This window comes from Halorubrum sp. ARQ200, from assembly GCF_005435115.1.
GTDB classification, from domain to species: domain Archaea; phylum Halobacteriota; class Halobacteria; order Halobacteriales; family Haloferacaceae; genus Halorubrum; species Halorubrum tropicale.
The window spans coordinates 1-57,671 of the sequence record NZ_SGTZ01000006.1; the positions used below are offsets into that span (position 1 = coordinate 1).

General features: G+C 57.6%; 42 protein-coding genes and 10 pseudogenes (1 of these 52 running past the window's edge). 29 read left to right on the forward strand and 23 right to left on the reverse strand.

Going from position 1 to position 57,671, the window contains the following annotated elements; translation table 11 throughout:
• From EXE50_RS09285 to EXE50_RS09320, 8 genes and pseudogenes are all read left to right on the forward strand, one after another.
• Positions 1–122 (forward strand): annotated as a pseudogene (locus EXE50_RS09285) (IS1595 family transposase); the annotation flags it as partial.
• Between the two features lie 85 nt (positions 123–207).
• A complete protein-coding gene (locus EXE50_RS09290; RefSeq protein WP_137704893.1) occupies positions 208–1,038 on the forward strand; it encodes a type IV toxin-antitoxin system AbiEi family antitoxin in 831 nt (276 codons plus the stop codon).
• Positions 1,039–1,043: 5 nt separating this feature from the next.
• The gene (locus tag EXE50_RS09295) at positions 1,044–1,847 is read left to right on the forward strand and encodes a nucleotidyl transferase AbiEii/AbiGii toxin family protein (protein ID WP_137704894.1); all 804 of its coding nucleotides are present in this window, start codon (positions 1,044–1,046) and stop codon (positions 1,845–1,847) included.
• Between the two features lie 149 nt (positions 1,848–1,996).
• Positions 1,997–2,814: pseudogene (locus EXE50_RS09300) on the forward strand (hypothetical protein).
• An 85-nt stretch (positions 2,815–2,899) separates the two neighbouring features.
• Positions 2,900–3,313, forward strand: coding sequence for a helix-turn-helix transcriptional regulator (locus EXE50_RS09305; protein ID WP_137704895.1), 414 nt, complete (start codon positions 2,900–2,902; stop codon positions 3,311–3,313).
• A 103-nt stretch (positions 3,314–3,416) separates the two neighbouring features.
• Positions 3,417–4,091 (forward strand): helix-turn-helix domain-containing protein, encoded by a 675-nt coding sequence (locus tag EXE50_RS09310; RefSeq protein ID WP_137704896.1) that lies wholly within the window; start codon positions 3,417–3,419, stop codon positions 4,089–4,091.
• Positions 4,092–4,295: 204 nt separating this feature from the next.
• A complete protein-coding gene (locus EXE50_RS09315; RefSeq protein WP_137704897.1) occupies positions 4,296–4,619 on the forward strand; it encodes a hypothetical protein in 324 nt (107 codons plus the stop codon).
• Between the two features lie 799 nt (positions 4,620–5,418).
• Positions 5,419–6,873, forward strand: coding sequence for an orc1/cdc6 family replication initiation protein (locus tag EXE50_RS09320; protein ID WP_137704898.1), 1,455 nt, complete (start codon positions 5,419–5,421; stop codon positions 6,871–6,873).
• 615 nt (positions 6,874–7,488) lie between these two features.
• On the opposite strand, the pseudogene EXE50_RS09325 reads toward EXE50_RS09320, so the two are convergent.
• Positions 7,489–9,658, reverse strand: a pseudogene (locus EXE50_RS09325) (type B DNA-directed DNA polymerase).
• Between the two features lie 457 nt (positions 9,659–10,115).
• Between EXE50_RS09325 and EXE50_RS09330 the strand changes: the two are divergent.
• The 3 genes from EXE50_RS09330 (at position 10,116) to EXE50_RS09340 (ending at position 11,576) form a co-directional block, all read left to right on the forward strand.
• Positions 10,116–10,553: a hypothetical protein gene (locus tag EXE50_RS09330; RefSeq protein ID WP_137704899.1), complete on the forward strand. Its 438-nt coding sequence runs from the start codon at positions 10,116–10,118 to the stop codon at positions 10,551–10,553.
• A gap of 13 nt (positions 10,554–10,566) precedes the next feature.
• A complete protein-coding gene (locus EXE50_RS09335) occupies positions 10,567–10,779 on the forward strand; it encodes a helix-turn-helix transcriptional regulator (RefSeq protein WP_137704900.1) in 213 nt (70 codons plus the stop codon).
• A 182-nt stretch (positions 10,780–10,961) separates the two neighbouring features.
• Positions 10,962–11,576 carry a winged helix-turn-helix domain-containing protein gene (locus EXE50_RS09340; RefSeq protein ID WP_241982656.1) on the forward strand — a complete coding sequence of 205 codons (615 nt, stop codon included), beginning with the start codon at positions 10,962–10,964 and terminating at the stop codon, positions 11,574–11,576.
• Between the two features lie 1,246 nt (positions 11,577–12,822).
• On the opposite strand, the gene EXE50_RS09350 is transcribed toward EXE50_RS09340, so the two are convergent.
• From EXE50_RS09350 to EXE50_RS09365, 4 genes and pseudogenes are all read right to left on the reverse strand, one after another.
• Positions 12,823–13,467, reverse strand: coding sequence for a ribonuclease H-like domain-containing protein (locus EXE50_RS09350; protein ID WP_137704901.1), 645 nt, complete (start codon positions 13,465–13,467; stop codon positions 12,823–12,825).
• The gene (locus tag EXE50_RS09355) at positions 13,464–13,784 is read right to left on the reverse strand and encodes a hypothetical protein (protein WP_137704902.1); all 321 of its coding nucleotides are present in this window, start codon (positions 13,782–13,784) and stop codon (positions 13,464–13,466) included. The genes EXE50_RS09350 and EXE50_RS09355 overlap by 4 nt, the downstream gene beginning before the upstream one ends.
• Before the next feature lie 2 nt (positions 13,785–13,786).
• Positions 13,787–14,626, reverse strand: a pseudogene (locus tag EXE50_RS09360) (hypothetical protein).
• Between the two features lie 427 nt (positions 14,627–15,053).
• Positions 15,054–15,212, reverse strand: a complete 159-nt coding sequence (locus tag EXE50_RS09365) for a hypothetical protein (RefSeq protein ID WP_199241420.1) — start codon at positions 15,210–15,212, stop codon at positions 15,054–15,056.
• An 867-nt stretch (positions 15,213–16,079) separates the two neighbouring features.
• Here EXE50_RS09365 and EXE50_RS09370 point away from each other — a divergent pair.
• From EXE50_RS09370 to EXE50_RS09385, 4 genes are all read left to right on the forward strand, one after another.
• Entirely contained in the window at positions 16,080–16,643 is a 564-nt protein-coding gene (locus EXE50_RS09370; RefSeq protein ID WP_137704904.1) for a hypothetical protein, read from the forward strand.
• A gap of 35 nt (positions 16,644–16,678) precedes the next feature.
• A complete protein-coding gene (locus EXE50_RS09375; protein WP_137704905.1) occupies positions 16,679–17,932 on the forward strand; it encodes a LamG domain-containing protein in 1,254 nt (417 codons plus the stop codon).
• Positions 17,933–18,005: 73 nt separating this feature from the next.
• Positions 18,006–19,154, forward strand: a complete 1,149-nt coding sequence (locus EXE50_RS09380) for a DUF5305 family protein (protein ID WP_137704906.1) — start codon at positions 18,006–18,008, stop codon at positions 19,152–19,154.
• 62 nt (positions 19,155–19,216) lie between these two features.
• Positions 19,217–19,882 (forward strand): type IV pilin, encoded by a 666-nt coding sequence (locus EXE50_RS09385; protein ID WP_206750611.1) that lies wholly within the window; start codon positions 19,217–19,219, stop codon positions 19,880–19,882.
• Positions 19,883–19,945: 63 nt separating this feature from the next.
• Here EXE50_RS09385 and EXE50_RS09390 read toward each other — a convergent pair whose 3' ends face one another.
• Entirely contained in the window at positions 19,946–21,169 is a 1,224-nt protein-coding gene (locus EXE50_RS09390; RefSeq protein WP_137704908.1) for an RNA-guided endonuclease TnpB family protein, read from the reverse strand.
• A gap of 102 nt (positions 21,170–21,271) precedes the next feature.
• Between EXE50_RS09390 and EXE50_RS09395 the strand changes: the two are divergent.
• Positions 21,272–22,418, forward strand: a pseudogene (locus tag EXE50_RS09395) (ISH3 family transposase).
• Here the strand turns inward: EXE50_RS09395 and EXE50_RS09400 are convergent.
• The 4 genes and pseudogenes from EXE50_RS09400 to EXE50_RS17865 form a co-directional block, all read right to left on the reverse strand.
• Positions 22,315–23,091 (reverse strand): hypothetical protein, encoded by a 777-nt coding sequence (locus EXE50_RS09400; RefSeq protein ID WP_241982657.1) that lies wholly within the window; start codon positions 23,089–23,091, stop codon positions 22,315–22,317. The pseudogene EXE50_RS09395 and the gene EXE50_RS09400 overlap by 104 nt on opposite strands.
• Positions 23,088–23,823, reverse strand: a pseudogene (locus EXE50_RS17990) (hypothetical protein). The gene EXE50_RS09400 and the pseudogene EXE50_RS17990 overlap by 4 nt, the downstream one beginning before the upstream one ends.
• Positions 23,824–24,685, reverse strand: a pseudogene (locus tag EXE50_RS17995) (hypothetical protein).
• Positions 24,686–24,696: 11 nt separating this feature from the next.
• Positions 24,697–24,831 carry a hypothetical protein gene (locus tag EXE50_RS17865; RefSeq protein ID WP_255510286.1) on the reverse strand — a complete coding sequence of 45 codons (135 nt, stop codon included), beginning with the start codon at positions 24,829–24,831 and terminating at the stop codon, positions 24,697–24,699.
• Positions 24,832–25,070: 239 nt separating this feature from the next.
• On the opposite strand from EXE50_RS17865, the pseudogene EXE50_RS18000 reads away from it, so the two are divergent.
• A pseudogene (locus EXE50_RS18000) lies at positions 25,071–25,169 on the forward strand (radical SAM protein); the annotation flags it as partial.
• A gap of 167 nt (positions 25,170–25,336) precedes the next feature.
• Here EXE50_RS18000 and EXE50_RS09420 read toward each other — a convergent pair.
• Positions 25,337–27,025: a histidine kinase N-terminal 7TM domain-containing protein gene (locus tag EXE50_RS09420; RefSeq protein ID WP_158293661.1), complete on the reverse strand. Its 1,689-nt coding sequence runs from the start codon at positions 27,023–27,025 to the stop codon at positions 25,337–25,339.
• A 124-nt stretch (positions 27,026–27,149) separates the two neighbouring features.
• Positions 27,150–27,464, reverse strand: a pseudogene (locus EXE50_RS17745) (hypothetical protein); the annotation flags it as partial.
• Positions 27,465–27,560: 96 nt separating this feature from the next.
• On the opposite strand from EXE50_RS17745, the gene EXE50_RS17440 reads away from it, so the two are divergent.
• Positions 27,561–31,748, forward strand: coding sequence for a PAS domain S-box protein (locus EXE50_RS17440; protein ID WP_199241421.1), 4,188 nt, complete (start codon positions 27,561–27,563; stop codon positions 31,746–31,748).
• Between the two features lie 190 nt (positions 31,749–31,938).
• Here the strand turns inward: EXE50_RS17440 and EXE50_RS09455 are convergent, their stop codons facing one another.
• The 7 genes from EXE50_RS09455 to EXE50_RS09485 form a co-directional block, all read right to left on the reverse strand.
• Positions 31,939–32,718 carry a hypothetical protein gene (locus EXE50_RS09455; RefSeq protein WP_137704910.1) on the reverse strand — a complete coding sequence of 260 codons (780 nt, stop codon included), beginning with the start codon at positions 32,716–32,718 and terminating at the stop codon, positions 31,939–31,941.
• A complete protein-coding gene (locus tag EXE50_RS09460) occupies positions 32,715–33,161 on the reverse strand; it encodes a hypothetical protein (protein ID WP_137704911.1) in 447 nt (148 codons plus the stop codon). Before EXE50_RS09460 ends, EXE50_RS09455 begins: the two co-directional genes overlap by 4 nt.
• Positions 33,162–33,166: 5 nt before the next feature.
• The gene (locus tag EXE50_RS09465; protein WP_137704912.1) at positions 33,167–34,522 is read right to left on the reverse strand and encodes a DUF58 domain-containing protein; all 1,356 of its coding nucleotides are present in this window, start codon (positions 34,520–34,522) and stop codon (positions 33,167–33,169) included.
• Entirely contained in the window at positions 34,519–35,430 is a 912-nt protein-coding gene (locus EXE50_RS09470) for a DUF1616 domain-containing protein (RefSeq protein ID WP_158293662.1), read from the reverse strand. The genes EXE50_RS09465 and EXE50_RS09470 overlap by 4 nt, the downstream gene beginning before the upstream one ends.
• A gap of 46 nt (positions 35,431–35,476) precedes the next feature.
• The gene (locus EXE50_RS09475) at positions 35,477–36,520 is read right to left on the reverse strand and encodes a MoxR family ATPase (RefSeq protein ID WP_137704914.1); all 1,044 of its coding nucleotides are present in this window, start codon (positions 36,518–36,520) and stop codon (positions 35,477–35,479) included.
• 72 nt (positions 36,521–36,592) lie between these two features.
• Entirely contained in the window at positions 36,593–37,528 is a 936-nt protein-coding gene (locus EXE50_RS09480; protein ID WP_137704915.1) for a DUF4350 domain-containing protein, read from the reverse strand.
• Positions 37,525–37,833, reverse strand: a complete 309-nt coding sequence (locus EXE50_RS09485; protein ID WP_137704916.1) for a hypothetical protein — start codon at positions 37,831–37,833, stop codon at positions 37,525–37,527. Before EXE50_RS09485 ends, EXE50_RS09480 begins: the two co-directional genes overlap by 4 nt.
• 221 nt (positions 37,834–38,054) lie before the next feature.
• Between EXE50_RS09485 and EXE50_RS09490 the strand changes: the two genes are divergently transcribed.
• The 10 genes and pseudogenes from EXE50_RS09490 (at position 38,055) to EXE50_RS09530 (ending at position 48,026) form a co-directional block, all read left to right on the forward strand.
• Positions 38,055–38,936: a hypothetical protein gene (locus EXE50_RS09490; protein WP_137704917.1), complete on the forward strand. Its 882-nt coding sequence runs from the start codon at positions 38,055–38,057 to the stop codon at positions 38,934–38,936.
• Positions 38,937–38,942: 6 nt separating this feature from the next.
• Positions 38,943–40,277 carry a glycosyltransferase family 4 protein gene (locus EXE50_RS09495; protein WP_137704918.1) on the forward strand — a complete coding sequence of 445 codons (1,335 nt, stop codon included), beginning with the start codon at positions 38,943–38,945 and terminating at the stop codon, positions 40,275–40,277.
• Positions 40,277–42,058: a hypothetical protein gene (locus EXE50_RS09500; RefSeq protein WP_137704919.1), complete on the forward strand. Its 1,782-nt coding sequence runs from the start codon at positions 40,277–40,279 to the stop codon at positions 42,056–42,058. The genes EXE50_RS09495 and EXE50_RS09500 overlap by 1 nt, the downstream gene beginning before the upstream one ends.
• Positions 42,059–42,214: 156 nt before the next feature.
• Positions 42,215–42,754 carry a metal-dependent hydrolase gene (locus EXE50_RS09505; RefSeq protein WP_137704920.1) on the forward strand — a complete coding sequence of 180 codons (540 nt, stop codon included), beginning with the start codon at positions 42,215–42,217 and terminating at the stop codon, positions 42,752–42,754.
• A 158-nt stretch (positions 42,755–42,912) separates the two neighbouring features.
• Complete coding sequence (locus tag EXE50_RS17160) at positions 42,913–43,308, forward strand: hypothetical protein (protein ID WP_158293663.1); 396 nt, start codon at positions 42,913–42,915, stop codon at positions 43,306–43,308.
• Positions 43,309–43,374: 66 nt separating this feature from the next.
• Positions 43,375–43,932 (forward strand): annotated as a pseudogene (locus EXE50_RS09510) (IS1595 family transposase).
• A 56-nt stretch (positions 43,933–43,988) separates the two neighbouring features.
• A complete protein-coding gene (locus EXE50_RS09515; protein WP_394347754.1) occupies positions 43,989–44,789 on the forward strand; it encodes a glycosyltransferase in 801 nt (266 codons plus the stop codon).
• Positions 44,782–45,456, forward strand: coding sequence for a glycosyl hydrolase (locus EXE50_RS18005; protein ID WP_158293664.1), 675 nt, complete (start codon positions 44,782–44,784; stop codon positions 45,454–45,456). Before EXE50_RS09515 ends, EXE50_RS18005 begins: the two co-directional genes overlap by 8 nt.
• Positions 45,411–45,761, forward strand: coding sequence for a hypothetical protein (locus tag EXE50_RS09525; RefSeq protein WP_137704923.1), 351 nt, complete (start codon positions 45,411–45,413; stop codon positions 45,759–45,761). The genes EXE50_RS18005 and EXE50_RS09525 overlap by 46 nt, the downstream gene beginning before the upstream one ends.
• 300 nt (positions 45,762–46,061) lie before the next feature.
• A complete protein-coding gene (locus EXE50_RS09530) occupies positions 46,062–48,026 on the forward strand; it encodes a hypothetical protein (RefSeq protein WP_199241422.1) in 1,965 nt (654 codons plus the stop codon).
• A 226-nt stretch (positions 48,027–48,252) separates the two neighbouring features.
• Here EXE50_RS09530 and EXE50_RS09535 read toward each other — a convergent pair whose 3' ends face one another.
• The 3 genes from EXE50_RS09535 to EXE50_RS09545 form a co-directional block, all read right to left on the reverse strand.
• Entirely contained in the window at positions 48,253–48,657 is a 405-nt protein-coding gene (locus EXE50_RS09535; protein WP_137704924.1) for a hypothetical protein, read from the reverse strand.
• Positions 48,654–49,472 carry a ParA family protein gene (locus EXE50_RS09540; protein ID WP_137704925.1) on the reverse strand — a complete coding sequence of 273 codons (819 nt, stop codon included), beginning with the start codon at positions 49,470–49,472 and terminating at the stop codon, positions 48,654–48,656. The genes EXE50_RS09535 and EXE50_RS09540 overlap by 4 nt, the downstream gene beginning before the upstream one ends.
• A 358-nt stretch (positions 49,473–49,830) precedes the next feature.
• Positions 49,831–53,466: an exodeoxyribonuclease V subunit beta gene (locus EXE50_RS09545; RefSeq protein ID WP_137704926.1), complete on the reverse strand. Its 3,636-nt coding sequence runs from the start codon at positions 53,464–53,466 to the stop codon at positions 49,831–49,833.
• 100 nt (positions 53,467–53,566) lie between these two features.
• Here EXE50_RS09545 and EXE50_RS09550 point away from each other — a divergent pair, with 100 nt between their 5' ends.
• Positions 53,567–54,796 carry an RNA-guided endonuclease TnpB family protein gene (locus tag EXE50_RS09550; protein ID WP_137704927.1) on the forward strand — a complete coding sequence of 410 codons (1,230 nt, stop codon included), beginning with the start codon at positions 53,567–53,569 and terminating at the stop codon, positions 54,794–54,796.
• Here the strand turns inward: EXE50_RS09550 and EXE50_RS09555 are convergent.
• Positions 54,793–57,671, reverse strand: the 3' portion of a protein-coding gene (locus EXE50_RS09555; RefSeq protein ID WP_241982662.1) for a PD-(D/E)XK nuclease family protein. It continues 322 nt past the right edge of the window; 2,879 of the gene's 3,201 nt are visible here — the last part of the coding sequence; the start codon falls outside the window, past its right edge; its stop codon occupies positions 54,793–54,795. The genes EXE50_RS09550 and EXE50_RS09555 overlap by 4 nt on opposite strands.

The following is a 57,671-nucleotide window of genomic DNA, read 5'->3' on the forward strand; positions in this document are numbered from 1 at the left end:
AGCAAGGCTTGGAACAGGCCGCTCATACATTTGGGATCGTCAGATCGCTGAATCTCACAGGCGCATCTGTCGATATCACCATCGACTGCCTTGTTATGGGGGCTTTCCGCAGCTCTACATAAGAGCGAGTCTGCTCGTCTCCGCCGTTCACGACAGTCGCAAGGCTAAAGCAGGCCCGTGTTTATACTCTATGTAAGAAACGCAGGTATGAGTATCATAGAACAAACGCAAAATATACGCCAGGGTCTCTCGACTCGAGAAAGTCGACTCCTTGCACGACTCGCTGGCGCGGGTCACCAGATCATCTCCGTCGACGACATCGAGACGACGCTGGAGGTCCCCCCAAACACCGCCCGCGAGATCGCCTCCCGGCTCACCGAGAAGGGCTGGCTCGACCGGCTCTTCCCGGGCACGTATCTCATCATTCCACTCACTGCCGGCGAGGAGGCCGTGTACACGACCCACGAGTACCTCATCGCCGCCCACGTCGCCGAGCCGATGTACATCGGCTACTACAGCGCCCTCAGCCACCACGGGCTGACCGAACAGGTTCCCCGGACGGTGTACGTCGTTACGCCGACCCGAGCGCAAAGCAGGGAGATCCACGGCGTCCCGTACCGCGTCACGACAGTCACCGAGCGGAAATTCTTCGGCTGTGAGCCGACCTCGATCGAGGGTACGACCGTGCAGGTCAGCGACCTAGAAAAGACGCTGGTCGACTGTGCGGACCACCCCGAGTTCTGCGGCGGCCTTCGGGAACTTGCGACCGCGATGCGTACTGCCGACGAACGGGGGTGCGACTGGATCACTGTCGGCGAGTACCTCGAACGCCTCGACAACGGCGCTGCGACCAAGCGGGTCGTCTACCTCGCCGACCAGCTCGGCATCGACCTCCCCACCCGCGAAGAACTCGTCGCGTCTTTCACAAGTGGCTATTCCCCACTGGACCCGACGCGGCCCGACACCGGATCGACCGACAGTACGTATCGCCTCCGAATCAACGTCGAGCCAGCCATGCTGGAGCCGACGGAGTCCTGATCCCGATGATCAGTCAGGACCGGCTCCGGATTCTCGCTCGCGAACTGGGCGTTCGGCAAGGGTACGCCGAAAAGAACTACGTCAATTCGTGGCTCCTCTGGGGCATCTTCACGAGCGACTACGGCGACAACCTCCTGTTCAAAGGCGGGACCGCGCTGTCCAAGCTGTATTTCCCGCAGTCGTGGCGGTTCTCGGAAGACCTCGATTTTGGCGTCGAAGGGGAATACCAGGGGTCCAAACAGGAGCTCCGAGCGGTCCTCGATACGATTGCAGACCGTTCTGGCATCGAATTCGAGATTCGCGAGCACCACGAATCCCAGCAGGACCACTACCCGACCCACTACGTCGACATCAGCATTCAGTACCGCGCCGTCCTCAACCACCCCAACACGACCAGCATCGACGTGATGGTCGACGAGCACGTCGCCTTCGACCCTGTTCAGCATACGCACGCGTACGAAGACGTGCCCGAATTCGACATACAAGCGTACAGCGTCGAGGAGATCTTCGCCGAAAAGCTCCGGGCGATCTACCAGCGCGGGGCCGCCCGTGACTACTACGACGTCTATCAGCTGCTCGAAACCGATTCGGTCGCGATCAACTTTGCCGACGTGGGGCCCGCCTTCGACGCGAAGTGCAAACACGATGGGCTCACCGTTGATCTGAACGAAGGACTCCCGGACAAGCAACAAGAAACGATCCGCCACCAGTGGGAGACCACGCTGCCGGATCTGACCGGTGATCCGCCGGCGTTCGAAATGGTCTGGGAACAGCTGGACACGGTGATCTCCCAACAGGAATCGTCGTAGGCAACGACCGATGTCGGTGTCGATGGCCGATGGATGTCGCATCCGGAGCTATGGTGATTAACCAACAACTCGGGGTCTCTGGCTGGAGCGTTGGTTAAGTTTTTGAGCGCCCGCCGAGGGGCGGAGGCGCATTCCAGCCTCACCGAATTATGACAGAGCGACATCTCAGAGCCGTTCTGGCAGAAGCGGAGCGAGTCGCAGAGCAGTACAACCAGATCGCCCAAACCACGAACTCCCCTACACACGAGTATCTCCGGTACGCTGTACTCCGACTCCTCGAAGGCGACGCCAACGCGATCCCTGAAGAGGTCCCGCAGGTCGATGGCGTGACGGTCGGATACGGCCGAGATCAAGCGATGTACGACAGTTGGGGTCCGAATTCGAGTGGTGGGACACAGTACCGCCACAGGACGACTGTACGCGCTTTCGAGTGTTCTACCCAGAGGACCAAACACCGGTTCCTCGGGTCATCCTCACCGTGATGGCCGCGTTGGGGGCATGGCGAGTCTGGGAAGGGAATGCCGCCACCTGTGGCTCCTACGATCATCGAGAGCGACGAGAAGTCCACTTTCTCTGGCCGGAGGGGAACCTTGCGGAAGCACTCTTGGAAAACCGGATTCAGGAGATTGGAAGCGCTGTCGCTCCAGACGGCGGACAGGCAGGAGACGTCCGCGACAGAATGCTCGTATCGGACGGCTCCACCTCAGCTGATGATCTCGAGCCCCGCACGAAGCGCGCTGTCGAGGAAGCGATGACCGTCTCCCTACTCGCCAAGGGTGGTCGCTACGAAGTCGAAGCGGCGTCCGGAAATCGATACGAGGTCGATATCATCGAGCAATCCTGTACCTGTCCCGATTGGCAGCAGCGCGCTCCAGACGGGGGCTGCAAACATATGCGTCGCGTCGATCACGAAATCAAACAGGGGCAGGTCCCACGTCCAGATGGTCAGCTTCCACCACAGGTGTAAGCTCCTGTCTTGCTTCTCAGTCGCTTCTGCGTGGTAGTTTACTCTGGGATAAACTGCTTTGGCGTACTCGATTGAACACACGAATATGGACGATGGCCTTGGGAACGGTGAGAACACGGCACCACGGGAACTCATCCATTTCGTCACTCAGCAGACGCGGTTTACCCTGATCAACAACATCCTCCAGCACCCCGAGCAGCTTCCTTCGATGTACGAACTCGAGGAGCTCAACCCCAGCGTGAGTGAGGCCACTGTCTACAAGCACATCCAGAAGCTGATCGGTGAGGGCATCGTGAAGGAGGTCGCCCTAGACGACGATCAGCGCCGGCAGGGCCACCCCTGGAAGTTCTACGGCCTCACGGAGGAGGGGCGAGAGTTCCTCAACGACCACAACCTGCTCGCCGCTGAAGAGACACTCCAGCAGATCTACGACACCATCGGCGATAAATCCGAGAAGATGGTCAAGTACGAGAACGCGCTTCGTCCCGACGACAGCTGATCGAGTATACGAATCTGGAGCGAGTTTCTCAGGTCCCAGACCGTCTTCAGCCTCAATATACAGTAAATAATTTGACTGTTCCCAGAATATTGGCACCTATTAGATGTACGAACCGTTTGATGAGACTGCTGTTAGAGTGTTGCTCGCAGTCAATCCTGGAGATTCGATCCGAACGGTAGCCCAACATCTCCACACCCCCTACGAAACGGTTCGACAAGCAGTCAATCAACTAGAGGATACAGGGTATCTTCGATATGATGATGGACTGTTCGTGACCGACGATCGCGTCCGTAAGGCGGCACGAGACCTGCTGGCCACGAGTGCCGCCGTGAATCCACCGTCCATCGAAGAGGCGTACGTACTCCCACAGTTCGGTGACTGGCCCTTCGCCTTTACACAGGTGGACGCCGTCTACGTGTGGACCCAAGGGGGCTATCAGGCTGGTCGCGAGCCCGGAGACTACCCGCTCTTTCTTGCCGTCCTTGAGAAGGACATCGACGCCTGGCAGCGTTTTTTCGAACGGTTTGGAATCCCAACAGGATTTGAGCGACAACCGGAGGAATCATTTGAAGGTCCTCTCCAAGTCGTCCTCAACGAGCGTTCGGTGCTCAACCCCGACCACGTCGAAGGATATCCAGTCATCTCTCGGCGCGAGACGATAGAGTTCATGCGGAAGCATTATGCGACGTTTCAGTCAGCACTTGCTATGCTCGATCGCATGTACGACGATCTCGAGCTCGACGTTTCCTACCGTGAGTCAGAAAGAGAATGCTCGTGAGTTTCACACCAGCAATTGAATTATCGACCTCCTCCACGGTGAGGTTTAATTGATTGCCGTTGGTTTGACATCGACAGCGTTCCCGGGTTGCTATTTTTGAATAGTTTGCTATTCATACTCTTCAACCCGTGACGAGTCGATATCTGATTAACCAACAAATCTATGCCCATACGCACTTTGTTGGTTAACACGAGGCGACCGCTGATGTCCTACGAACCACCGACGCCGCCGGCGGAACTCCCGACAGACCTCGTCAATACGCTCAACGAGTCCTCTTCTGAACAGCTCCAGTACGTTGCCCGCTACGCTGAAGAGCTAGCTGAGCACAAAGCTCGCGAGGCACGTCTCGAAGAGGACTCAGATGAAAGCGAAATCGAAGAACGCCCCAACGATTTGCCGGACGACGTCCCGGCGAAGGCCACGATCACGATCAAGGAGATTAACGACAACCGCTACTACTACTGGCAGTGGCGGGAAGGCGATAAGGTCACGTCAAAATATAAAGGGCCAGTCAATCCGGACGAATGAGAAGGCGAAACGTCCGATTATCGAGGTCCGACACCCCGTGTGCTATTTGATTTTGGTGTACTTAGAGAAGTAGTGACTACACACCCCTCGTCCAGAGTGAAAACAGAGGGGACAAGAACGGGTTTTCGATTAGATTAAGCCGTTAATAGTCGACAGAGCCGTTTTTACGCACGAACAGTAGGACGAGGTTCAGCAGTTGCAGCATAATTTTCCATTTGAGACAGACCACACCCCTGATCACGAGTGTATCCGCTGAGAAGATCTCACCACACACCCCGTGTGCAAAGTGTAAATATGCCATATTCCGACGGCAGAGTGCTACTAAACCGGTTTTGTATATTGAGGTGACTAACAACCCGTGGGATGACACAGACGTACCGGGACCCCGTGTAAGAGATGAATTGAGTAACAGGTCGAGCGAGGACACCCCGTGTGCGAAGTGAAATTCGAACGGCGGACACCAAGAGAGCCGAAGACTGAACCGGTTTTCACTTCGATGACGGGGGGATGGTCGACCCACTGTTTACACTTCGATGACGGGGGGTGTCGGACGTGCGGCTTACACCTCGATGATAGAGATTGGACATATATATCAAGCGACAGATGCGCAGATTCACAAGAGGGCCATCGATTTTGTGTTACACATCGATGACGGGGGGTATCCCACCGGATGTACTTCGGTGCCGGTTCCAACTAATGAGCCGTGAAAACGCCGAATTCAGGCGAATAATTCGATACAGCGGGCGAATAAACATCGACGGTGGTTAACCTTTTTAATCCTCCAGCGTACAGCAGGCATATGGCCGGTAGTGATCAAGAAGGGGCGGACCAATCCACCCTTGATGAAGAAACTAGTTCTACATCGGATGGACAGCAGGTAGAATCCGCCCGTGAGGACGCTGCCGGAGACGCAAGCCAACATCAGGGATCGACCGAAGAGAGCACTCAGCGGTCGATCCGTGATATGCTCGATGATGAGGGAGAGGCATCGGTATTCGTCAACCGGGACCTCGTCGAACCTGACACGATTATCGACGAGGAGCGAATCGTCGGCCGTGACGATCAGCTCGAGTCCGTCGTCTCGTTTCTGAAGCCGACTCTCCAAGGGAATCGGCCGCCGAATATGCTGTTGTACGGTCCCGCAGGGACAGGTAAGTCACTCATCATCGGGGCCGTCACGCAACAGATCATCGAGCTCTGTCAATCCAAAGGCGAACGGTTCGGCGTTGTCGATATCAACTGCCAGCCAATCAATACGCTCGATCAGGCCGTCTATGAACTCGTCCAAACTGTCGCCCAGGATGTTGGGACAGAGGTCGGTGTGCCGGAGACCGGCGTATCGACGAAGCGCAAGTACCGACGGCTGTACGAACTCATCAACGAGTACTACGATTCGGTCATCTTCATTCTCGACGAGATCGACCTCTTAGTCGGCCGGCGCGAAAACGACGAACCCGCATACTCGAAACTGCTCTATCAGCTATCCCGGGCGAGTAACACGAACGAAATCGAAGGCCGCGTGTCCGTCGCAGCGCTGACGAACGATCCAAAGTTTATGGAAGACATCGACGGGCGTGCCGAGAGCTCATTCAATCCACGTGACGTCTACTTCCCTGACTACGACGCGAACCAGCTGCGCGAAATTCTCGAAAATCGACGCGATGCGTTCCGTCAAGATGCTCTCGAGGACGACGTGATTCCGCTCGTGGCGGCGTTCGCTGCACAAAGTCACGGTGACGCACGGAAGGCGATCGACCTATTCCGCGGTGCCGGCGACCTCTCAGACGAACGAGGGGATGAAGTAGTCACGGAGGACCACGTCCGGGAATCACAGGAGGAGATCGACAAGGATCGGTCGCTGAAGCTCGTTGAGGGGCTCACGACACAAAAGAAGATTTCACTCTACGCAACTGCAGCAGTTGCGCATCACTCGAACCGGACGGGAAGCTCAGTCCCAAGTCCGGTTGGATTCAAAGTTTATCAGTGGGTCACGAACGAACTCGATGCGGACCAGATGACTCGTGAGACGTATGTCAAATATGTCAAAGAACTCTCGACGTACGGGTTGATTTCAACATCCCGGAAAAGCCGCGGACGAGGCGGCGGGATGTATATGGAGTTCACATTCACGGGTGATCCTGAAGCGATGATGACTCGGATCGTTGATGATACACGCCTGGAAGGAATAGCCCAGCAGGAAGAACTCCTCAGTTCAGTCGTGAATGCTCAGCTGAAAGAATTTCACGAGGAGTAAGAATCCTGGCGAGCACCTGGTGGAGAACACACCCCCCGTCTTCGATGTGTAATGTCGAGATTGTAGCGGGGGAGAGGTCGAGAGGGTCCTGAACTGGTGGCGGTGAGTCAGCGAACACGGAACAGCCACTTCCGCATCAGATCCTTCTAACCCACTTGAAACGAGATCAAGACACGGTGTCTCGTTACCCCCACCCCCCGTCATCGATGTGTAAACAGCAGGGGTGGAAGGGGGAACTCACGTAGAATAAATCACGAAATCCGGGCTTGACGCCACGAGACGGTTGAAAACAAGAGAAATCGTGTAGGAAGTCGAGAAGTGTGATATGGGCATCCCTGTTCGGTTAGTCGAAGCGTCGCTTCTCCTAACCTTCACATCTAAATACAGTATGGTTCTGGTTGTAACGCACTGCATATAAAACTTCGTCAGACAATATGTATTGCTTACGAGAATATAGATTGCGTCGCTGAGACGCTCTCCTTCGTGTTATTGGTCTTATCGCCGGTTTTCGCCATTCTGTTCTCGTCACCCCCTCCCTCCTCTCATGGTTTTACACATCGATGACGGGGGGAGGGAGTGTGACCGTGATTCTCTATTGAACCATTCGTTGCCCGGTCACTGGAAATCGGTTAGCTCTGGCTCACGTGCCCCTGCGAGTTCTTGTTGTATCTCCGTGCGATCCCACCCAAGCGGTGACAGCACACTCTCGACAGCTCTGACGAGTTGTATCTCGTAGTACGACGCATCGTACGATTCCGTCTCTTCGTGAGCCAACGCGACCCGCTCTCGGGAACTCTTCTCGTCGTCGACGACAATATACTCGATGTCCTGTCCTGGGTGGATGGCGAGGTCCTGCTCTCGAGCCCGCTTCAGCGCCGCCACGTTCTGTGTGTTCTGCGTGTACCCTTCCAGCGGCTTGGAGACACGATTCCGTTCGACGAGCTGCTCGACCGGCACCGTCCCAGCGTGGAGGCGACTGATCGCGTCCTGAAGACAGTCGAGTACGGCGTCCGGAGATCGAGTCGCGTCGAGCCGTTCGAGACAGTCCCGCTGGACGTCCTCGATGAATGGTGGGGTCGAGCGCTGCCGAGCTTCGATACCGCGTATCTTGAAATCGTCGTCGCCGGCGACCTTCCCGAAGTACTTCGTCAACGCGCCAGCGTCGCTCTCGCGCTGCGGCACGAACGCCACCCAGTCGTAGTGAGCCTCGTGTTCGAGGCGGATCTCGACGCGCTCAGTAATCTCCGTCGCGAGCGTCTCGAGGTCCTCGCGGTCATCGTCGTCGATGTCGGGGTCCGGCGTCACCCAGATGGAGTCGACGATGCCGTGGACGACGCGCCAGCCGCCGGCTTCCAGCCGTTGTTTCGCCGTCAGCAGAATCTCGCGAGCGAACGCGTTGATCGCCTCGTGGCACTCGATGCGGCCGAACTTCGCGTTGCTGAACCCTTGATACCCGAAGCAGGCGACGAGGATCCACTTCAACGCTCCCGACCGCCCCTCGAGTTCCGCCAGTCGGTCCTCGTCGGGGTCGTCCCGTCCCTTCTCGCGACGGATGGCCGCCTTGATCTCGTCGCGGGCGTCGATGATCGGCTGCAGTACGTCGACGAGGTAGCCCCGGTCGTCGCAGATCGAGTACCCGAGGCCGGGGACGTCGTCGCGGTCGTTGTGGCAGTCACACCGGATGACGTCCGGCGAGACGTTCCGGGTACAGATGATGTTCGGGTACAACGAGGAGAAGTCGAGTTCGTGGACGTTCTCGTGGAGGCCGACCTCGGGCGCGAAGATGAAGCCGCCACGGTCGGCGTCGTGGAGCGTCCCCATCGGCTTGTAGAACTCGTGGCGCCAGGAGTTCCAGGGGACGAGAACCCCGCGGTCGTGGGCCTCGCAGATCTGGATCGCCGTGAGCACGTTCCCGATCGACGCCCACGCGAGCTCCTGGACGGGCTTTTTCGAGCGCGACACGAGGTCGAGGACGCCGTCGAGGTTCGTCTCCCCGTAGAAGAACGTGTTCGACTCGTCGATGATCGCCCGGCCGGGGACGTTGTACCGCGCCGGCGAGTGACCGACGCGGCCGTAGCTCGAGTACGTCGACCGGCTCGCGAGCTGCTGGTAGTCGACGTCCGGCCACCGACTCAGCGAGAAGCCGTCGACGCCGGCAGCCGTCGCCATCTCGTACAGAGTAGGGACGATCTCACTCGTCGAGCAGACCAGGACGTCCGGATCGTGTGCGTCGAGCGCCCCTTGGACGGCGGTCAGGATATCCGTCGGCGAGCCGGTGACGGTGTCGCCGGCGACGGTCAACTCGCCGTAGACGTCGTTGCTCGTTTCGGTCACCGGAACGCTGAGCCGGAGCGTCGACAACTCGCTTGCCGGCGTCGGATTGACGCCGGTCTCCAGACAGTACCGGAACTCTCGCGAGAAGTCGACGTTGAAACAGGCGAGATCCCCGGAAACAGGCGAGATCCCCGACTGGATAGTCCGACAGCTGACGCACCTGCCGGGCGAGTGGAGTGACGCGGTCGATGTGGGCAACGTCGACCGCGAGAACGGCCTCCTCGTCTCGTCGAAAGCCCGGCCGTCGCGTAACCATCTCGGTCGCGACGACGTCCGGGTGCTGGTCGTACACCGACTGGAGTGTCGTGAGGTCGAGGCCGGCATCAGGGTCGCGAGCGGCGACGTAGAAGCGTGGGGTGTAGTCTTGGCGCTCGGTCGTGACAGCGCCGTCGGCGGTTGCCTCCCACTCCAGGACGCGGCCGTCGTCTAAGATATCGATTGTGAACGGCATTTGGGATTGTCACGTCTCGATTGAACGAAACGGTTCAGTCCTAGATAAGCCGTGGCGTGGTGTTTCCATAATTCAGAGGACGACTTCGAAGACATCGCTACCGGGGTATTTGTCCTATTTGCGTGTCTGTGGTCTTTTCCAAGATGACTTCCGGAATCTCGGGTTAACCAACAGTTCTGGAATAATCGGCTCTGTTGAAATCCTATTATTCAGACATAATATCCGGTGAAACAGCCGGTTGACCGCTAAGAGTTCTATAATCGATTAATGGGCTCTGTTGAAATACTTAAAATTTGATACGTTAGACGTAGGTTCGGTCAGTACAGGCCACTAATACAGCACTTGCCAGTTCACACAGGGCGACTCAAATGAGGATCTAATATGAGTTGAAGCAGTATCTTTATATGGGTGTAAAACCCTCTTTACTGTAAAGAGAGTTTTACACCCATTGATTTCAATGAGTGAAGAAATCACAGCGAAACAGCGAGTCGAGAAACGCGAACAGTACACCAAGTGGATAAACCGGTCGGTCGGGGTCGGCGTCGCGGGGTTCTTGATTGCGACAGCAGTATGGATGTTCACCGACGACCCACTGGTACTCTACGGTGGGCTCGGTGTCTACTGGCTCGGGTGTCTGGGGATGGGAATCGGATACTGGCGTTCTCCGGTGTCATTGAGAGATGAACTTGAACAGCGCATGGAGCGAGAAGCAAGTCGAGCGACGTACACGTTCATCGCAGCTGTCAGTATCATCGGGATTCCGGCAGATGTCGTCCTCAGCACGACCGGTGTATACACTGCTCCCGCTGCTGTCCGGGGAGCAGTCTGGGGATATATGCTCTTAATCTTCATCTTCGGAGCTGCTCACTGGTACGTAAAACGGCAGTACGCATGAGCCCGGAGTACACATGAGAACAGAGCTTACCGCCTACCGCGAACGCGAGGAACTGAGTCAAGGAGAACTCGCAGAAGCTGTCGGCGTGTCACGACAGACAATAAATGCGATTGAACGAGATCGGTACGACCCCTCTCTAGAGTTAGCATTTAAACTGGCCACTTACTTTGACTGTCACATTGAGGATTTATTCAAACCCGACATTGACCGCTCTGAGAGTAATTAATTCGCAGGTCTCATCGACCGGCTGTTTCTGGCGAGAAAATGTCTGAAGAATAGATTTTCAACAAAGCCGAATGATCGTATTTGTTTGTTAAAATGGTTGGTGAAGACACTCCGTGTTCCGATGGACTACAGACCAATATACTGGCCCAAGGATTATTATACTTACCTCCCGTGGGTTAGCATATGATGTCTGAGGAGACGACCCCACCTAACCGAGTACGTCCTGACGGCGGTGCCGAACAACGTGACATAAACGACGTGGTCGAAGAGGAATGGGTTGAGGACACGACGCCCTTCGAACGAGTCTATGGAATCATTCGCCGGACTTACGATCCGACGTCTGCAGCACAGATTGCTGTTCGTGCTCGTGTCTCGCCGACGACCGCACGAAAGCACCTGCGGACGCTCATGGATTCCGGTGAAGTGACGACAGCACAGGACGGCCAGACGACGCTGTACCGCCAGTCAGAAACGGGTATCGTCACCGAGCATGCACAGTCACTACTTGCGGAACGAACACCCGAAGAGATCGCATCTGGCATCGCTGAACTGAAAGCACAGATTCAGGACTGGCGTACCGAATACGACGTTGATTCACCCGAGGAACTCGCTCGGGAACTGGACATCGAAGATACCGACAGCGACCAAGGTGCGCTGCTCAGAGAATGGCAAACCACTCGCCGCAACCTCGCCTTGGCACAAGCGACACTCGCGATTGCTGAGGCAACCCGCACCGGTCATCTCACTGGCACCAATACTGACGACGATGGTAACAGTGACTCATCGATCGTCGTATGACCAGCGACGAGGATGTGGACCCTTCTCACGATAGTCAGCCAGCCGAACAGGCAGAGGTGTTCGGACCGATCGATGCCGGAGCGTTACGAGAAATCCGAGATCTGGTCGTCAATCAAGAGCCGCTGGTTGAGGAGGCTTCACTGGATGATCCCCTGAACCCACAGACGCTTTCGGTTGACCTGTCTGACGGCGTTGGAGCGGCATCAACAGCGCGTATAGATATTCGGTGGAGCTTGGCTGGGAACTACGCTGCGCACTACACGGACACCCAGGGGCGGGATTTTCGATTCGACTGTCATCCGAAACCGGATGCACCGACACGACACTTTCATCCACCACCTGATGCTCCAAGTCGTCCTGTTGAGCCATCTTGTATCACTGTGCGTGAGGCCCCACTGGTCACGCGAGCGGTTCTCCAACGGTGGCGCTACGCCTACACGAACGGAACCTTCGAAGGGCTCAACGACGCAGAAAATCCGCCGTAGACGAGAATGCAGGGAAGACTCCTACACTTCCAACCCGGCTACAACGCATTTCGCAACCTACAATGGTACGCTAAGGACCTACGATGGGTCCCACAGAACGGAACAGACCGACACTCGAGTAGAGAACCCAGTTAGAACGACGCAACAGTTCCTACGAAGCTGATCCTCGAACTCCTTGCTTGAGTCCCAGATACTCCAGTTGGGTTTATACCATGGGCTGACGCATTCATCACCATGCCTGGCGAGGTGTATCGCGTCCAAGAGAACACTGGCAATCCAGTACATCCCTCTATTGAAGAAGTCGTATCCCTCGCGCTTGACCGAGCTGCTGATCCACGGCCATCTGACCACTAAGATAGTCACTTCGATAAGTACGTTCGAGGCGCCGTTGAATACGCCGGTGAAGCCGCCGTCAAGGAGGCTATCCGTCTATCACTCACCAAGGGAGTAACCCATCGAATGGCTGGTCGAGAGGCATTCGCCGACGATGACTACGTCTACGGAATCCACGTCGGTGTCGCCGCAATAGCATATCTCCGCGAGCTCAACAGCGACCCACAGATTGATCCCTGACTAAGCAATCCCCCAGTATGTGGATATAGATCGCAGCAATGGTGAGCGCATCCGGCTGGTGATACACGTCTGCAGCGCTACTCTACTAGTAGACTCATGATGTAGGCATTCACCAGCGTTGTCGTCCCTATTGCACTCCACTCCCTCACCGCAATCAGCGAGAAGAGTAGGGTCGTTCACTCGCGTTCTCAAACGATTGGCTCGAGTGACTTCATCGAGAAATCCGATTTCGAGCAATATCGTTCTGCGAGTTCCATCAGCGCTCTTGTTCGTCGGATATCGGCGACGTTGTGCGTGAGAAGGCGTTCATACGCGCCTTCTTTCCAGGCTGTGACTGCCGTTCCACTATCGTCGAATGGATCGAGGTTGTTCAACCGTGAACCAATCAGTTCGCCATAGACGCCATCCAAGGTATCCTCACTGGTATTGAAGCGTGTCTCGAAGACATCCATCACGTCGACGTATGGCAACGTGCCAAAGGGCCACTCGACCCCGTGCGTACAGAGCCGTGTGCGAAGGAACGGGAGGTCGAATCCTCCGTTCCACCGCTCCCCGTTGTACGCAACGAGCTTTGTATCACGTTGGGTGAGTGTCGATGTGACAAACGCTGCCAGTTCGTGCAGGAGTTCCTGTTCGCTGTCATGGAGTGAGAGCTGTACCGGTGTCTGGAGGGCGTCGTTGAGCCGATCTGCGAGGCCTGTTTGTGGTGTCGTCCCGGTATGGAGAAATACTCGCGACGAGACCGCGGAGTCGAACCCAACTACTGTGAGTTCATCATCGGCCTGAAATCCCGTCGTTTCGATATCGAATGCAATCGTCGTCAACTCCGTCATTCTACACCTCCAGTGGTACCTTCGGCGGGCGATTGCTGCTGTTCGCCCCCGGTTTCCGAAAGCCGTTGCTCAAGCTCTGATAGGCGTTCCTCGTGGTCGTCGAGGCGGGCCTCCTGTTCGAGATCGATGCTGAATAGCGCCGGCAGCAGCGGATTCTGATGGTTCAACAGCCCGCTCGCGTCGGCGTGCTCGCGGGCGTACTCGAACAGCCGGTCGAAGCGCGGCTGGTCGCGACGCCGCAGTGCCCGGCGGAACTCCGCCCAGCGCTCTTCGATGGCTCGCAACGCATCTCGGTAGGTTGGGTTCGTACGCCCCATCGCTATCGGCCTCCTGTCCCGGTTGCGGTCCACGCATCGAGCAAGGGGTCCGCGGTGGCCGCCACCGTCTCACCGTCAGCTGTGACGCCCGTCCCGACGCCCTTCGGGGTCGGCGTTGACGGCGCCGGTGTCGTCGGCTCCACGCCGACCTGCGTGGCGCGTGCCGCGAGCAGCTGCCGCCAGTACGCGAACGTCGTCTGGTAGTACGCGCCGTCGTCGACGGGATAGACGAGCGTCTCGAAGTCCTCCCCGACGACCCGTGGGCCCATCCGGGTTTGCTCACACTCGAGGTGATGGTCGGCGACCGTCGCGACTGGCTCGGTGAATTCGTTTCGTTCGTTTCGCGTAACGAGCACCGGGATGTCGTACCCATCGGCGTAGGTCGCCAACCGGGCAAGGGTGCGGGCTTGGAGGGTTTTCGCGTGGGTTTCGCCGAGGGTACCGTCGGCGCGGTACTGGGTGTCGACCGCCGGCGCGACGATGAGGGCGGGCGTGTGGGGCGACGTGTCCTCGTCACGACCTGGCGCCCCTCAACCGGCCGCCCCGGCATCGGCGGTGGACATCTGGATTGCTTTGTTCACTGCCGTCGAGAGATTACAGACGGCGCCGTAGTGCTGGTAGGCGGTAAATCCGCGTGCCACGTGGATTCGGTTGAGCAACCGTTGACTGGGCGCGATCTGTGCGAGTGTCGTCGTCGTCGCGTGGCCGTTTGCGTCGACCCAGAAGGCGGGCCCGTCGTGCAGGAGGAGATGGTCGAGCACGAGCGACTGCAGGATCGGGACGCCGCGACCACCCTCGACATCGAGCAGCGTGACGCCGTCGTCGAGCTGCGGCAGCAGCATTTCGTCCGTAGCCGGAGCGGCCTGGTCAGCGAGGGACTGATTGCGGTCGGCTCCCCGTGTCGGCTGGTCCACCGCCAATCGATTCGACGTTGAGTGTTCTCCCATACACGACTAGTTGTGTACGTTCGCGATAAGCCGCGGCGTGTCGCTTCCGCGTTTCCGGGAACTCGACTTGGTCTCCTCCAATCGCGGTACAGTCCGCAGTAGTCTCTGTTTTGATCCTGTTTCCGAGAATAGTTCCTGAATCGAGCGTTCTCCGTGTTAACCAACACCGAGCGTATCGACGGCAGAATGTTGGTTAAACCTTCACAACAACAGTCTCGAGCCTAACTGCTCGGTATGTTAATGCTCAACGCCACGTTGGAAGAGGTGCTCTATGAGCTACCCACGAACCCACGTCGACCACCGAAACCCCGATCACCACGAGTCAATGCACCCAAGTCGAAACATCGTGAACGTCCACGTTGTTGCCGGGGAATTTCTCACTTCGCGGTACCACGAGGCGCTTCAAACTGTTCTCCATCCCCTCGCCGAGTCTTTGGACACCAAAGACCAACATGCGCTCAACGACCTTGGCATCGTCCATGCTAATGGTTCCTTGAACGAGCTTTCCCCTATCGTACGCACATACGTCAAACTCGACGAGTATTGGACACGCACCCATCGTACTGCGCTCAACGAACTATTCGCTGATCGACGTGCTCACGTACTGAGTTGCTGTACGCGGTTCCTTTCTGAGTTCCCTCGACACACTCTTGAAGCCGAATCTGGCCGTTCCGGAACTGCGCTGGATACTACCCTTGCTCCACTCCTCGAAAGCGGATTTCTCTCACACACAGATGATGAGAAAACGCCATATTCTGTTGATGAACATCACGCGCTATATCGACCGACTGAACGGCTCTACAACGCACTTCTTGACCAAGCCGCTGTTCTCTGTAATCTTTTGCCCCCGACAGAGCTCTAATCATACGATTCAGAGACTTTCGGCTCTATAGAAATCATCTTGGTCACATACTATCGGCGGTAAAACACCCGGTAGGTGGGCTTGTATCATTCGTCTTTATTTAAGCTTGTCAGTAATATACTTGGTTAGAAATATGCCCGATGGTATTGAATTATACTGATCAACCGAGCCAAACATTGTATCCACTGAAATCAAGCAATAAACCGACTCTAGAAACACGAATTTCTCGCCGTAGCGGGAGTAAATCGGCAGAATTCGAACAGAACTTGAGCCAAGACAGCATTACTGAGAGTATTAACTAAAGGCGAATGCTGTACTGTGCTTACGCGGTTCCTCCCACCCGTGAACGGGTAGGTTTCCGCGCTGCTACCGCTATGAATTCTGGGGCATGAACTGTTGGGAGACTACTAACTTACCCCAACGAAAGCTACGAGTCACCCTATTGTAAGATAAACTATATATTGCGTCAGCAGAAATACTAGTCAAATGAGTGCAGCAGTAAACCGAAGATCAAAAAGTGACGACTTAGTCACAAGAGATGAATTATTTGACATACTTAGCAGCCATCGGCGGCGCTACGCTATCCATGCAATCAAGCAGAATGGGGGCAAAGCAGAACTCTCAGATCTTGCCGAACAGGTCGCAGCGTGGGAAAACGAAAAGCCGCTTGACGAACTCGCCGCAGACGAGCGGCATTGTGTGTATACGTCATTACAACAAACACACTTACCAGCGATGGACCGCGCTGGTGTGGTTGAGTTCGATCGTGGGACCGCTGTTATGACTGACCAGGCAGATGCTCTCGATGTGTACATCGATGTTGTACCAGAGGACTCAATCCCATGGGGAGAATATTACCTTGGGTTGTCCGTAGTATCTATGGGAATTGTCTTAGCAGAGAGTGTCAGTCTGCTGCCGTCAGAAGTTCCAGTCGTGGTGTGGATGGGTCTTGTTGTGATGCTCGTCTTTTGTTCAGCAGTGTATCACACCTGGCAGAGTCGAAAGTACCAAATTGGCACTGAGTCTTCGCCACCAGAAGTAAATCTATGAGCTCAGAATGGAGTCGACGCGGTGCATTAGCACTAATGGGTGGCGGAGCTGGATTATTACTTTTCGATCTGGATGCTTCGAGCATATTCCGCAGCGAGCGTGACACCGATTTAGACACCGCATCTGACCAAGATGCGTTACTTAGCATTGATGAGAAATCAGTAACGAGATTTGGAACTACCGCAGTGAGAGGACTCATCGGTAACCCAGTAACATTCCAAGTGTTGACAAATCGACTCGGTGAAGACGCCAGCATAAGCGCAACGATTACTGGGTTCAAAGACGACGACACCAGCTTTGACCTCATCAAGAACCTCGAACCAGCCACAGCAACCACGGTCAGCGATGGGAGCACCACCACTGTCACTGGGGATGTGAACGATAGCGCCAGTCTCGATGTTACGGAAACAGTCGTACTCAAACTTACAGCTCAAAGTGCGAACCAGTCTGTAACGGCAACTAGAGAGGTCAAGTTCGTAGCTGACCGACGCAGTTCCTACTGGAATTTCGATACCATAGGCGTCTCAGGTGACACGACGGTAAATGACAGGGCAGTTGATGATGATGGAGTCCTCAGTAACGACGGCACCTACACAGGCTTCGTCGACACTTCCGGTAACCGCGCGGATTTCAGCAGGATACGAGATATGTCTCACGTGCTCGAAGCACCGAACAGTAGTGCCTATGACTTCACAAATACCAACGAATTTACATTATCATTATTTGCGTTTGCAAACGGCAACAATATCTTTAATGTCCAAAATACCGATCAGGTGCTTTTCGATAAGACTGGGACCAGTACAGATGGGCTTCGGTTGTTCCTCCGAAGGCGGGCTGATAGCGGAGCCGGAAGTGGAACCGGAGACATATATATTTATTCAGATGGTGAAGAAAGTGAAATCAAACAGTTTAATGAATATGACCCTGACAACGATGGGACATCCAATGCTTGGCATCACATCGTGTGGGTCCACGACAGCGATGCCACTCCTATGAACAGAGTGTACGTGACTGTCGACGATACGGCGTTTAACGGGGAAAACCATCAGGACCCAGCTGGTGATGTGAAGGAATTCACTGACAATACGGTGGGCTTTCCAACTGCGACGAACGCGCCTTTGAGGATCGGTAACGCTGTCGACGGGAATGGCGACCTGTCGTTCAGGTGGGCCAACGCAATAGACGAGCCGAAGGTGTACGATTTCGCGATTAGTAAGGCACAGGTACAGAACTTATTCGACACGAGTAAAGCTGGTAGCGGTGGCGGCGGCGGTAACATCAATCCATAGAGATAATGTTCGGTTGTATATATATGTGGGTGTCTAACAGTGGAAGTACAAGTTGCGTCCTGACCGTACGATAATGATAGCTCAGCCTCCAGTCTCTATTCGCACGCGTATCAATCAATTATTCGTCGTACTTGTTATTGTCTGCGTAGCCTCTGTCGCTGTTGGAGGATATCTAACGTTCGACGCTCATATCGAGGCCCCAGAGACGGTCACCGAGGAACAAACAACGGGAACATGGACTGTAGAGGGCGAATTTGAACACGCAGCAACGGTTAACCGTGACAGTGATCCGTTTTCAGCTGGTGACCGATTAACAAATCGACCGCTTTATTTTACCTCTGTCACTCCGGTGTTAGATGTCACGTACGTGCTTACCCACGAGGCCACTGGTGACAAGCCAGCAAGCGCCACAACGGATTTTTCGCTTGTCATCAGTGCCGTTCAAGAGGCCAACGGTGAGACAGTCACTCATTGGAAGATCAGTGAACCGCTCGAGAATGTTGAGGGAGTTACTGTAGATACCGGTCGTACAAGCGTTGCAACTGTCCAAGTGAACGTTCAAGCAGTACAGAATCGAATTGAGGCTGTTCAGTCGAACTTAGGATCCACACCTGGAGACACACGCGTTGAACTTGTGGCTGATACGGCCATCACCGGGCAGTTGGATGACAACTCGATTGACACTACGCGAACAGATAGACTCCAATTAGAGCCACAAGCCTCTGTGTATACGGTTAGTGCCGCTGTTCAGTCACCGATAACTCGGGAGACAACAACATCAGTAGCTCGAACAGTCCGCCCGTCACCCATCTTTTTGTATGGCGGGCCAATAATTCTTCTAGCTGGGTTTAGTGGTTTACTCATACTCCTTGTGGGACGCAGCAGTGGGTGGCTTGATGTTACTGGAACCGAGCGTGCTCATTACCGGTTTACAATCGCACGAAGCGATCTTGATGGGTGGATTTCGACCGCAGACATCCCACCAGCTGGGAGCCGGCAAATCGCACGAACTGCTACATTAACCGATCTTGTTGACATCGCGATTAACAGCGACCAGCCAGTAATAGAAAACAACGGTGAGTATGCTACTATTGTTGATAACGTCATGTATCTGTACGTCGCACCAGAGACCAGTGCTAATACGACTAAGAAGCATGTCGATGGTGCTGATGGAAGTGGTGATACAACCGCCTCTGATACAGGTGCTAATAATGATACATAGTATTAGTATAGATAAATTTATTATATATGACTCTAATCTCATTCGTAAAAATGTGTGATAAAATGCTCCAGTTTTTCCGCAATAGACGGGGTGCCTCGGCAGTAGTTGGAACGGTAATTATGGTCGGAGTGGTCTTTATACTAGTATTGACGATTGGAGTATTTGCACTCTCTCTCGGCGACAGTATTCAGTCAAGCCCACCAGTGGCTAGCCTTAGCGCAGAGCAAGTAGAAAAAGAAGTATTCGCGAATGGCGGAAGTGAGGCCTATTTTTATGCTCTCGAAATTACGCATCTAGGTGGTGACTCAATTCCAAACGGGCAATTGTCTGTCCAAATTAATGGGAAACAGGCGTGGGGTGTGGTTAATGACTCAGAGGCTGCTGGATACTGGGTCAGTGATAGGAACTACGCACACAGACCGTCGCCACTACTGGTGGAAAACGGGTCATCGTTCCGGACGGGCCAATCCATCACGGTCGTACACAAAGACAACTCTGAGATAACAATTAATGAGGGTGATAGCTACCGAGACACTTACAGTATTATCAACGAAAACGGTAATTCGGGTCCCGAAATAAGTGAGTTATACAAAACCGGAACCTACAATGGAGGTCTAGGACCGACATTACAACTTGATGTCGGCGATCGGGTTACAGTAGTTTGGCAATCTAAAAGCGGAGATCAAACAGTGCTGTTGCTCGAAGAAGAGATCAGATCTCTCAGCTGATCCTGAGATATGGTCACCCCTCGCAAAGCGATTCCCATCTACCGCTATGTGAACTACCCCATCCTACCGCTCGCCTGACGGCTCGCGCTTGAGGGTGGAGCTTCCTAATTCAACGACGCGCTTTGCAGATACCGAGGTATCCACAGGGAGCGCAGTCTCCACAGGTGGTAATTCGGAGCGTTCCGCTCCTAACCGCTTTGTGATACCGCGAGAAAGAATGTTCAACGCCGCGTTCGCGTCCCTGTCCGCCTCGAATCCACACGCCGGGCAAGAACGTTCGCGCACCCACAACGGCTTCTCTGTCGAGACGCCGCAGGACACACACTCATTGGTCGTCTCTCTCGGGTTCACGGCGTTGAAGTGCGTTCCTTCGCGTTCGCACTTGTATTCGAGTATCCGCAGGAACGTCCCCCAAGCCGCACCTGCCCGGTCCCGCGAGTTGCCCGGTAGTTCGACCAAGCCCTTCGCGTCCAAGTCCTCAACGGCCACGAGGTTGTATTCTCGGGCGTAGTAGTTCGACAGTTTGTGCAGGAAGTCCCGTCGCTTGCTCTTCAACTCGGCGTGTCGTTCGGCCACGACACGACGCTGTTTCTCCCAATTCGCAGATCCGTGTTCCTTCCGCGAGAGGTCGCGTTGGGCGCGCTCCAACCGCTCGCGCTCGTCGCTTAGGTCGAGTGATTCGACGGCGGTTCCGTCGGTGTCGTGGGCGTACTTGAGAACCCCAACATCGATACCGACGCACGTCTCGGGATTCTCGGGTTTCTCCGGTGGGTTCTCCGGGGTTTCGACGCTGAGGATGGCGTACCACTTCCCGGTCGGTTCTCGATTGACCGTGACGGTCTTAATGTCGGCGTCGTCGGGAAGGTCACGGTGGAAAGTGATGGGTATGTCTCCGAGTTTCGAGAGCCACAGTCGCGTCCGACCGCTCGTGTTCTTGAGCTTGAAGCCGGATTGACTGTAGGTGAAACTGCGGTACTCGCCCGGTGCCTTCCACCTGAGCGTCCCGACGCGGTAGCCGTTCTCTTTGCGACCGCGTAGCGTCGAGAGGTTGTCGTACAGGCGTTGAACGACTTTCTGAAGAACTTTTGAGTGAACGTTTTTCAGGTCGTCCCACCACTTCTTGAGGCTCGGCGGGAGCTTCTGCTCGCGGTATGCCGAGGTGTCGTCTGTTCGGTTGAGTCGGTGGAGGAAGTGGTTGTAGACCTGCCTACAGGTATCGACAGTCCACGCTAACTGGTCTTCGAGGGCGTCGGACGGTCGGAGTCGATACCTGTAGCTGTAGTTCATCTACGAGCGTTCTTCGATGAGTTCGTCGAGTTTACCGCGAACGAACGACGAGAGGTTCAGTCGATCACATCGAGTTAGAGGAAGCGTCTGCTTGGAGAGGGTGTGGAAGAACCCCAAGCAGACAGCAAGATAGAGGAAGAGCACCTGCTTAATTTTGTCGTCAATAGCCTCGACGAAGAGCTTGCGATAGATCTCGGTGAGGACGTCAAGGTCACGACCGAGACATTGTACGAGGTCCTCGCCGGCGCTATCGCCGGCGAGGACCTCGATCAACCACGTTTGCGAAACGACAGACGACTCGCCACACGCCAATACCGTCCGTGGCCATCCCACTGACCAGTTTGAGCTTGACTCCGTTGAGGAAGTTGGAGATATGCTACTTCAACGAGATACGCTTGAGACGCTTCCAGATCGACCGGTGGAGGTCTGCGCAGACCTCCACCTCGATCCCTACTACGGTGATGAAGACGAGACAGAGGCGCTGTACTCCTCGCAGGCAAAACGCGGAACAACGACATTCCACGCGTATGCGACGCTGTACGCGCGGGTGAGAACCAAACGGTACACGCTGGCGGTGCGCCAGCTGGTCGCTGGCGACACCACCAGCGATGTCCTCGCTGAGTTTCTTGAACTGCTCGACGGCCTTGACCTCGGTGTCAAGGCCGTATACCTTGATCGCGGATTCTACAACAGTACCTGCCTCAAACTCCTGTACGCACACAACTACGCCTACGCGATACCGATCATCAAGTGGGGTGAGACGATTCAAGAGGAACTCAGCACAGGGTGGAGCCGCGAGATCGAACACGATCTCGCCGGCGAGGTAACGTTCCCTGTGTTCATCGACTGCGTCTACCAGCAAGGACGATACGACGAACACGGGGTGGCGTGTCACGGCTACGCCGCTGACGCGCCGTTTATCCACACACCGCAAGATGCCCGAGAGCACTACAGCAAGCGCTTCGGCATCGAATCAAGCTACCGATTAGCCAAGCAGAGCCTCGCGTTCACCAGTTCTCAGGACGCTGGGCTGCGGCTGGTGATGTTTGTTGTGAGTCTGTTGCTTCAGAACAGCTGGCGGTATCTCCATTGGAGGTACGTGGCGGCGCCCCGCCGCGGGGGGCGCCGCCTCTGGAGATGGCCGTTCACGGAGTTCTGTGAGATGGTGCTGCGAGCAGCCTGGACAGCGCTTGGTGTGCGCAGGGCTGTCCCAGCGAATCAACCACTCGACGAGCGGTTCTTCCGGTAGCGGTCCACCGCTCACGACCGCGGTCCTTGGGGTACTCCGATTCCAGCACGAACGGCGTCGTCACCTCCACGATGAAAGCCTCACCGTCCTCGAGCCGAGAGTAGTCCAAGTCGTCGAGGTCGACAACCAGCGTGTCCTTCAGCCGCGTGATGCCGTATCCGTAATTCCGTTTGCCCTCGAACTGGAGGCCATCAAGCACATCCTCGCCCAGCGGGAGCGTATCGGGGTCACCGGCATGCAGGTAGACGTTGATGTACCACTTCGTCGTCTGCTGCTGCTTGCGAGCGCCCTCCGGCTTCCCCATAATCGTCTCGTGGGACAGGGCCGGGTGCCCGCTCTGCTGCCGGATGTCGTGCGTGTTCAGCACGTCTCGCGGCCGGGAATCGAGCAGCCAGCGGTGCGCAGGATTCCGCATCAGAAACAGATCATCGTAGGATTCGACGTCTGGGAGGCCGCTTCCGAGATACGGCCGGATGCCGCTCTGCGAGTGCTCTTCGGGGAACGTCCCGAACTGGCCGGGCACGAACATCCCGTGGCTGGCGTGGAGGTGCTGATGGACGTCGTGGGGGATGTGCTGGCCGAGCGCGTGATGAATCGCATTCCCGCTCGCGTAGTACGGGTGGCCGATGTAATCCATCTCCAGCTCCCACTGGACTTGCTGGATGCGCGTCATCGGTCAAACGCCTCCCAGAAGTCCTCGATGTACTGGAGCGCCGTCGACCACGCACCGATCCGACGGAGATTCGCATCCAGAACCATGTCGTACTTGTCGTGCGCCGTGTCCAGCGGGTGTGCCTTCAGGCGGTTCCACACCGATACCCACGACCGCCATGGACGACTCCCCAGCCGGGCCGACGGCTGGTCTTGAGCGTCGACGTCGATCCGCAGGGGAACTCCTCGCCCGCGTAGACCGTCTGGTGAGGCACGATCTCCCAGTCTGGGTCGACAACCAGCCGGAGGTCGCTGAACTCGTGGCCGGCACGGCAGTTGTCGAGCAGCGACGCCACGAGCAGCGTGTGGTACTTCAGGCTCGTGTACGGGTAGTAGATTCTCTCGTTGAACGCCGAGACGATGTCGCTCCCCAGCCACGCCTAATGGATAGTTTCGGGGTCGTCTTCGGTCAGGAGCGACCTCACGGCGCTCTCGACGCTGTTGCGCGCAAACTCCTGCGGGTCGTAGCGACTCTCGCCCTTGATGAGCGACAACCGGCAGAGTGTCTTGTGGTTCCCGACGGTTTGCTCAGGCTTGCCGCTAGGCCGGCTGAGCGCTGACGCATCTCCGTCCGCGCCGTGTGGGACGGTTTGGTTCACGGGCACCCTAGCGAACCCCTCGGAGCGTAGTCGTGCGGCTGGCCGTTTATTTTGTGGGCGTCGTGGCGGTAGACCGCGATCATCTCGTCATCCATCTACGGCCCCTCCTCGATTCGCTCCTCGAGCGCGCCGACGAACGCCGGGCGGTACTCCTCGGCCCACTGGTCGTCCTTCTCGTCCATCGCGTTCGTGTTCCCCTTCCCACGGTCGAAGACGCGCTTTAGTTCGCGCTCTTCGTAGAGCGGGTTGATAAGGTGGCAGTCGATGACTCCCGCACCGAAGTTCCGAGCGCCACCGAGTTGGTACATGAGGTCGGTCTTGTGAGTATCGAGGAAGTCGATACTCTCGGTCAGTAGCCCCAGTAACTCCGGCTTCGTCTCCCGAAAGGAGAGGTTCCAGCAGCCGTCCAGGTTCGCCACGGCGTCGATCTTCGCGTTCCGTAGCGGTTCGCGGTTGTCTTCTCGATTCCGGGAGACGACTTTCCGGTTGAGCCGCCGGTAGTGGCCTTCGGCTTGCCCACGCGTGTAGTATATTTGACTAGATAGGATTGAACTTGATTGGGCGGCGCATTAGCTTACCGGGGACGCCACCAAAGCCGCCGAAGAGGTCAAAGACGACACAGCCGTCGTCTTCCTTTGGGTCGTCGGTACACGCGCACTTCTCGTGGTAGCCGGCGTTGAGATCGCGGTCGTAGACGTCCTCTTTCATGAAGTTCGCGTTGGCTTCAACAAGATGGCAGGCCGTCCCGCCGTACTCTTGGACGGTTTCCTCCATCCCGTGACGGAGCCAGCCCGAAAGCGGGAATGCGGGGATGATGCCGCCGATCTGGTTCTGCGGGTCGTCGTCCTCGTAGTTCCCGTTCGAGGCGTGGTGCCGGTCGGTCATGATGCTGTCTCCGACCACCAGCAGATCGGTGCGGATTCGCACGAAGACGTCACGGTCGATGTCTTCAATCATGGTTTGTGGACTCAGTATGCCCCAATCGCCGCTTCGATCACCTCTACAGAGGGATACGGGACGCTGCTGAGCATGTACTCATGATAGGTCTCACCGTCCTTGATCCGGACGATTCGAGCCGTCACGCGGGCACTATCAAGATTCATCGTCTACCTCCAACGCTTCGAGCTTCTGAAGTACCTCCCGGAGCTCTTCTTTTTCGGCTACGACGTCCGCTCCTTCGGAACTGATAAGAGCATTCCGGGCGGGGATGAGATAGCTATTCCATACCCCAGAAGCCTTCCACTCTACTGTCTCGTGTAGCTCCTCTTCAACTGTCTCAGATTAGTCAGCCTCAGTATTCTCAGACGGAGCCGCGACGCCAACCTCGTAAAGAACACGATAGGTGCGACGACAGGTATCGGGGGCCGTGAGCGCCCCGACCGTGACCCACCCGACCGTTCGAGACTATCAAGCCGATGGTCGGATGGGAGTGTCCGACTAACCCACGGGAAGCCTCGGGGCGTGACCCCGAGGCAGTTCACCCCGAATCAACATCTGTGGAGACTTCGCTCTCTGTGAATACGTCTGTGTTCGTAAAGCGTGGCGTGGAAACAAGTATCCCACCCTCACGGAGCGAGTGGCGTCAGCCGTGAGCAAGCAGGGCATAGTTCACTTGTCGTCAGAAAATCGTATTTCGAAGCGAGCACCGCCACTCTGACTATCAGAGATATCAATGGTCCAATTGTGGCGCTCCACGACTCTCTTAACAACTATAAGACCGATCCCCGTTCCTTCTTCCTTTGATGTAAACCCGTATTCCCATACTTGATCACGTATATTTTCCGGAACTCCATCACCATTGTCCTCTATATAGAATCCACCGTCATTTAGTGACCCAACATCTATTATTGCGTCCCCACCAGCATGGACAACAGCGTTACGGAAGATATTTTCAAACATTTGGTATATCTGCGACTTATAGCCACTCACTACTGGCATGTTGTCATCAATATTCACTACCGCATTAGCAGTATCAGACACTCCCCAAGCCTGAGCCGCTGCTACTGAAAGTTCAACCTGTTGTGTATCCATTTCTGCCGATTCAAGACGCGCAAGCCTTTCCATATCATCAACGATCTGGCTAACACGATTTATTGATGCCACTATCCTATCGGAGTATTGGATAATATTATCTTGCTTAATACCCAGTTCAATATTTGTTTGAGCGACAGAAAGCGGACTTCGTATGTCGTGAGTAAGTATACTTGAAAATCGTTGAAGCTGTTTATTTTTACTCTCAATCTTATTTTTTTTCTCAATAATCTCTGTTAAATCCCGAAACACAGTGACATACGCATGATCCTCATCTCTCGAGTCAGTAACTAATGTACTACTGATAGCAAAATATTGAATAGCTTCCTCTGTATCGATCTTACACTTTACCCTGTCATCTTGATCTTTTATTGATTGATAAATTGGTTCCTGGAACATTTCAAATGCTGATTCAACAAGCTGGCCTTTGAGATCAGTCTGCCTGCCAGCGAATTCTTTTGCTTTTTTATTGTAATCTGTAATCCGATAGGTATTATCGAGGATAATTATTGGATCATCTACTAGATTAATAGCCTTATTTTTGCTGATGGGGACGAAATCTAGTGCTCCGTACCGACGGATTGCGATTGCTAATCCGATAGCAGTGATACTTAATGAAAAGTCTACAGGGTTCCACACCGGTGAGACGACCTCAGCTACCAGTAACACAGCTGCTCCTACTGGAGTTAAAATACTGAAAAGTAGTATACCTGCCTGGACACGAGTCTCACGTTTGTCCCTCACGCGATGATATCTTATTATTATTAGCAAGCTCCACAATACAACGGAGATCATAGCACATGTATAAAATATGAATGCCGGCTTTATTTCCCGCTCAAGGGATACAAAAGTATCAAACTGGTAGAAGCCAATGCTATAAGTGCCAACCTTTTTAATACCTTGCGCTTCATAAAAAAATTCTGGGTAAAAGAAGAGCAGAGTTATAAGGGAAAAAGTATGTATAATGAAAATAGTTGTTACATGCCAAACGTATTTTTCTCTGTGGCTATATGATAACGCAATCGCAAGAGTTGCATAAGAAATAGTTGGTACTGAAATAGCATTTACAAAGTTTTTTCCTACTAATTTTAATTGCTTATCGGTAGCTGCTTCAACAAATAAATTTGTTAATTGCCATGAAATGATACCTGACAGTAAAATCAAAAATGACAGAATAGTTATTTTTCTTTTCTGTTGTATGTATTCTTTGGCGATATATAAAAAGACGAGAGTTGAAACAAAAGATGTAATCGCAAATGGAACCATCGACGGAGTCAGCTGGAACGCGTACATAATTACTAGATGTAATTATTCTTTCTGACTAGATGTACTACTTCTTGCGTATACGTCTCTGTCCCAGAAATAAATAAAAATCTATGATGTTTCGTTATCATTTTATACTACAGGGCTCCCTTGAAATTCTTAGAGACCCTCGATGCGGCGAGAGCCACGCGTAGCTGGCGCGACAGTGGCTCTCGCAGGTGTTCAAGTGAACGTCTCCATCAACGCACTCACTGTAACTGTGGACGACGCATTTACACATGAATGCGTTGTCCTCCCCAAATTTTTCATACGCCCGAAAGCCGTCAGTACAGACAGTTAACGACTCCTGCTAGCGGTCAGCCAGCAGGAGTCGAATCCGTGGTTCGGTCGTGATTTTCGTCGGGACCACGTACCGCTCACCGCTGCCACGATTTACAAATAAGCAAGGCGAGTGCCTCGAGGCTTGATTCTGAGGCAGTTCATCCAAGAGCGTCGGTAATAACTACTTTAGCGTACGCCCGCGTTAGCTGATATATCCATGACTGAGGCGTCAGAGATTTCTGTTCTTCACGTTGACAACGATCCCGTCTTGACGGATCTGACGGCCGAGATGCTCTCAGAACACGAGGCTCAGTTCACCGTCGAGACGGCGATAGGCGCCAGTGAGGGACGAGACCAACTTGCCGCACATAGCTTCGACTGTATCGTGAGCGACTACGAGATGCCCGGCAAGAACGGCGTCGAGTTCCTCGAAACCATACGGGAAAAGTATCCTAACCTGCCGTTTATATTGTATACTGGCAAAGGGAGTGAAGCAGTTGCGAGCGACGCAATCGCTGCTGGTGTGACAGACTACCTACAAAAAGAATCCGGGACGAGCCAGTATATCGTCCTCGCCAATAAAATTCGCAACGCTGTCGAGAGATACCGTCAACAGGAGCGTGCCCAGGCGACTCGCGATCGCTTGCGCCAGATTATCGATTTGCTTCCACAACTCGTCTTTGTCAAAGACGAGGCCGGCAAGTTCCTCCTGGCAAACGAGGCCACTGCCGATGTGTACGGGACCACCGTCGGCAATCTTGAGGGAGCCACAGATGCCGACTTCGCCGACTCCAAGGCCGAAATTGAACAGTTCCGTGCCGATGATCAGGCCGTCATTGAATCCGGCAAGCCCAAGTACATTCCCGAGGAGTCGCTGACGACCGCAGACGGTGAAACACGGCTCTTAGACACGACGAAGATCCCCTACGACCCGGTTGAGACAGACGGTGACGCTGTGCTCGGTGTCTCGATGGATATTACCGAGCGTAAAGAGCGGGAGGCTATGCTCCAGCAGTACCAGTATGCGTATGAATCAGCCCTCAGCGGGATTGCACAAGTAGATCTTGACGGCGAATTAACCGATGTGAACCCTGCATTTCTCGATATGTGGGGGTACGATGATGAAGACGATGTGATCGGACGTTCAGCGATAGATCTGTGGGAGGATCCTGAGCAAGCACGGTCTGTGCTGGAGACGGTCAAAGAACAGGAACGTTGGGAAGGCGAACTCGAAGCCGTCCGGGCAGATGGGTCAACGTTCTACGCCAGAGGGGTGAACAGCCACCTGACAGACAGCGACGGTACCCCGATCGGTGTGGTGTCATCCTTTTTTGATATTACTGAGCGTAGGGAGCAAGAGCGGGACATTCAGAAACTCACAGAGCGACTTGACCTTGCTGTCGGGGGTGCCAATCTGGGGATTTGGGACTGGAATATGACTACAGATGAGGTGGAGTTCAACGAGCAGTGGGCTGAAATGCTCGGTTACTCTCTCGACGAGATTGAGCCGCGTCTTGAGGCATGGGAAACACGCGTACATCCCGACGACCTCGACGGCGTCGAGGAGGCCCTTGAGAGACACATCTCAGGCGCGGCCGAGTACTACGACACGGAGCACCGAATGCAGACTGCCGACGGCGACTACGTGTGGATCCGAGACATCGGGCAGGTCGTCGAACGAGGCGAAGACGGCGAGCCGGCTCGGGCCGTCGGCATCCACCTCGATATCGACGACCGCAAGACGTACGAACAACAACTGAAAGAAGAGCGGGATATGTTCACGCAAGGGCCCGCAGTCGTCTTCAAGTGGCGAGAAGCGGAGGGATGGCCTGTCGAGTACGTCTCGGAGAACGTCGAGGACGTACTCGGATACACGGCCGAACAGTTCCAGTCGGGAGCCGTAGCCTACGCGGACGTCATCCACGACCAGGACCGCGAGCGGGTATTTGAGGAAGTCGCCGAACACAGCGACGGGGAGACCGACCAGTTCAGTCACGAACCGTATCGGATTGTTACCCCTGACGGAACCGTTCGATGGGTACTCGATCACACGAAAAACATCCGGAATGACGGTGAGATCACCCATCGGTTGGGATACCTCGTCGACATCACCGAGCGCAAAGAACGAGAACAGGAGCTCCGTCGGACGAACACCATCCTCCGAACGATAGTCGAAAACCTGCCGATGGGCGTGCTCGTCGAAGATGCTGAACGCGACATACTCATGGCAAATGACCTGTTGGGAGAGACGTTTGGCAGACCGATCGGCGGTGATGAACTCACTGGGCGTGACTGCGCCGCGACGGCTGAAGAACTCAAGAACCTGTTCGCCGATCCTGCGGGATTTATCGAAGGGGTTACTGAACGGATCGAACGGCGAGAGCCGGTCAAAAACGAGGAACTCCCGCTGGCAGACGGTCGTGTGCTCGAACGCGATTACGTGCCGTACACCCTGACCGAGGGGAAGGCACACCTGTGGCTGTATCGTGATGTAACAGAACGCAAGCAGCGAAAGCAGGAACTTGATCGGAGCCGCCAGTTCCTGCGAGATACACAAGAAGTCGCACATATCGGTGGATGGGAGTATAACGTGCAGTCTGAGTCGCTGCGGTGGTCGGACGAAGTGTATCGGATCCACGGACTGTCACCGGATGCTGATGTGAGAATTGAAGACGCCATCGAGTTCTATCATTCCGACGATAGAGACACGATTCGGGAGGCTGTCGACCGTCTAACATCCGATGGCGAACCGTATGACGTGGAATTGCGGATCGTCACAGTCGACGACGACGTGCGCTGGGTTCGCGCGCTCGGAGAGCCGGCATATGAGGATGATGAACTCATCGCCGTTCAAGGGACGTTTCAAGACATCACCGAGCGCAAGGAGCGCGAGCAGGAGCTTCGAATGGTCCGCGAACGGTTCGAGCGGTTCGCGAGCAACGTTGAGGACGCGTTTTTCCTGTTGCCGACCGACTACTCCGAAACCGAGTACGTGAATCCGGCAGTGGAAACGATCTACGGGATCACCCCGGAAGAGGCATACGACGACCCGACGGCATGGCTCCGACACGTCCATCCCGACGACAAGGACGAGTTACTTGCGGAGATGGAAGCCCAGCAGGACGAAACGTCCGACTGGCCACGCGAACAAGAGTTCCGTATCGACCATCCCGACCGTGGTGTGCGGTGGGTGCAGGCACGCCTCGATGCGATTACTGACGAGAACGGCGACCCGTCGCAGCTCGCCGGTGTTTCAACCGACATTACCGACCGCAAACAGCGTGAAGAGTCGCTCAATGCGCTCTTGGAGATCACACGGGAGTTGATGAATGCACAGAGCAAGCAGGCGGTTGCCGAGCAAGCAATCGACGCCGCCCGGAGCGTGTTGGACCAGCCAATCAGCGGGCTCTGGCTTTGGGACTCGGACGAGGAGGTACTCCAACCTGTCGCGACGACCGCCAAAGCGGCAGAGGTGGTGGGCGCGCCACCGACCTACTCCGCCGGTGAGAGTCTCTCGTGGGAAGCGTTCGCCGCCAACGAGCTTCGAGTGTACGACGACGTTCGGGCTCACCCCGAGCGATTTAGTACCGAGACACCGATACGGAGTGAGATTATCATTCCGCTTGGCGAGTACGGTGTAATAAATATGGGCTCGGCGGAGCCAGCGGACTTCTCTAAAATCGATGCTTCGATAGCTCGTATCTTTGGCAAGACCGTCGAGATGGCTCTGGATCGTGCCGAACGAGAACAGCGACTCCTAGATCAGCGGTCGCGTCTCCAACAACAAAATGACCGCCTCAACGAGTTCACCAGCGTGGTTAGCCACGACCTCCGGAACCCGCTGAACGTTGCCACCGGGCGGCTCGAACTGGTAACCGAGGAGTGTGATAGCGACCACCTCGACAGCCTTCGACGGTCGCTCGACAGGATGGAGACGCTGATCGACGATTTGCTTACACTAGCCCAGGAGGGCAAAGAGATGACCGACACGCAGCCGGTCGACCTCTCCACGGTGGTCAACGGCTGCTGGGAGAACGTTGAGACGAATCAGGCAAAATTAATAACCGATATCGATCAAAATGTTTGCGCCGACAAGAGTCGCCTCAAGCAGGTCTTCGAGAACCTGTTTCGGAACAGTGTGGAACACGGCAGGGCAGATGTGACTGTGACAGTTGGGAGACTAGATGACGGGTTCTACATCGAGGATGATGGCCCGGGAATCCCATCGGACGAGCGCGACGCCGTCTTCGAAGCCGGGTACTCGCGGTCGACGGACGGAACCGGGTTCGGACTGAGTATCGTCAAGCAGATTATCAATGCCCACGACTGGCAGATTCGTATTGCAGACGGAACCAGCGGCGGAGCGCGCTTCGAGATCACGAGTGTTGAGTTCGTAACTGTATAGGGCTCTCCGTCCGGCGCGGATTCAGTCGAAAGCGAATAAACGCACCCTCAGCCGTGCTCGGTTCCTACTGAGAATCATCGGACAGACTATCGCGATCGCAGTCTACATTTTGCCTCTTCGAATCGATACCATCTGAGTAGTCAGACATTAGGGAGCTTTTTTTACCAGACGCTTCATATTGGAACCGATATCAAGCGAGGGCGGCCTGCCGTCCACTCGACAACACACGAATCCTCACCACTTGTCTCCGCTGTTCGGCATCATCGACCGTCAGTTGGACCGGGGACGCAGCGATATCCGCTATTGCGGTACCGAGCAGCGACATCGTGAGGTCGCTCCTCTCGTCTCCGGGAACAGACCCGGAGTACGTCAACCGGATACCGAAGACAGACTCTGAGTGCTGTCCAGCCGTGCGGGCCTCCGTTTCCCACTCGGTAACGAGACCAATTCGTCGACAGATCGTGAGCGCCTCCTCGATCGCCGTGCTCGCCTCCCCCGACGGGAGTTCCGCATCCGTCTGGTCTAGAAGTGCCCATCCGATGGTGGGCACCGAGACACCGGCTATCTCATCATCGTGGAACGCTCCCGCAGGGAGGGGAGCAGCCGGGGGAGCGGCGCTCAGCCCGGTCGAAGCGTGCCAGCGCCGGACCGTGCCTCCCTCGGTCGGCACGTACCATCCATCGCTGTCGAGATGGAGTTCGCGTTCGATGTCGGCTACCAGGTCGGCCTGGGCAGTCATCGCTGCTGCAGACAGCGAGTATCCCGAGTCACGCATCGCATAATCGAAGACAACGAACAGCAGACAGACCGCGGCGACGGCAAGCAAGAGCGTCCGCTGTCCTGTAAGCACCAGGGAGGCAAGCAGTGAAAGCATCGTCAGGAGGCCAAGAGCCAGCTGGAGGCTGGACGCCCGAGCAAGCAGACGCTCCAGACGAGACGCCACCGTTCGGGCTTCTACGTCGGGGCTCATATCGGCACCGTGTACCAGTAGGCGGCAATCCCTGCAGCCAGTAGTATCGCGAGGATGACGACGGCAGCTGGCCAGACGGTGCCCGTAGTCAGCACGACGAACAGTATCGGGAATACGATACTGACCACACCAACCAGCAGGTAGCGGTGGGTCCGAGAGAAGCCGCCCCCCGAAGGTAACACCAGCGGCGAGAGGACGACAACGATACCTGCAATCAAAGTGAGTGCCGACGGACGGGAGCCACCCAGCAGTATCACCGTACCGGTCAGGATACCGACCAGCACCGGCGTCGAGACCTGCCGATCACCGACCAGTAGCACGACACCGATCAGAAGGCCATCGATGCCGAACCCGGAGAGTGCAACACCGGTTACGAGCGCTACGCTCAGCGTGTACGGCGATAGCCGTGTGAGTCTGTGACGCTGCTGGTGCGTTTCACCCATAGGTATCAGCCCCTGAGTTGACGGGCCAGTGCGTACTCCGGTCGGTGCTGACTGCCGCTCCGAACGGCGCCACGCCGGTACAGTTGACGCTCGGTGATGGAGACACCTGTTTCAGCCGAAAGGGTGGCGGCGAGCGACTCGCTCGCATCGCTCTGCTTGGGAGGAGACAGCAGGTGCACGTCGATACGCCCACGGCTTGCTACTGATCGAACTCCAGCGATCGTACGGGCTGTCGTTCTGGAGCCGGTGATGAGTGAGATGTACGTGGTGCCACCGGTCTGTCGGTGCGCTCGTTGTAGCGCCGTCAACAATGAGTTATCTGCCACACCTGCATGACGTCGGAACGCGGTGACCGTCTTGCCGACCTGCGTTGTCTGCCGAAGCGGGCGACCTTGAGGATCGTTGACCTCCCTGCCAGACAGAGCCGTAGCAGTCTCGGACACGTCTTCGACAGTGCGATTAACGTGTTCGATCTCTGCCTCCGGGGTCTGATGTTCGTGAGGGCGGAATACCAGCTCTCCGGACGGGGAGACAATGGCGACAGTTGCTCGGTAGGCACCATCGTCTTGATTGAGTCGTTCACGACAGACGCTTACCGCGGCATTCCAAGTCGACTCTGACAGACTGCGGAGGTCAAGCATAATCACCTGTAGCATAGACTGCTGACGCGCCCACTCTCGGACGTGGAGTTCGTCCTGCCGCGCGGTGGCCTTCCAGTCGATGTGTGAGAGCGGGTCACCAGCGACGTACTCCCTGAGGCCGTCGTATTCGACCCCCGATATACTCGATTCCGATTCGGAACGATACTGCTCGGGAGACGTGACGCCGCTGTGGTCCTCCCTGCTCGTGGCATACAGTTCCTCCAGTGGCACGTCGGCATCAACGACGGTGAGCTCGGCCACGTAGGTGTGTCCCGGACTGCTAACGGAGCTCGTGAGCGTAATCTTGACTCGGTCGTCTTGTGGTGCGACGGGTACCGAAAGTGTCTGCGGGGATGGTCCATCGAACGAGTCAGCATTCGTCGCTGTCCGCCCGGTGAGGCTGATGTGATCTACATCTATGGAGTCCGATACGGAAGCGAGAGAGACACGGACGGCTGAGTCTGGGGGGGAGTCTCGAGACCCCGGAGTCACAGTGACCTCGGTACGCTCAGTAAACTCGCGCAACTGCAGAGTGACGGTGTAGAATTCGCCGAGCAGAAACAGCCCGAGCGCTCCCCCAAGCGCGAGGACGAATCCGTTGTTCGAGATGACACTCAACAGGAACGCACCGCCCATCGCCCCCAAGAGAAGATACCCGCGTCGAGAAACGCGCAACACCAACTTCGAGGGATACGCCGAAAGCACCACGTGATTCGTCATTGGGAGTCACCATTAGCCGGCGACTGGACGGTCACTAACAGCCGCGTCTCACGGTACGGACTGGGAAGCTCCTCGAAGTTGTCCGTCGATACCATCGGTTCTGCCCGATACAGGCGGTAGGTGAATCGCACCTCACCGGGTGTCTTCGGGGCGACGAACGTCGTCCGAAGCCGCTTCGTCTCACCGTCCGCAAGTTCGATCGGCTCTATCCCCAGGATCACCCCCGCACCGTTCGCCTGCTCGCGCGTTACGACGAGGGTGTACGCTTGTGTCGTGTCCTCCTCGTTGCGCACCGTCGCCACGACAGTGGCAGACGTCCCTGGAGTGAGCGTCTCTGGATAGTCGTCGGCGGTGAGTCGCCCCTGCTCTGTCTCCGACAGCAGACTCAGTTCCGTGTAGGTTTGCTCTGGCGCCGGTGCCGCCAGTAGAGCAATAAACAGTATCGTTACCACGCCGACCAGCGCCCACTGCTGCCGGGAATCCCGATTGAGAGCGGTCGAAAGTGTCGGTCTCGGCAGACGGTCGGTAACCCGTCGCTTCGGAGTCCATCCGCCGTCAGCCGTCGGCTTCGGCGCTCGCTGGCCTGTGCCGAGGGCCTGGAGTAACGAGGCGCCGAGGAGCGCACCGGTCAGTAACACCAACGCCGTGAGCAGCCGACCAAACGTGATCCGCCCCGTGAGCTCGTTGATCATCAGCGCGACCAGGGCGACGATAGCCGGTGACGTACCGATGGACGCTGCGAGACGCGTCCGGGGCGAAAGGCTCTCGTCGCCGGTCGACTGGAACAGCACCGTCTGGAGTGCGTAGCCGGGAAGCAAGAACACCAGCAGTGTCGCCGCAACGAGGCGGACCGACGATCCAGATAAATACGGCTGGAATGTCACCGCCGCCGCGAGACTCAGCAGCACCAGGCCACCGGCCTGCACGTATGTCAGCGCACGAGTCCCGCTCACCTCACTCACCACCGTCAGTAGCGAGCGATTCGTCGGGTGTCGGTGTCGATGGCGTCGTGGGGAGCGTCGTCGCGTCTAAGACCCCTTCGAGTAAGTGCCGTGCCGCCTCGGTGTCACCTTTTGTGGCCTGTTCGACGGTGATCCGGTGACAGAGTGCGTCGATAGCCACCTGCTCGACATCCTCGGGGAGGACGTACGACCGCCGCTCGATTGCGGCCCGTGCCTTGGCGGCTCGCTGGACGCCGATGAGCGCACGCGGCGACGGTGCCGCAGTGACGCGGCTGTCCGTCTCGAGTGACCGTAAGAGCGCGACGAGATACTGCTTGATCGGGGCAGAGACGTGAATCGCATCGACGAGTCGTTGTGCGCTGCGCACTGCCGCCGGCGTCAACGGGTACTCTGATGCCTGGTGACGGCGACTTCCCTCAGCCCGCTCACGCTGGTCGGCAGTGGTTAGAATATCCACCAGCGCGTCGTCACTGCTCGGCGCCGAGACGGTGAGATGGAACATAAACCGGTCGAGTTCCGACTCGGGTAGTGGATACGTTCCTGCCATCTCGCGTGGATTCTGTGTTGCTACTAGAAAAAACGGAGTCGGGAGCGAACGTGTCTCGCCGTCGGTTGAGACGTGTCTTTCTTCCATCGCTTCAAGAAGGGCTGCCTGTGCCTTCGGCATCGCCCGGTTAATCTCGTCAGCAATGACGGCGTTGCTGAACACGGGTCCACGGCGGAACTCGAACGCCCCCGCCTGCTCGTTGTAGAGTTGCGTGCCAGTGATGTCTGCAGGCAGGATATCCGGTGTGAGCTGAATACGGTTGGCCGGGAGTCCGGCCGCGGTTGCAACTCGCGTGGCGATGGTGGTCTTTGCAATACCGGGTGCCCCTTCGAGTAGCACGTGTCCGCCAGCGAGAAGCGCCGTCGTTAGCTGCGTGACGACCGCCTCCTGTCCCACGACTGCCTCACCGACAGCCTGTTGAAGCCGCTCGTGGAGCGTCGCCGGTGCGAGGACAGACGAGGCGGTCGAAGTGGAGGTATCGTCGGACATCGGGTAAGGGCACTCCCTTCTACATCGTTCGTAAGGGTGTACCCCGCGTCACCCACGAGTAGACGCGTGGAGTTACCTCAAGGTGAACACGAGTCCCTCCCTGTCCGAGGAGTCGCCGCCTCGGTGGGACAGCCAGATGCCGAGCCAGATGGCTACCATCCCTCCACTCAAGAACACCGGGAGTCCGAGCAGCGTCCCGCGGGGTGTGTTCAGACCGAGGCGAAGTTGCGTGACAGGTGGAAAGCCGGTCGTCTGCGGGTAGACGAGAATCGCGCTGTCCTCGGTCAATGCGCGAGCTAGTTGTCGGTTGCCTTCGACCTGCCACTGGCCGTTGGTGAGCAGGCTCGCATCGCCCACGACGATTACCTCCCCTGCTCCAACCGGCTCCGCGACCGCGACCGGGTAACTCCCCCGTGGTTCGGCCGCCCCGAGTTGCCCGTCGCCGTTGAGGTCACGCCCGGCCGGGGCCGACCACGCGAGAACCCGTCTCGTCATGCCGTCACTAAACTCGGTGACGCCGAGCGGCTTCGCAGCGTTGACTTGGACACTGGTGAACCCGAGAACGTCGTCACCCCCATCCGCTACGACAAACTGTGTGGGACTCGCTGATTCTTGCTCGGTCGTGAGGAGATAGCCAGCCGCGATTCGCGTTTCCACGTCCAGTGCCGCGAGCAACTGGTTCGACCGCTCGTCCTCGGTGAGTATCACGACTCGTCCTCCGCTATCGAGATGACGGGTGAGCGCAGCCACATCGGCGGTCGTCACGTCGCCACCGCCTCCGGCTATGATTACCGTTTCCGGCGTCGCCTCGCCGTCTATACTGGTGTAGGATAGTACGACGCCCTCACGGCTAGCATCGACGAGCCGACTCGTTCCTGCGTCACCGTGGTTGTACGGATCGAGCGGTGCATCCGTCGCGGTCAGTGTTCCGACGAGTAACATGAGCACGACGATGGCGAGTCCGACGACGAGCAGTGCAACCCGCCGCTCGGTTCTGTACCGACTCATCCGAGTACTCCGGACTCTCGGACGAGTCGCACTACCTCACTCGCCAACACGAGGGCGACAACGATACCTGCGCCCTGTATCACGCGCCGGACGCGCCGTCCCCACCCGCTCGCTGTTTCCGTCGGGAGCTGGAGTTCCGCCACTACTGCACTCAGCACGTACACCACGAGGAGATACGCCGGGAGAGACTCGACGCCCACCGCAGCTAGCGCGAGCAGTGCGCACCCGGACACGAGGAACTGAGCGAACAGAAACGACTCCTGTGACCTCGTGTAGCCGTCCGGGCTCCGTCCTCGATTCAGCATCTACCAGCAGTGACATCGCACTCAATTGCAACGAGTAGGTATTCTCGAGGTAACACGCACGGATATGATTGAGCCAACTCCTTGGCTACTAATACTCCTCTTCATCAAAGTCTATGAACAGGTCGCAACGTCGACTCCCCGATGTCGGTGGCTTCCTTCGCGAGACGGCTACCACGGTTCATCGGGAGGGAGTGGCCGGACTCTCAGTGCCAGCCCGTGCAGTGTACCACAAACTCCTCCAGCAGGGGTCTCGAATCACCCCTCCCGGTCGCTCGATATACGAGGCAGACTGGGACGTACTCGTCGTCCTCGATGCCTGTCGGTACGACCTCTTCGCCGCCGCCGTATCGTCACCCGACACAGACTTTGCGTTCGTCGACCGTGGCTCACTCACGGCAACCCGCTCGGTAGAGAGTGCGACTCGCCTCTGGATGCGCCGCACGTTCGGCCCCGGGGTCGAGGGGGTCGAACAGACTCACTACGTCGTCGGGAGCCCGTGGTCGTCACTGCAACTCGATGAGTCGTGGTTCGCATCGCTCGACCCCGTTTGGCAGGACGCGTGGGACGACGACCACGGGACGCTCCTGCCCGAAACAGTGACAGATCGGGCACTCGCTGCCACCCACGAGGTGGACTTCGACGCCGGAGAGCGGCTCCTCGTCCACTATATGCAGCCACACTGTCCGTTCATCGACAGTCCGGACATCGCGACGCCGAAGGCGGCCGACGGCTTCACCGATGCGGCCGAGCGTGACGTCTGGACGCGGTTACAGGCAGGCGAGGTGAGCCTCGATGAAGTCCGGGGAGGCTACCGGGCCAACCTCGACCTCGCGCTGGTCGAGATTGAGCGACTCCTGCACGGCATCGACAGCGAGCGGGTGATCATCACCTCCGACCACGGCAATGCAACCGGGGAGTACGGCCTGTACGGTCACCCCGAGTCGATGCCGTTTGACTGCCTGCGAGAGGTTCCGTGGTTCGAGACGACCGCCATCGACACGGGAGAACGCCCATCGAGCGGGCGTGTGCGCTCGGACCCCACGTCGGAGGAGCCGACCGATGATGACATCGAGGTTCGGCTGCGGGCACTCGGTTACCGGTGACACACGATGAGTGAAGTCCAGCCCCACACCGACGCGGCGACGTTCGACGGCCAACACATCTGCTTCATTACCAACCTATATCCACCGGAGACGATTGGTGGGGCCGAAACCTCCGTCCGAACGGTAGCAGAAGCACTCGTCGAACGGGACTACGAGGTGTCGATCATCACGACAGCTACCAGCAACGATGCTCGGGCCGGCGATGGGTCGTTCTGTGAGCGACAGAACGGCGTCTCCGTCCACCGGTTCACGCCATGGAACCTCTACACGCCGTTCGAGTATCGCGAGCAACCCGGCTGGAAGAAGCCGTTGATGCACCTGATCGACCTCTGGAACCCACAGGCCAGCCGGACAGTGAACCGCCTGCTCGGTGACCTCGCGCCCGATATCGTCCACATCCACAACTTCGGTGGGCTCTCACCAGCCGTGTTCAGCGCAGCGGCCGCTCACGCCCCCGTTGTCCAGACGCTCCACGACTACCGTCTGCTCCACGTCGATCCTGGGATGTTCGTGGGTGGCGCACAGCGAGAACTCAACGTATTGATGCGCCCGTTCCGGGCGTACAACCGTCGGACTGTCGAACCCTATCTCGATCGGGTGTTGGCGCCTTCTCAGTTTATGATCGACCGACACGAGGAGGCGGGGTTCTTTGAGAACACCCCGACGGCCGTGCTTCGCCTCGGGGTGCCCCGTGACGACCGTACGACGCCCGGAGCCGTGGCCGACCCACCGCGGATTCTCTTCGTCGGCCAACTCGCTCGCCCCAAAGGCGTGGATGTGCTGCTTGATGCGCTGGCACATCTCGACTCGGACATCCGGGTGGACATCGTGGGGCGTGGAGAGGCCAGAGAGCAACTCGAAGCACAGGCAGCCGGGGACGAGCGGGTGACGTTCCACGGGTTCGTGAGCGAGACCGACCTCGCAGCGTTCTACCGGGCGGCAACCGTCACCGTCGTTCCGTCTCGCTGGAACGATAACTCCCCGATGGTTATCTACGAATCGCTGGCCCGGGCCACGCCGGTCATTGGCAGCGATATGGGTGGGATTCCCGAACTCATCGACACGCCAGGCGACGACGCACCAACGACGGGACGTGTCGTTCCGCCCGAAGACCCGGTCGCGTTGGCTACCGCTATCGAATCGGTCTGCCGGACGGCGCCGCACGTCGAGAGTCAGGCGGCATATGCACGGGCTGACGACTACACGCTGAGTACCCACCTCGACCGCCTGCTTGCCCACTACACGGCCTGTTCCGACGAGTCGATCGGAGTGCCCGACACAACGGACGGCAGGAGCGAGCGCACAGTACCGCAGAACGGGCCACCAGCGTCGATCCGCTGATGCCGAGCGAGCGACCGCCCGAGGCAGAGACGGTACCCCCCTCACTCGGAGCCGTCGCGCTGTATCTCGGGCTGTATCTGCTCACCACTGTGGTCGTCTTTCGTGCCGGTTCGTTCGTTCCGGAGGGTACCGGATACGTCCTTTTGATGGCACTGTTTGTCATCCCGCTCGGACTGGCCGAGCGGGGCCACCTCACGCCGGCGTGGGAGGTGTTCTTCCTGTTTGCGACGCCGCTGCTCCCTATCCTCGTCGTGATCGACCCGTTCGAGGCGGGGCTGTTCGGCTACGATGCATACTCGTTCACCATCCCCGCGCTCGATTACCTTCGGAACGGTGCCTCTATCGGGGCGTTCGTCAACGCCGATGGTGACTGGCCGGCGTTCTATGCCGTTTCCCTCGCGTTCCAGCAACTCGCCGGCGTCGATACCGGGTTCCTGTCCAAGTATTTCCCGCTGTTCGTCGTCGCCATCCCGTTCGTCGTCTATGCCGGGGTCGAACTCCTCGCACCCAGACGCATCGCGTTCTACACCGGGATGGCCGTCGCCTCGACCCGCACGCTCGTCCTGTTCGAAGTGAAGTTCGTCGACGAGACGATTGCGGTGCTGTTGTTCTTTACCGCCATCCTCTACCTCGCACTCGCCACACGCGAGCGTCGAGCAGTCGTCGGACTGGCCGTGGTGATCGCCGCGCTGGCGCTGACACACCACGCCACCTCGGCCTTCTTCGGTATCCTGCTGGCGTGTATGCTCGGTGCGAGTCTCATCGAGCGGGTGCCACTTCCGGGTGTGCTTGCCCGCCGCCTCTACCCACGACGGGGGAGACCGATCGACATCGGAATCACCGGCACCGTCGTCGTGGCGTTCGGCGTCGGGGCCGTGTTCCTCTTTCTCGCCCCACAGGTGACGACAGAGCTGGTGAACACGGCCTACGGAGCACTCTTCGAGGGACAACAGACGGCAGCGCCGGCCCAGTCAGGCGCCGGTGGCGGTATCTTCTCGGTGAGCGGGGTTCCTCCGCGGCAACTCGTCTCTCGCGCGGCGATTTTGGTGTTCGCGCTGATGGCCGGAGTGACGGCATTCGGCGTCCTGACGCGGTACGATGCGGCCTACTGGGAGGTCGGATGGGTCGGGGCGGCCGGTATCTTCGCGATGCTGTACTTCGCCTCCCTCGTCGGCGGCCGGGTCGTCCCACTCGATCCGATCCGGATTCTGTTGTTTCTCGTGGCGACTATTACACCACCGACGCTGAGCATCATCTCGCGGGCTCGGTTACCGTCCAGACTGTCCCGGTTGGTGTCCGAACGACGCGTCTTCTCCGTCATTCGGAGTGTCGTCGCGGTTCTCATCGTGAGCGCCCTGATATTGACCCAGGTCGCTGCGTTCGATCCACATGTCCTCTATACGAACCCCGACGAGACGGTGATCGGAGAGGGCCACCATACGAGCGCTCAGTTCGGGGCGAGTCAGTGGACGGAGCGTCACTACTCTGGCGCGGTGCTCGGTGCCGAGCGGAGTCTCTGGGTCGCGTACGACAATAACTATCGCAATCCGATACACGGCGAGGGGGCCTGTGAGTCACTCCTGACCGTGTGGCGGCCGGAGACCGGCGATTCCCGGCCCTCTGACGTGTCGGTCGTCTTTGACAGCACGGACGTCTCGCTAACGCGGGCTGGCACCGAGCCGTACATCCCCGGGAAAGCATCGAATACGCAAGCACCACCCAACTACAACCCCGGGCCACCGGAGTGTGGAACGTTCGTTCGCTCGAAGTTCGCAAAATGAGCGCACACGAGAATTTTCCGACGAACAGCTCTGAAAGTGTATCGAACGTCAATTCAGCGTTGTCAACCACTATGTGCGCCGTCCCTATCACCACTATGTGGATAGCTCTCTGCCACGCAGTTCGCGGGTACGGCACATGCCGTCCACATTAGTAATATGTTTCCGGTAGAACACTTTCTCGTCGCTTTGCTCCCCGTGTCGATGTACGTCCTCGTGTGCGACAGACGCCTACCTGGTGTTCGTCTCGCGGCTATCGCGTTTATCGGGAGTCAGCTTCCCGACCTGGTCGACAAACCCCTTGCGTATCAGTTCGGTCTGATACCGTCCGGACGCGTCTTCATGCACTCACTACCGATCGCGCTGCCGTTCTTGCTTGGTACTATGATTTATGGGTGGAAGACGGAGCGAAATCGCCTAAGTGTGGGTTTTAGTTTCGCGTACCTGTCCCATCTTGTGGCCGACAATTACCGCCCGTTGTTCGGGCCGAACCCACGGATTCGATCAGATCTTCTGTGGCCATTTGCCGATCCAGTCTCGCGACCCGACGTTCCGTCGTGGGCTGGCGTTGGCGGGATACATACGACGCTCTGGACAGCGTTTTCACTTCTCGTCTTGTCCGCAGCCGGAATCATAATTCTCATACACCTGTGGCAAATAATCCGAGGGAGCCCACACGTATCCGAGACAGGCGACTGATCAGCGGACAGTCTAGCCTTACTGATCGTGGTCACGCGGGGGGTTCGGTACGACTGTAGTCTGCTTTGCTACCAGCCACATAACCTGTGGGTAACACTACGCGGTCTCCTGTGTCTTACTGCGTGGTTGTGACGCTTCCATAGTATCGTTCTCTCATCGTGGTCGTCTTGGACGCCGTCGTTTCGATCGTTTTGTGGGTCGTCACAAGCCTCTATATTGCCGGCAATATGTATTGGATGTATCGGGTGTTCGCTAGGGTCGTAACGTACGATCCACCGACATTAACACACGACGAAGACGCAGTAGAGGTTCGAATCGTGACGATTGGCAACGAGTCGGTCGTCGCCGAGACGGTTCGCACTCTCCCGTCCGAACTCGACCAGCGATACGTCATCTCAGAAGAACCGATCGACGTTCCGGAAGCGGAAGTACTAGTCGTCCCTGATGAGTTCGAATCCAAGGCTAACAGCAAAGGGAGAGCGATCGAGTGGGCACGCCAAGTCGTCCCGTGTCAGCGTGAATACGTCCTTCGCTCTTCTGTAGGAGATTGTTGATACTGGCGAGCTGTCGCTGTGGAGTCGAAGAGGACAAGGACACCGCGTCAGCGGTGTCCGACACGGATGATTCCGCTAGATGTGTTTGGGTCGGAATCGGTCGCAGCGGACCTGTTCCAACAGGTTCGCTGGCGTGACGGTGTTTCCTGTCCTCGCTGCCGTTCTGACAGAGTCGCGCTCTCGCGGCCTCGCACGACGCGGGCGCGGAACATATGAACAGGACAAACCGCCCGTGTTCGTCCTCGTGGATCGCGGCACCGAGCAACGGTACGTTGTGCCAGCGAAATCCGCAGACGAATCGACGATCCGGCTCCTGCTGGCTGCCGCCAGCAGGAGCCTCTCACCGTCTATACCGACGGATTTCGTGCGTACGATCCACTTACAGAAGACGAGCAATTCGACCGCGAATACGTCGTTCACGGAGACGGTGAGTACGCCGACGAGACGGTCCACGTGAACACGTGCGAGAGCCACGCGTCGCTGGCGCGACGGTGGCTCTCGCCGCATCGAGGTATCTCAAAAGACCGCCTCACACAGTATCTCCGAGCGTTCCAACTCAGACGAGAACTCTACCGCAAACCCGGACGAGAAGCGCTCAAACACGCCGTCAAAGCTACTCTCTGAGATCAACAATGTGCTACACAAGAGCGTACGTCCTTTATTTGGACGAGGATAGCCGAATGAGTGCGTTCGATGGCCTCCCTGACAGTGACATCGTACAGTTCACCGAACAACCACGACGGACGACGAGTCTTCTTTCCTACCTCTGTGAAATAAACCGTATGGGATTCCAGATCGAACAACGGGGGTTCCAGTCCGTCTCTGTCCCCATTTATACGTGGGGTGGTGGCCTGGCTATCCGCAGCTCTATCGAGGAGGCGGTGACGTGGGACTATCCCACGCTCATCGAGGATACGGTGTTCACCTGGCGGGCGTTCGTTGAACTACCCGAGCGGCCGTCGTTCAGTGTGTTGTCCGATACGATATCGGGCCAGTCGCCACCAAGTCTATCCGAGATGATACACCAGCGTCGTCGGTGGATCAGTGGGAGTCGAGAGAACAATACGATCCTCTCGTTTGATCGGGTCATTATGTATGGACTACGCGATCTGTCGTGGTCGGTCACGGCAGTCGTCCCACTGTTTTTGATCCTAGGAAATCTCCCCGGCGTAGACGTGTTCGCTTGGCAGATACATCAGGGCATTTCAGCCGTGTTGCTCTCGTTCGTGTTTGTCTGGGTTGGTATCGGTATCTGGCAGGTGCGTCCGACGCCTGCTATTGCGGGTCTCAGCCTTGTACTGGCGCCTGTTACGAGTATTCTCCACTCGGTTGGCGCGTTGTGGGGACTCATCTCGCCTCCCGACTCGTTCGACGTGACCACGAAGGCTGACGAGGTGACCAATCAGCCACCGCAGCACTACCGCACGACCACGGACGAACACCCACCACGACATCATAACAGGGATGCGAACGATGACTAAACGCGTCGGCCAGTCGGATCGTAGCGAGGTGTTACTCGGCGTATTTCCCGGCGAATCGGAGCGTCTTCGGACGATTCGCGCCTTTCAGGCGTGGCTCAACCGTCCACTTGAAGTTGTGACGACGTTTATCAAGACCGACGTCCCGGCGTCGTATCGACGGGAGTTCGTCACGCGGTATCTCTCAGCCATCGTTGATGCGGGCCTCGTACCACTCCTCACGTGGGAGCCCTTCGGTTTCGAGACCAGTTCGTCCGCGTCTCCTGTTCGGTCGATCAACGAAGGCCGCGTGGACGACGAGATACATCAGTGGGCGGAGTTGCTACGAAGGTGGCTCTCCGGGTCGTCCGACCGTACAGTGATCTTTCGGCCCGCTCACGAAATGAACGGTACGTGGTATCCGTGGAGTGCCGGTCACGGCACCACCCCCGAGGAGTATACCCGAATGTGGCGGAGGCTCTTCGAGGCGTTTTCGGACGCTGGTGTGCCGAGAGAGCGGGTTGACTGGATGTGGTGTATTAATGTTACCGCAGGGACGCGTGTAGACCCATTCGAGTATTTTCCGGGCGAGCCGTACGTCGACTGGATTGGGGTCGACGGGTACAATTTCGGTGACAGTCAGTCGTGGAGCTCGTGGCAATCACCGGAACAGTGTTCGAGCAGACGTTAGCAGCGGTGAATGACGAGACGAACCTGCCACTCGCGATCCCAGAGACCGGATGCTCGTCAGCCTACAATGGAGAGCGCCGGCCGGCGCTAAAATCGCAGTGGCTTGTCGACGCGTTCGAACTATTCAACGAGTATGGAGTGGAACTGGTTGGGTGGTTCAATATGTCGAAAGAGACGGACTGGGCGGTACTTGAATCAGTTTCATCGGGCATGGCAATACTCCACGAACAAGTAAAGTTGAACGGTCGGCAGTATGACTGTTACCCACGTTTTAAACAGGTCTCCTCGCATTGCAGAGAGGACTGAGCAGAAGAGGTGCCAGATACTGACACTCCTCGCAAATCGGCTGCTGACCGGATATCTGAAAACTCACGCAGTGTGTACAATGTAGCCTGTTATATATGTGTCAGTGGCTCTTGAGCCCAAACTGTTCCCGATAAGGCCGTATGCATTGAGACGGCCAGTCTCAACTTCTCTCGGGCCTGAGTAGTCGGAGATGACAGTCTCAATTCGTGGGATTTCGACGGAATTAGAGAGCAGTCGCTCCGTCCGAACGACAGTTCCAATGCATCGGCGTGAGTGGCGTGTGGGCCATCGGCTTGTCCGATGGCGCACTCGACCATAACCCGGAAGGAAGCGTTCGCACCGTTACACGACGAATCAGAAGCTTACGCCCGGCAGTGTTGGGGAATCACCGATCCGAACCACGAGCAGCGACCGGTTTCGTGGCGAGCTGAACAGCTCGCCTCGTACTGGTTTGCGCATCCAGCACATTCTGACGTAGAAGCGTTTCTTTGCTGGCTTCCGATCACGATCGGCGGCACGCCGATCGATGATCCGTATCCGGCCTGGCACGCCAACACCACCGACTTCGAGCTGGTAACACGGCTTCACCTGATTCGTCTCTATCACAACTGGGAGCACGAAACAGCGCTCTGCACGTATCTCGACACCTACCCCGAGCGACTCGACGCGCTCGGCGTCGAGTCGTGGCCCACCCAGTCGACGCTGTACACCGCTTGGCACGACCGCTTCACTGGCAGCTATCGCAAGGACCTCCGCACTGCGGTCAAAAACGTCGTTGATGCTGCACGAGAGCACGGTGTCTCTGTCCCTGAACGCTGTTTTACCGCCGACGAACCAGCGGCTGACGATTCCAGTCGAAGTGCGCGATCCCAGCGACGGCTGGCGAACGACACCGCCAAAGATGTCTGGCAGACTGCTCGGCCACTTGTCGGGCCGGTCGTCGACTTCGACCGACCCGACGACACCGAGATCCACGACAATGCCTTCCTGGAGTTACACACCTTTCTCGGCTGTCGCCAGGATCTGTGTGCGGAAACCGGAGCTGTCGATTTTACCATCGAGACGACCCGAGAGCGTACTCCGACTGGTTCCTACCACCGCAACTGTATCCGCTCGTTGTCGATCACCCAGCAGCGAGAGAATCATCGTGCGGCGATGACCGAGGTCATCGCCCGCGCGAAACAACAGGGACAGTTGGCCCGCAAGCAACACGTCGCGGTTGACATCACCGAAGGAGATCCCTTTCTCGGTGAACGAGACACAGAGGAACTGAAAAACCAGATTCTCGGCACCAAGGAGAGCAACAGGGAGGTCGCGTACTGGTACGCGACCGTCCAGATCGTCGGTGACGACACGCCAGTCGTTCTGGACGCGATGCCGGTCGTGAGAGGGATGGAACGTGCGACGATTGTCGAGGAACTACTCAATCACGCTACTGAGATGATCGAGATTGATCTCGTGCTCATGGATCGTGAGTTCGACAGTGAAGGCGTCAAAGACGTGTGTGAATCCTTCGGCGTCTCTTATCTCAACCCCTCGCGGATGTACGGAGATGAGAAACGCACTGCCAAGGATCTACAACTGGACGAGATTTCTGTCGAGGTGGACGCTGATGCGGCGGCCGCTGGCCGGCCGCCGCGGAAGCGCTTCTGGGTACCCAGAGCCAACACGAGTCTCGAGGAGTCGCTTCCGGACGGCGGAATCCCACCAGAAGAGGGCCTGGACGCCGACAAGTCGGCGTCCGATCCAGTCGCCAGGAAAGCGGCGATCCGCAGGGAACTGGTCACAGACTTCCTCGACATCTTCGGGGAAGATGCCGAGGAAACGGTCGACTGGACGCTCGACGAGGATCTTGTCGACACGCTCGAGGAAGCGTCTTACCGGGAAACGTACGCCGTCGACGACGACGGCGTCCATCACGTGGTTTTCGAGACGAACCATCCTGATTTGACCGTCTCAGACGGGAAAACGGACGAAATCGCGGCTATCCACAAGCTGGTGCGATTCACGCGCCAGTACGCCAACCGCTGTGGAATCGAGAACGGATACAAGAAAATCAAGTCGTTCATGGCGGATACAACCAGTACAGACCATCGCTACCGGTTTTTCAATTTCATCTTCGCGTGTCTGCTGTACTCGTTGTGGCGACTCGTGGACCTGCTGGTGAAACGCTCGCTCGGCGACGAGCGAGCGGAACCTCGCGTGCGTGCGTCGACGTTCCTCACAATCGCGAAACAGAACTACGGTGTCGGTCCGCCAGACTGATCGCCTGAGAGCTATCGGGTCCGACCGGCGGGCCAGCGGCTGCGCTGGCCCGCCTTCCCCTGATCACCGAATCTCTCATACTGAATCTGCTACTTCTTGACTCATCGCGGTTGATTGCGGAATTTCGGGCCGATTTTACCCCTTCGCTAACCTCCGAAACGGCCGAATTCCCACGCATTGAGCGTTCTATCTTGGCCGCCTGCGGGCCTCGCTCTGCGCGAGGTCATTAGTCGCCGAGTTCCGAGAGCCGAGTCTGGATTTCCTCGGCATCCGCCTCAGAGAGCGCCTCAACACCGAACTGAACGAGTAGCGGGTAGAAGTGGCGGTTCTTCTTAAACTCGTCCTGGCCCGCCTTGCGGAGCTTTAGCTGGGACTCGAGGTAGGTATCCTCCATCTCGTCGAGGACATCGTCGGGAATGTAGATCGTCCGCCCGTTCCACTCGTCCTTGATGTTCGTCTTCGTTTTGCTCGTTTCGTTCGTTTCACTCGTTGAAGTCGATTTGGTCGTTTCGGTCGATGAACTGGTTTCCACCGTTTCACTCACCTCACTCGTTTCGCCGGAATCGACCTCATCGTCCTCCTCTTCGTAGTTGCCCTCGATACCGGATGCATCACCCCAGCCGTCGGTCATGCTTCCACCTCCTCAGGCGCAGTCTTCTCAAACGTCTCATCGAACAGGTCGGCGATCTCGTTGAACAAATCGCGTGCATCCTCAACACGCTGGTTCTCCTTGCCGAAGCCGAAGACAGACACCCCTTCGCCAATCGACTGGGAGAGGTCGGTCCGCTTGGGGATCTCGAACACTGGGAGGGAGTACGCCGACTTGATCTCCTTGATGGTGTCGCGGTGCTCGGCGTTCTGCTCGACACGGTTACAGACAATCGCGAGCCGATTGATGTCTCCGTACGCCTGTTCGAGTGAGCTCAGCTGCTTTGCGAAAATCTGGAGGCTGTTGGCGTTGAGCTTCTCGGGAATGACGGGGATGACGACGTTGCCGGTCGCGACGAGGGCGTTGTCAGTGAGGACGTTCAGGGATGGCGGCGTGTCGACAATGATGTAGTCGTAGTCCTTGTCGAGCTCGTCGAGAGTCATCTCCAACCGCTCGCGACTCTTCGGCGCCTCAAGCAGCGTCTGGATGTTCTTGTTGTTCGCGAGTTTCTCGCTGGCGGGAAGGATGTCGAACTCCTCGTGCTCGACGATGATGTTGTTCACCGACTCCATCTGGTCGAAGTCGAGGACGTCGAACAGCGTCGTACGGTCGGTATCGTAGTACAGATCGTTGTAGCCAAGCGAGCAGGTGAGCCCGCCGTGGTAGTCGATATCGACCAGAAGAACGTCGTGGCCTCGGGCGGCTAGCGCGCCGCCAGTATGAATGACGTCGGTAGTCTTCCCTGCGCCGCCCTTCTGATTCGCCACCGTGATTCGTGCAGTGTTGGTGTCGGTCATTATCTTCGTTTCTCTCGTTGTGTTCGTTTTGTTCGTTTTGGTCGTTTAGTTCGGTGCGTTCGGTGAGGGTGTTTCACTCGGTGAGAGGATTACTACGATGTTAAAACCAACTGTTCGTTCCACTCGTTGAAGAGAATTCGTTCATTCCCATCATATTGTTCGTTTCGCTCGTTTTGTTCGTTACGTTCACCGAGCGCTTTCAGTTCCGGGGTCGGTTCGGCTCGTTCCAGTAAATTCGTTCATTACTCGAAATACCCTCGTTGCGTTCGTTTCGTTCGTTCTATTCGTTTCTCAAAGGCTGCCACCAAGAGCTTGTCCTGACCTATCGCAAGGTGGGTGAATTGGCGAAAATAGAGGCTCAATCCACCAAATCCACCATTGACCGTAGTTCAGATTCCATCTCTGTCATCTGATCCGACACCCAATGGAACCGCTCCTCAATCCCCTCGTCAGTAAACCGGAGTGAAGCTCGTACGTCACGAGTCCGGTCATGTTGAAGGAGTGCGAGAGCGTACGCGAGCATCTGCGGTCGATAGTGTTCCGCGAGCTCATCCGACGTCGTAGCTGAGGGGTCGTTGGTCTTGTAGTCGATAATGTGGAATGCATCCGGCGTGACGAGCAGCCGGTCGATATCACCGACAATCCGCGACTCATCGACCCGGGCGATAACAGAGTACTCGTCGTATACCTCCTGCAGTTGGGCATCGGCCTCGATGTGGTCCACAAATTCGACTGCATCAGCAGCGTGGTTGACAGCTTCACGGAGATCTGCTTCTGTCGGCTCCTCACCGGTCATCCGACTCAAACGGTGGATTAGGGTGGTCCACTCGTCTCTCGGTGGACGAAGTTCGTTAATCCGGTGGACGACCGTCCCAAACGTCGTTGGACTCAGGCCGGCCGACTCCTCACGCTGAGAGTAACTGTGACCGTCTGGAGACGCATCCGCCACCGCATTCACGAGGGTCGTCGCCGCGATCCGTTTCGCCGGCGCTAATGACGGCGGTGAGGGGATCGATATCTCCGGCGCTGAATCAACAGCATCGTCGTCGGTGTCCCAGTCTACTGGGCGTGGCGGCCTGCGAACAGTATAGCTGGCTCCATCTATCTCAGCACGGGCTTGTCCGTCCCGAACCGCTTCGGCGACGAGGGATCCGTCGAGGAGGGCTGGCTGTAACCAGTCGCGCCACCGGTCTGCGTCGTCGAAGGCAGCAGGCTCGCCGAGTTCGACGGCGCCGGACTCGTCGACATCGATATCGTGCGTGCCGCAGAGCAGGAGGTGATCCCGCGTTCGTGTACACGCTACGTAGAGGAGGCGTTTCGACTCCGCCCGCTCCTGTGGACCCGACCGTCGGTCGGCGTACTCGTGGACGGCCGTCTTCTCGATGGAGAACGCATCGCTCGGATTCGGCCCGCCGACCGCCGGCACCGGTGGCGCGTTATCAGTTCCATCTACGAGTCGAACGTAGCCATGGTCGTCAACGGAGCGACCGAAGTTGAGATCACTCCCGAGATCGGGGACGGTGACGATCGGGAACTCGAGTCCCTTCGCGGAATGGATCGTCATAATCCGAACGCCCTCAGCATCCCCTGGGATGTCGGCTTCCCCCTCTCTGGGGTCAATCTCGGCCTGTCGGTCGATACGATGGAGTAGTCCAGCAGCGGTGTGAACGCCGTTCTCGCTCCAGGTTCGGACCTGGTCGCGGAATTTCTCAACATTCGCGACGGCTTGTCGGCCGCGTTCGTCAGCACTCACACTGGCGAGATACCCCGTGTCGTCGATTACCCGGGACAGCAGCCGGTTCCACGGAAGCACGCCATCCTTGGACGGCGTCGCACAACCGCTGAGGGTCCGCCACGTCGTAAGCAGGTCGAACGCGTCCGCGAGCTGTGGATCGTCCGTCTCGGCGAGCGCGTCCCATACTGAATCAGCCTCGGCGACAGCCGGTGCGAGGCGATCATCGGTGAATCCGAAGAGCGGCGACCGAAGCACCCCGTAGAGGGAGACATCGTCCTGTGGATCACCGAGTACTCGAAGCAGATTCGTGAGCGCCTGGACCTCGGGCGTATCGTAGAATCCGACGCCACCGACGACAGTGTAGGGAATATCGTACTCCTCGAGGGCCCGCTGATACCGATCCAAATGAGTTCGGCGGCGAAGGAGGATCGCCGTATCGTCTGGCGAGGCGTCACGGTGAACACCCGTGTCGGGGTCTTGGACTTGCGGCGGATCGTCGAACAGGTGGGTCAGTCGAGCAGCGAGCGCTTGTGCCTCGGCCTCGATAGTGTGATCCAGGGCACCTTCGGCGACCGGATGGTCGTCGCCGAAGAGCTCTGCCGCCGTGTCAGTGTCGTCGGGGACAGCGAGATACTCGACACTCCCGGTCAGTCCCCCGATGTCCTCGATACGGTCGCGTTGTGTGGTCAATTCCTGCGGTGGCGCTTCGTGGGGTTCGTGGCTGTCACCCTCCGGCTGGAACAGGTACTCGAAGAGCTCGTTCAGGAACGACAGCGGCTCATCCAGCGTCCGGAAGTTCCCGGAGAGTTCGAGTGCCGTCGGACTCTCGGCCTCGCTGTCGGGGACATCGTCGACCCCACGGGCTTCATTAACGGCCTGGAGTTCCGCTCTTGCCGCCCCGAACGTCGTCACGTCGGCCCCACGGAATCCGTAGATACTCTGTTTCTCGTCGCCGACCAGGAAGACGTTCGACGCCGTCTGCTCGTCGACGCCCGTGAGGAGCTTGACCAGCTCCCACTGTCGCGGGTCCGTGTCCTGGAACTCGTCGACCATCACGGCCGCAAACTGCTCTCGTAGCCGCTCCGTGACGGCATCGTTCGTTCGCAAGAACTCAAGGGTGGTCTCGACCACGTCGGGGAAGTCGAGCGTATCGCGACGCTCCTTCTCGTCGGTGTAGGTTGCGAGAACATCGTCGAAGACCCGCATCAGAGCCAGCGCGTAGTGAGCGCTATTCTCTTCCAGTTCCCCCGGTGTCGTCTCGACCGCATCCGCGTGCGGTTCGACGGCATCGATGATCGTGTCGATGGCGTCTTTCAGATCGTCGTAGACGTCACCGTACTCACCCCAATCGTCCCGGTCACCGACGACGTACCCCGAACTGCTGTACAGGCCACCGTTCTTCTTCTCACAGGCCTCGTAGAGGTCGAGGATTGCTCGCTGACAGTCGCGGGGGTCGCTTTCTTGGGGGTCGTCAGGGAGTGTCGTCGCGACCTCGGTGAAGGTCCGGTAGGCCCGTAGACCGTCCTCGTCAGCGATAGCGCCATCACGGTCGACGCGGCCCCCGACCGTGTGTAGCTGCTCAAGGAGTCCCTCCGCATACAGCGTCTGTCGAGCGTCGGCAACGTCGAGATCGCAGACGACCTCCCAGCAGATATCGACGTAGTCGTCGACGTCGGCGTCACGCCACGCCTCGAGGACGGACTCGCTCTGAGGGCGCTCATCGAGTAATCCAGCGAGTACATCGACCAACTGGTCGCGACCCCAGAGCTGGGCAAGGAGCGCAACATCGTCATCGTCCTGGTTGCGTTCGAGGAACTCCGTTACGACTTCGCGTTGGAGTGTCGTGGCGCCGTCTTCGTCGAGCACGTCGAAGCCGAGCGGGACCGGAGCCTCGACGGCCCGTTCTCGCAGGAGCCGGGTACAGAACGCGTGAATGGTGTGGACATAACCGTCCTCAAGATCGTCGAGCACGTTTCGCCAGCGCTGATAGGCCTCTGGTGAGTCAACAGCCTCGAGCCGGTCGTACACCTCCTCCCGAACGCGCTCAGTCAGTTCGGCAGCGGCCTTTCGCGTGAAGGTGATCGTGACGATATTCTCCGGGGTGAGCGACGGGTTCTCGGCCAGTATCGTCACGTACCGCTCGGTGAGCGTCGTCGTCTTCCCCGTCCCGGCGCCGGCAGTGATCGTGATGTTCCGGCCTTGGACGAGCGCGTCCTGCTGTTCTTCCGTGAGCTGAATCCCTTCGGGGTCCTCAGTCATAGATTAGGAGGGGGAGAAACAGCCGGTTCTCAGTCATATTGCTATATCATTTGCTTGCTGGACCGTATTTCTTATTCATCATAAAGCCGTAACTGGTAGTATGGAGGTCCGCCGGACCGTTCAGGTCAAACTTGACGTGACCGACGAACAGGCAGACCTCCTTCACGAGACGATTGACGAGTTCTTGTGGGCAGCGAACTACGTCGTGGACGCAGCATGGGATGGGGAGTGGGCCGAGACTCGCTCCTCAGTCTTACACGAGCAAACGTACGACGACGTTCGCGATCAGACACGTCTTCACAGCAACCACGTCATATCAGCACGTGACTGTGCTATCGACGCGATTCAAAGTGTGGTTGGCAAGTGGTCTAAAGGTGAGTACGCCTCGTTGCCGACATTCACCTCGCAGTTTTGCGATTACAATCATCGCAACGCTACGTTCAACAAGGACCACGCTTCGTTGTCAACCGTCAGCGGACGCATCACAGCCGACTATATCCTCCCTGACGAGGACCGAGACACTCCTCACACAGAGTACTTACAAAACGACGAGTGGGAACAAACCGGCGCAACACTCCACTTCCGGCGCGGTGACTTCTACCTCCACATCCGAACAAAGGCGGATGTGAAACCCTCTGAGCCCGACGAGAACGGAACGGTTCTCGGCGTGGACCTCGGAGTCGAGAATATCGCCGTCACCTCAACTGGCGTCTTCTGGTCTGCTGACGAACTGGACCATTGGCGACGGGAATATGTTGCGCGTCAGAAATCTCTTCAGGAGTGTGGAACAAGGTGGGCCCACGAAAACGTTCAAGCAGTCGGCCGAAAGAAGACAGGCCGGTTCGAGCAATTACTACATCGCGTGGCAAACGAGCTACTCGAGGAAGCGATCTCGAACGGATGTACGGTAATTGCATTCGAGAATCTAACCGACATCCGAAATCGTATCCCAAAGGCTCGACGGTTCCACGAGTGGGCGTTCCGTCAGTTGATCAACTACGTCTCGTACAAGGCCGAGGAGCGTGGAATTCAGGTTGAGCAGGTAAATCCGAAGAACACGTCCCGGCGGTGTTCATCGTGCGGCTTCACTGACGATTCAAACCGCCCATCACAGGACACCTTTCGTTGTCAGTCCTGTGGATACGAGAATCACGCAGACTACAACGCAGCAAAGAACGTCGGATACAGACTCCTTCGCAACCAAACCGGGGGCAAAGGAGGCGCACCCGTAGGTGTGCGCTTGAACAGCGGGATGTTGAACGCGAACGGCTTACAGCCCGTACCAGATTCGGTTAGAGCGGGAGTCCACGCTGAAAGCCAACCAAGCTAATCGTTGGCTGACCTACCGCTCATCACCGCCTCAAGGTCCTCGTCGTCGCGAACACGGAGCGGAACGTAGGCGGTGTCGTCCGCGTGGACCTCGTCGACGAACTCCCGCTTGCGGTGATGGCGAACGTCACAGGCCCGCCGGTAGTCGCAGTACCGGCAGTTTGCACCGCGGGCGGACAGGAGCGTCGTGCGGAACCGTCCGTTGCCGATCGCCTCGTCGATCTGGCCCAACCATTCCGGAACGATGTCGTTCAGGAAACGACGGAGTTCAACCTCTGAATCGAACTTTGACTCGACGCCGCGTGGCACCTTGAGATCGTTGGGCGGGCGCACCTGGTAGTACGTCGCTGAAAGCGACCCCTCGTCGAAGAGATCACCGTCGACGACGTTGGCCGCAGCGAGCAGATAGATGGGGAGCTGGAATTTCGTGCCGCCGGTCGTCTTCGTCATGTACGGCGCCCGTCCAGTCTTGTAGTCGTAGAGCGTGAGCGTCGGTTGCTCGCCGTCCCGGCTCACGTCGACGCGGTCGATGTAACCCCGAATCGAGACAGTCGAACCATCCGGTCGCTCCACCGTGAACGGCCCAGCATCCGAGTCGGGCAGCCCCTCGCCGAACGGGGCCTCGAATAGGTGTGGGCGGCCGGCGCTGTCTCGGGAGAGTTCGTTGTCGAGGAAGGTGGCGAACAATCCCTGTTCCGGCGCGTCGTGGGGTTTGCTCCCGGCCTCGTAAGGGGTGCTCTCGCCGTCACCCAAGCCCGCGAACAGCTCCGCTTTCCACCGCTCGTAGAATAGACCGTCGTACTCGAAGTCGGCATCCCGGAGTTCCTCGACGGCGATCTCGCGAAGGTGCGTCGCCAAGTCGTCCCGGTCGAAGTTCGTGAGATCGACACCGTCCTCGGTCTCGTCCTGTAGATCCGCGAAAAATCGTTCGAGGACGTCGTGAACGTACGACCCGGTTTCGAGGGGCGTGGGGACAACCTCGACATCGTCGGGGTCCTCGATTCCGAGTACTTCGTCAGCGTAGAACTTGAACCCACACTCGACGTATCGCTCGACGCGACTCGCACTATAGGGTTCTCGTTCCGACGGAGGATAGACCTCAGCGACGGTCTCGGGTTCTAACACGCCGTCGTGTTCGGAGAGGCCAGCCGTTCCCCTGTTGGCCGCACAGTGGAGTCCCCGATCCGTGCGCTTGGTCTGCTCGGGGGAGAGATCGCCCCGGTCGCCGGCGCGGCTGACTGCCGCACGCCGGTCGGCCGTTGCAGCGACGTGGCGCTGGAGGTCTTCGCGAGAGCCCACGCGGTCGTCGACGCCGTCTTCGGGTTCGATGCCGGTCACGCGCTGGAGTTCGTCGAGGACCGGCGACCGGACGACGGCGGATTCGTCGTCGCCCGTCTCTGGTGTGGTGATCGTAAGTTCGTCGACATTCACGAGAAGCGTCGCGAAGAGATAGCGGCCACGGAGGCGCTCGTCGCCGGTGTCGAACCGCGGGTGGGCGTCGGTCATCTCCTCGAAGAAGGCCGGGCGTTCCGGCGTCACCGGGAAGTGCTCGCTCGTCAGGCCCACGAGAAACACCTTCTCGAACGAGCGCATCCGGGCGTCGAGCAACCCCATCACTTCGACGTGACCGCCAGCAGCGCGCTGCGGAACCCTGATCGGCACACCATCGAACGCTCGAGTGAACAGTGCCAACGGGGAGAGGTCGCTATCGACGGCCGACAGTGACTCGAACGAAGAGAGAACCTCGTCCACGAGGTCGTACGCTCGCTGTTCGACAGCTTGCTCGGCGCCGCTAGCGTAGTCCTCCGTCGCCCCCTCCAGGTCGAACCGGTCGTCCAACAGTCGACGGAGCGTCTCGGTTGCGTCCTCGATGTCGCCTGTTCGGAGCGTTTCTAGCGTGGCCAGTAGCTCCTCGATCAGTGCCGCCGCCTCATCGTCGACATCGTCGAGGAGCGGTGACACCGAAACCGTGTCACGCCGGCGGGCAGCTGCCGTAATGGCGTTGGCCTGGTCGCTATCGACGACGTCGACCAGCGGATTCGCCAGTAGCGACGTGAGGTCCTCAGCGCGTGGATCCGGTTCGGCGAGGTTCAGGAGGTCGTGTACAACGCTCCCGGTGAACGTCCGGTTCAACTGAGAGGCAGCGGTCGTCACGTGTGGAATGTCGAACGTATCGAACGTGTCCTCGACGTACCCCGAATAGGCCTCCGTCCCCGGGATGACGACAGCCAGGTCGTCGGGGTCGCGACCATTGGCCAACTCGGTCCGGAGCTCACGAGCGACGAAGCGAATCTCGCGCTCGGGCGTCGGGAGTTCACGCCATCGCAGAGTGTCTGGAGTAGGGACAGTGTCCGGGTCCGGGCGGTAGAGTGACTCGGTGATCGTTCCAAAGGCCTGCCCTGACTTGTCGATGGGCTCGAGTTCCACTGTCTCAAAATCAAGTGCCTCGTAGACATCCAAGGCGTCCTCCGCAACGGTGTCGACTCCACTCCGGCCATCCTGGTGGAGCGGCAGCAGTGCGATCATTGGAAGTTCGTCGACGAGGCGTTCGATGAGGCGGCGTTCGACAGGACGGAACTCGTGATACCCGGAAAGGATGACGACATCCAGTTCCGGGGAGAGTGTTGAGAGTGACTTCTCTGTCGTCGCGACTGCGTCGAACATTTCTCCCCGGGTACAGACCCACTCGTCGACGTAGTCAGCGTGGAGATCCCGGTAGTGTCGGTACGCGTCGACAGTGGCTGTCGCGATACGGTCATCGAGAGCGGAGCCTTCAAACTCTGTTGCCAATGCATCGGGGGTCCCGACGCCGGCGTCGTCGAAGAGTGAGAAGCGGCTGCTGAACGAATCTGCGAGAGCGGCAGAGGCCGGTTCGC

Excerpts from the sequence above, each read along its gene's own strand:
- EXE50_RS09290 (WP_137704893.1), top strand. The coding sequence starts at position 208 with ATGAGTATCATAGAACAAACGCAAAATATACGCCAGGGTCTCTCGACT.
- EXE50_RS09295 (WP_137704894.1), top strand. The coding sequence starts at position 1,044 with ATGATCAGTCAGGACCGGCTCCGGATTCTCGCTCGCGAACTGGGCGTT.
- EXE50_RS09305 (WP_137704895.1), top strand. The coding sequence starts at position 2,900 with ATGGACGATGGCCTTGGGAACGGTGAGAACACGGCACCACGGGAACTC.
- EXE50_RS09310 (WP_137704896.1), top strand. The coding sequence starts at position 3,417 with ATGTACGAACCGTTTGATGAGACTGCTGTTAGAGTGTTGCTCGCAGTC.
- EXE50_RS09315 (WP_137704897.1), top strand. The coding sequence starts at position 4,296 with ATGTCCTACGAACCACCGACGCCGCCGGCGGAACTCCCGACAGACCTC.
- EXE50_RS09320 (WP_137704898.1), top strand. The coding sequence starts at position 5,419 with ATGGCCGGTAGTGATCAAGAAGGGGCGGACCAATCCACCCTTGATGAA.
- EXE50_RS09330 (WP_137704899.1), top strand. The coding sequence starts at position 10,116 with ATGAGTGAAGAAATCACAGCGAAACAGCGAGTCGAGAAACGCGAACAG.
- EXE50_RS09335 (WP_137704900.1), top strand. The coding sequence starts at position 10,567 with ATGAGAACAGAGCTTACCGCCTACCGCGAACGCGAGGAACTGAGTCAA.
- EXE50_RS09340 (WP_241982656.1), top strand. The coding sequence starts at position 10,962 with ATGATGTCTGAGGAGACGACCCCACCTAACCGAGTACGTCCTGACGGC.
- EXE50_RS09350 (WP_137704901.1), bottom strand. The coding sequence starts at position 13,467 with ATGACGGAGTTGACGACGATTGCATTCGATATCGAAACGACGGGATTT.
- EXE50_RS09355 (WP_137704902.1), bottom strand. The coding sequence starts at position 13,784 with ATGGGGCGTACGAACCCAACCTACCGAGATGCGTTGCGAGCCATCGAA.
- EXE50_RS09365 (WP_199241420.1), bottom strand. The coding sequence starts at position 15,212 with ATGGACGATGCCAAGGTCGTTGAGCGCATGTTGGTCTTTGGTGTCCAA.
- EXE50_RS09370 (WP_137704904.1), top strand. The coding sequence starts at position 16,080 with ATGAGTGCAGCAGTAAACCGAAGATCAAAAAGTGACGACTTAGTCACA.
- EXE50_RS09375 (WP_137704905.1), top strand. The coding sequence starts at position 16,679 with ATGGGTGGCGGAGCTGGATTATTACTTTTCGATCTGGATGCTTCGAGC.
- EXE50_RS09380 (WP_137704906.1), top strand. The coding sequence starts at position 18,006 with ATGATAGCTCAGCCTCCAGTCTCTATTCGCACGCGTATCAATCAATTA.
- EXE50_RS09385 (WP_206750611.1), top strand. The coding sequence starts at position 19,217 with ATGCTCCAGTTTTTCCGCAATAGACGGGGTGCCTCGGCAGTAGTTGGA.
- EXE50_RS09390 (WP_137704908.1), bottom strand. The coding sequence starts at position 21,169 with ATGAACTACAGCTACAGGTATCGACTCCGACCGTCCGACGCCCTCGAA.
- EXE50_RS09400 (WP_241982657.1), bottom strand. The coding sequence starts at position 23,091 with ATGACGCGCATCCAGCAAGTCCAGTGGGAGCTGGAGATGGATTACATC.
- EXE50_RS17865 (WP_255510286.1), bottom strand. The coding sequence starts at position 24,831 with ATGAATCTTGATAGTGCCCGCGTGACGGCTCGAATCGTCCGGATCAAG.
- EXE50_RS09420 (WP_158293661.1), bottom strand. The coding sequence starts at position 27,025 with ATGGTTCCATTTGCGATTACATCTTTTGTTTCAACTCTCGTCTTTTTA.
- EXE50_RS17440 (WP_199241421.1), top strand. The coding sequence starts at position 27,561 with ATGACTGAGGCGTCAGAGATTTCTGTTCTTCACGTTGACAACGATCCC.
- EXE50_RS09455 (WP_137704910.1), bottom strand. The coding sequence starts at position 32,718 with ATGAGCCCCGACGTAGAAGCCCGAACGGTGGCGTCTCGTCTGGAGCGT.
- EXE50_RS09460 (WP_137704911.1), bottom strand. The coding sequence starts at position 33,161 with ATGGGTGAAACGCACCAGCAGCGTCACAGACTCACACGGCTATCGCCG.
- EXE50_RS09465 (WP_137704912.1), bottom strand. The coding sequence starts at position 34,522 with ATGACGAATCACGTGGTGCTTTCGGCGTATCCCTCGAAGTTGGTGTTG.
- EXE50_RS09475 (WP_137704914.1), bottom strand. The coding sequence starts at position 36,520 with ATGTCCGACGATACCTCCACTTCGACCGCCTCGTCTGTCCTCGCACCG.
- EXE50_RS09480 (WP_137704915.1), bottom strand. The coding sequence starts at position 37,528 with ATGAGTCGGTACAGAACCGAGCGGCGGGTTGCACTGCTCGTCGTCGGA.
- EXE50_RS09485 (WP_137704916.1), bottom strand. The coding sequence starts at position 37,833 with ATGCTGAATCGAGGACGGAGCCCGGACGGCTACACGAGGTCACAGGAG.
- EXE50_RS09495 (WP_137704918.1), top strand. The coding sequence starts at position 38,943 with ATGAGTGAAGTCCAGCCCCACACCGACGCGGCGACGTTCGACGGCCAA.
- EXE50_RS09500 (WP_137704919.1), top strand. The coding sequence starts at position 40,277 with ATGCCGAGCGAGCGACCGCCCGAGGCAGAGACGGTACCCCCCTCACTC.
- EXE50_RS09505 (WP_137704920.1), top strand. The coding sequence starts at position 42,215 with ATGTTTCCGGTAGAACACTTTCTCGTCGCTTTGCTCCCCGTGTCGATG.
- EXE50_RS09515 (WP_394347754.1), top strand. The coding sequence starts at position 43,989 with ATGAGTGCGTTCGATGGCCTCCCTGACAGTGACATCGTACAGTTCACC.
- EXE50_RS18005 (WP_158293664.1), top strand. The coding sequence starts at position 44,782 with ATGACTAAACGCGTCGGCCAGTCGGATCGTAGCGAGGTGTTACTCGGC.
- EXE50_RS09530 (WP_199241422.1), top strand. The coding sequence starts at position 46,062 with ATGGCGCACTCGACCATAACCCGGAAGGAAGCGTTCGCACCGTTACAC.
- EXE50_RS09535 (WP_137704924.1), bottom strand. The coding sequence starts at position 48,657 with ATGACCGACGGCTGGGGTGATGCATCCGGTATCGAGGGCAACTACGAA.
- EXE50_RS09540 (WP_137704925.1), bottom strand. The coding sequence starts at position 49,472 with ATGACCGACACCAACACTGCACGAATCACGGTGGCGAATCAGAAGGGC.
- EXE50_RS09545 (WP_137704926.1), bottom strand. The coding sequence starts at position 53,466 with ATGACTGAGGACCCCGAAGGGATTCAGCTCACGGAAGAACAGCAGGAC.
- EXE50_RS09550 (WP_137704927.1), top strand. The coding sequence starts at position 53,567 with ATGGAGGTCCGCCGGACCGTTCAGGTCAAACTTGACGTGACCGACGAA.